The organism is Coleofasciculus sp. B1-GNL1-01, from assembly GCF_040220235.1.
Taxonomy (GTDB): domain Bacteria; phylum Cyanobacteriota; class Cyanobacteriia; order Cyanobacteriales; family Coleofasciculaceae; genus Coleofasciculus.
The window spans coordinates 1-57,671 of sequence record NZ_JAVJTO010000052.1; the positions used below are offsets into that span (position 1 = coordinate 1).

Genomic DNA, 57,671 nt, shown 5'->3' on the forward strand with positions numbered 1-57,671 from the left:
AATATTCTTCGCAAAGTAAAGGCAAAACTCAGTTTAGATCTGAGTGAAGTTACTAGAGGTGCCTTGACAGCACCCATTCGTTTAAGGCTTTGGTCTTAGCGATGCTAGAATCTGCGTCTATGAAAGAGCGCAGAGTGTCAAACCGGAACTGAAACCTTACGCCTTGGTCGTTGGTGACTGACAGCGCGGGCAAAAATGAGATGAACGCCCGGACAACTTAATCCGCTCAATTGGGGTCTCACAGACGCGACAAGGCTGTCCTGTGCGACCATAGACCCAAGCGACTCCACTGTAATTGCCATTGACGCCCTGGACATTGAGGAAGCTGCTGAAGGTTGTACCACCCGCCTCAATCCCCGCTTTTAAGACTTGAATAATCCCTTGGTGCAGCCGTTCAATTTGGTCTACACTTAATCGGGCGCAAACGGTTTGAGGATGAATCCCACTCACGAATAAGGCTTCATCAGCGTAGATATTCCCCACACCTGCAACCAGGGATTGGTCGAGGAGGGCGGTTTTAATGGAACGCTGAGATTTTTTCAGCTTCTGAGTCAAATACTCTGGGGAGAAGGCATCTGAGAAGGGTTCAGGTCCTAAATTTTGCAATCCCGTGATAATGCTGTCACATTCTTCCCCAGGCGGCACCCACCACATCCGACCAAAAGTGCGTTGATCCACAAAGCGCAATTCCTGTCCTTGAGGAAAAAACAAGCGCACTCGCGTATGCTTCTGTAAGGGTTCCGTTTGCTGAATCCATAAGAGTTGCCCACTCATCCGCAAATGTACCCCTAACCAGCCAGCATCCCCATCCTCAGAGTGGCTAAGTTGGGCAAGTAGATATTTACCCCGTCGATGCCAATCGCTAATTCTCGTCTGCTTCACACCCTGCCAAAACGCCGCCACAGAAACAGGGTAGGCGATGGTGCGCGGGAGCAACACATCCCCACCCTGAATAGCCTGGGTACAAGTAATTTGCTTGAGACCCAGACGAATTGTTTCCACTTCCGGCAATTCAGGCACGGCTTCGGGTGATTCCGTTCCGTTACTTCTTCTTCTTCTTCCCTGGTGCCACGACTACCAGTTCGCTTTCCGCAAAGTTATTGGTATTGATGCCGGAATAGTTGACTTTATCGAAACGGACGATGACAGGATAGATAATGCCGCTCTTGTCTACGGTTGCTACCGTTCCGACATCGTTATACCAATAGGATTCTTTGCGTTTAATCCGAACTTTTGCGCCGCGTGTTACTTCTTCTGCCATATCGGTTTTTCCCTTACGAATCTAGTTTTACAGCGTACTACTGGATGAGGGGTGTCTGCTTACTATTTATTTTAAGTTTTATTACAAAGATGGGTTAAGAAACCCCTTGTTTCCAGATATAGAGGGGGATAGGGCAGATGATGGGGGGCGAAAGCTGGGGGAGATGGGGAAGCGGGGGAAGCTGGGGAAGCTGGGGAAGCTGGGGAAGCGGGGGAAGCTGGGGAAGCTGGGGAAGTTTATATGACCTGCTTCTGTTTCCCCACACCCCATACCCTACACCCCATACCCTACACCCCACACCCTTTTGAGCCTAATCCCGCCATCGCACCTGTACGAAATAAGCAGGTCGTCCCCAGATATCGGAGGTATCGCTAATATCCTCAACAGCCAGATTAAAAGGAATCGCCGTGGTGAGGTAGCGTTGAGCCAAGATACCAATGTCAGGGGTAAGTTGGGTGGCTGTAGCGGTGGCTAGACCTAAACCAATCAGTTGCTCAATCGGACCACGGGGTAGGAGAAGATGAGCGCCTAGGGCGAATCCAGCCGTTAACATCATGCCAACGGAGAGATTTGTACCGCAACGAGGATGTACCGCTAAATTCCATTCCCCTTGGGTGAGACGATTCAATGCCAGAGGAACCGCACGTCTCAAGTCCGATAAATTCACCTCACCATACAGGTAAAATCCTTGATCAGTGGATAAACCCCCTAAAGTATCATTATCCATCTCATGCACGGTGGTAGCTGTACCCGCAGGACTGCGACTAGGGCGTGACGTATAGTTGGCATTGGCTAAATCAGCCAGAACCCAAACCGTTGCATGTTCAAGAGCATGAACCTGACGCAACATTAACAGTTCTTTTAACCCTGGTACAAAAGGCAGTTGCTTGAGTAAGTCTGTATCTTGACTGGGATAGGGTGTAGGAACGTTAAAATCCCACGTCTGAGCAGAAGTCGTATAAGTCATAGCAGGATGTACTCTCAAACTCGCCGATATTCTTTTCACTGTAGCGTTGGTTATTGGAGAAGTCAGGAAAAATGTACCATTGCTCCCCCAGCTCCCAGACGTGCCATGGCACGTCTCTACATTGCTCCCTCTGCTCCCATAACGACGCGATACAATACCAGGTAAGCATCTAGACACCGTACATCTTATTCGTGCCTATAACAAAAATTGGTGTCAATACTGCTTGGATAAGACTGATCCCCCCTAGTTCCCGGAGAATAAAAAGCATAAGCAACATCTGGCTTCCCTGTGTCAAAAAGCGAAGCCTCCTCTGGCTTCCCTGTCAAACAACAACGAACCCTTCTTTAGCTTTCACCTTTTGAAGAGAAAGGCAAGGGGGATCTATAAGGGAAGAGGGAGATCTGAATTTGACAGATGTGCCATGGCACGTCTCTAGCTAACGTTTGACGTTTGACTTACCTCATGAGTAATTTTCCAGACTTATCCAGCCACGGTTTCAGGGTTGTTCGAGAATTAGGTCATAATCGCGCCGGTGGGAGAGTCACCTACCTAGCGGTGCCAATTCCGCCCCTGACGTCAGAGGGAACGCTGAAAGAACCTGTTGTGATTAAACAGTTTCAGTTTGCCCAAAGTGAGGCACATTGGTCAGATTATGACGCCATCGAACGGGAAATTCAAGTGTTACGTGGCTTGAATCATCCAGGAATTCCCCGTTATTTGGATTCATTTCAAACTGAAACGGGGTTTTGTTTAGTCCAGGATTATAAAAAAGCCGCGTCTTTAGCCGTGCGGCGTAGTTTTGATCCGGCTGAGATTAAGCAAATTGCAGTTTCCTTACTCAATATTCTCGTTTATTTACAAAATCGCATTCCGCCAATTAGTCATCGGGATATTAAACCGGAAAATATCCTAGTTGATGATGAGTTGAATGTCTACCTGGTTGATTTTGGCTTGGCGCATATTGGCGGGAGTGAAATTGCCATGAGTAGTGTGGCGAAGGGAACAATTGGGTTCATCGCGCCGGAACTGCTGTTTAATCAACAAGTGAGTGAAGCCTCGGATCTGTATGGCTTAGGCGCAACGCTGATTTGTTTGCTTACGGGTATTGCTTCAACTGATATTAGTCAGTTAATTGATGAAGACTATCGGATTAATTTTAAACATCGGGTTCCTCGGTTGAGTTTGCGGTGGATTGAATGGCTGCAAACTCTGGTGGAACTGAAACCAAAAGACCGTTTTCTGGATGCGGCAACGGCGTTAGAAGCGCTGAATCCGATTTATGTGATTCGAGTGCCAGAGGTAAATCTCAATGTCCCGTGTTTGGAGTTTACGGCGAAAAAATTGGGGGAAAAGATAACCAAAAAGGTTATTTTGACGAACTCCGTTCCCGATACGGTATTAGAAAGCCGTTGGCAAATCGCTCCTCATTTGAGTGATCCGCCCCATACCCCTGATTTCCATGAATGGATTTACTTTGAGCAAACTCATTTTGTCAGCAATCAAGTGCTGTGCAAAATCACCGTAGATACGCGCAAGCTGATGGCGAATAAGCTTTATGAACGGGAGATATTAATTCATAGTAATTCCCATCCAGAAACCCAAAGCTTAACCCTAAACGTGAAGACAGCCCCCGTACCGATTCCGGCGAAGAAATTGCCCTATTTTTCAGTTGGACTACTGATTTTCTTTGCCGCTGCTGCAACCTGGGTGGAAACAATGGCATGGGATGGTATTGTACGTCATAGTGGCACAGTTGGTGTTGCGATCGCGATTTTCATTTCGGTGTTAGTGGCGGGATTGGGACTTGTGGCGGCGATTACGTCGGGGTGGATTAGTCAGGGGATGGCGAAGGTGCGATCGCGGTTTGGGGTTAAGGTGAAAGCGTTAGATACCGTAGCGGCTGTTTTTTTCGCAGGTGTCGCAGCGATAGTTGTGGCTCGATTTGGCGCTCAATTCCGGGCGACAGATATGGCAATTGCGGCATTTGCAGCGGTGGATGCAGTGGTATTTATGGCGGCGTTTGAAGGGGAAGGTGTGGCTCAAAGTTGTGTACAACGGGGGTTTAGTCAAGGGTTGGCGTTTGGGGTTTCTGTCTTATCCGCCGCCTTGGGAATTAGTTTAGGAATGGCTTTAAAGTTAGGGGTAGTTAATGGGATGGTTTTGGGGGCAATTTTAGGCACAGGTTTTCCTTTAGCTACGTTAATTTTATATCCCCCATTAGATCGGGCGAAACGGATTGCCCGTTATCGGAAATTTGAGCGGAATTTAATTAAACCGTAATCCTTTTGTCACTTCCCCCTCATCCCCTAACCCCTTCTCCCACCGAGGGGAGAAGGGGAACTATTACTCCCAGACGCTACAAACGCACGTCTTGACATATTCCTATTAAAATACCAATGAAATTCGATGAACTGGATGCCAAAATGCGGGTTTATGAAACAGCCCATGATCACTGCGTTTTGCCGGGATTATATATGATAGCACGGTTAGATGGGCGCGGGTTTACTCGATTAACGCGAGACGTGCATCCATTTAAAGCCCCCTTTGATCAACGGTTTCGAGATGCGATGATTCTCACCGTAGAACATCTGATGAATTGTGGGTTAAAGGTTATCTATGGGTATACTCAAAGTGACGAAATATCACTGCTTTTTGATGGTGCTGAGTCTGCCTTTAATCGCAAATTACGCAAGCTGAACTCCGTATTAGCTGGAGAAGCCAGTGCGAAATTTTCATTGATATTGGGGACAGTGGCATGTTTTGATTGTCGCATTTCTCAATTACCGACAATTGAAATAGTGGTTGATTATTTCCGTTGGCGACAAGAAGATGCCCACAGAAATGCCTTAAACTCTCATAGTTATTGGTGTTTGCGGAATGATGGCAAAACTGCCCGACAAGCCACATCCCAGTTAGAACGGTTATCGGTGGCGGATAAGAATGAATTATTATTCCAACATGGGATTAATTTTAATCATCTACCCAACTGGCATAAACGAGGGGTAGGATTGTATTGGGAATCCTACCAAAAGCCCGGATTGAATCCCCTGACAGGTGAGACAACCCAAGCCACCAGAAAACGGATTCGACAGGAGTTAAATCTGCCGATGAAAGACCAATATAGTCAATTTATTCGCGATGTGTTGAAGCAAATTAATCCGTGATAAGTTAGACGAACGGCATCAATGACATAAGACAAATGACCAACCATGAACGATTTCCAGATATTAAAACGAATTTTTAATGCCTTTGACCCCTTTCGCCCCTTACCCCCCGGTGATCCAACTTACGTAGATTGTGAAGAAGTGCGGGGCGATTGTGATATTTTAATTGAATTAGGGCGATCGATTTTATTATCAGATAGAGTCACTTGTAATCTCTATGCGGGACATCGCGGGGCGGGAAAATCAACGGAATTACTGCGGCTGAAAGCTGACTTAGAAGAGCAGAAGTATTATGTCGTGTACTTTGCCGCCGATGATGAGGATATTGACCCAGAAGATGCCCAATATACGGATATTTTACTGGCGTGTACGCGGCGGTTATTAGAAGCGTTGAAAGATAATGCTAAACCTGACCCGTTATTAAATTGGCTGAAATATCGCTGGGATTCGTTAAAAGAGTTGGCGCTAACTGAGGTGACATTTGAGAGTTTGAACCTGGAAACTCAGATGTTACAGTTTGCCAAATTAACTGCCAATTTAAGAGCCGTTCCCAGTACCCGGCAAAAGATTCGCGAACAGGTGGATGCGAATACGGTATCCTTGATTGAGGCATTAAATGAGTTTATCACTGATGCCAAACACAATTTACCTTGGGGTTGTTCTGAATTAGTCGTAATTGCCGATAACTTGGATCGGATTGTGCCGATATATGAACCCAATGGGAAACGCAGTAATCATGATGAGATTTTTATTGACCGTTGTGAACAACTGAGTAAATTAAACTGTCACACCATTTATACTGTGCCGATTTCCATGGTGTATTCCGATCGAGGCACTGTGTTAGAAGATCGGTACAGTAAAGCCCAAGTTTTACCGATGATCATGGTACGCCAACCCACAGGCGAACCCTATACCAAAGGAATTGATAAGTTAAAGGAATTAATTGATAAACGCATTCGTCATAGTGTCCAGGATTTAACCCTAGAACAAGTATTTGAGGATACCAATACCGTCGAACAACTCTGTTTAATTAGTGGCGGTCATGTGCGAAACTTGATGCTATTAATGAAAACCAGTTTACAACGCAGTCCTCGTTTACCCATCGCAAAAAAAGCCGTGCGTCGGGCAATTACGGAGTTACGGGAAACCTATCGCACAGCGGTGAATGAACCGGAATGGATGATGTTGGCACAGGTTGCCAAAACCAAACAGATGCCAAATCAAGATGAATATCGCAAACTGTTATTTAATCGCTGTATTTTAGAATATCGATATTTAGATGAAGGCGGAGAAATTAAAGTGTGGCATGATGTCCATCCCTTAATTTATGGGATTGAGCGTTTTCAATCCGCATTGAATCAACTGTTGTAGTTTGTAGTTTGTAGTAAGGGAACCTTAGCCTATCATCGTATTGCAGAGCAGACATTCATCTGTATTAATTTAACCTTGCAACCCTAGCCCCCAGATCCCCCTTCCGTCCCCCTTAAAAAGGGGGAGACCAAAGTCAGCCAGTAGGGTGGGCAATGCCCACCTGATATATTGGTAAAATAGAGGCATAAACTTGACAACTAAACCGAGCGCACGTCGGTGTTAGGATTAGGGCGCACGTCGGTGCGCCCCTACGGTTTCTGAACAGAATACATCAGCATCACAGCAATGATCCGAAACCTGACCGAATGGGATGAAGACGATAAGGGCGACGCCGAGGACGAATATGAAGCCCTGCGGCGTTCTTTGAGTTGGACAGAAGGATTTGGTTTGCTATTTGTTGATTGTACTCCCGCCAAAGGCGAGAAATTAATTAAGGATGTCAAGCAGGATTTACCGCAAAAAAGCATCCAGGTTTTACGTCTCACCGAACCGATTGAGAATCTCTATACCGAAATTGCCAAATTACAGAATCGGGATAGTATCGATATCTTATTTATCCAAGGGTTAGAACATTCGATTTATGACTATGAAAAGGCAATCAAAGATAATACAGAACGCCACAACTATTCATTGTTTTCTGTGCCACGTTTATTAGGTCATCTGAACCTACAGCGAGAATCATTCCGCGACCATTTTAATATCTGTTTCGTTTTTCTCTTACCCAAATTTGCCCTCACCTATTTCAACCGCCGCGCCCCCGACTTCTTTGACTGGCGTTCTGGCTTATTTAAATTAGAGAGTCAAGGCGAGTTGGCTTTAGCAGAATTATCTCAAGGGGAAGATGAGTTTTGGTTGAAGCAAGGCAATCAGCAATATGAAGCTGGGGATTTAGTTGATGCAATTGTTTGCTGGGACAAAGCTTTAGACATTGCCCCTGATTCTTACAGCGCCTGGAACTACCGGGGTATTGTCCTAAAAAAGTTAGGACAATTTGAGGAAGCGATCGCTAGCTACGATAATGCCATACAATTTAAACCTGATTCTGACAACGCCTGGAACAACCGGGGTAATGCCCTAGATGAGTTAGGAAAATTTGAGGAAGCGATCGCTAGCTACGATCAAGCCTTACAATTTAAACCTGATAAACATGAAGCCTGGTTCAACCGGGGTATTGTCCTATCTAAGTTAGGAAAATTTGAGGAAGCAATCGCTAGCTACGATCATGCCTTACAATTTAAACCTGATTACCATCAAGTATGGAAAAACCGGGGTAATGTCCTATCTAAGTTAGGAAGATTTGCGGAAGCGATCACTAGCTACGATCAAGCCTTACAATTTAAACCCGATGACTATCAAGCCTGGAACAACCAGGGTATTGCCCTATTTAATTTAGGAAGATTTGCGGAAGCGATCACTAGCTACGATCAAGCCTTACAATTTAAACCTGATTTACATCAAGCCTGGGATAACCGGAGTATTGCCCTGAGGAAGTTAGGAAGATTTGTGGAAGCGATCGCTAGCTACGATCATGCCTTACAATTTAAACCTGATGACCATCAAGCCTGGAAAAACTGGGTTAATATCCTATCTAAGTTAGGAAGATTAGAGGAAGCGATCGCTAGCTTTGATAAAGCCTTACAATTTAAACCTGATGACCATCAAGCCTGGTACAACCGAGGTTTTGCCCTGTCTAAGTTAGGACAATTGGAAGAAGCCATAATTTCCTGTAATAAAGCCCTAGAAATTAAACCAGATTCCGCTAATGCATTTTACAACAAAGCTTGCTATTTGGCATTGCAAAACCAAATTGACCTAGCCTTAGAAAACCTACAACAAGCCATCACGCTAAATCCTGATAAATACCGAGAGATGGCAAAAACAGATGCTGAATTGGATAACATTCGTCAAGATCCGCGATTTCAAGCGTTGATTCAAGATGACACCGATTAACGTTATCCGTAGGGTGCGTTAGCGAAGCGTAACGCACCTTTGCCCTGCGTAAGTCCTGAATTTGATAGATTAAACTTAGGCACAGAAACATCATCGGATCAAGGGCTAAAGCCCCGACTACGAACGAACAAGGAGAACTACGTTATGGCAATCTTACAACTTCAAGACGGAACAACCTACACCCAACTCAACGACATTACCCAGGAATTAGCCGCCCTGAATGTCAAACTCAATCATTGGTCAGTTGGCGATAATCCAGAGATTCGCCGCCTGTTGGCGCAAGACTCTTTAACTGATGAAGAAAAGGAACAAATCCTACAAGCGTTAGATAACTATTTTGAACACCTGAAACAAACCGCAGGTTATCAGTCTCGCGATTTAATTGTGCTGCATCCCGATGTCCCTAATCTGGACACAATGCTATCAAAATTTGACCGTTGTCATTACCACACCGATGACGAAGTGCGCTACATTGTCGCAGGTGAAGGGGTGTTTGGTTTTGTGCGTCCCGATGGTTCTCAAGTTGAATTAACGGTGCAGCCGGAAGAATATATTAATGTCCCGGCGAATACAGAACATTGGTTTCATTTAACGCCATCTCGACGGGTGAAAGCGGTGCGCTATTTCACAACGACAGAGGGTTGGGTTCCGGAATATACGGGGACAAAAATTGATTTTGAGGCGTAAATTTAGCCCCGGTAGGGACATGACACACCTAATTTTATGGATTAAAATTCCATCCGGAAACCGTAGGGGCGCACTGACGTGCGCCCTTTCCCGACGTGCGCCCGATTCCATCATAAAAATGAACCCACAATTTTAGCCGTGTCACGCCTGTAGGGGCGGGTTTAGAAACATCTGTGTCAACTTAAGCTACAAAAAGAAAGCAATACCTTGAGCTGACCCCTCCCTAACCCTCCCCTTGCCAAGGGGAGGGAACATTTCCCCCCTTAGCAAGGGGGGATTAAGGGGGGTTAAGATTAAGTCAACGAGATTCAAACTCTGACAGGGAAAAACTTTTCCGCTTAAGTTGACACCAATGGTTTAGGAACTAACACGACTTGTTATCCATAACTGAACAACAAAACCCATCATTCGTCTTAATCAATTCAATACATCGTTAAAAACCATTTAATTCCAGCTATTACGCCCAGATGAACCGGATAAAACAAGTAAAACCATCGCGTTTTTATTCCTGCTTCCCCATTATGGAGGTAAATAAATACGGGCGCAATAATTCCAGCCAATTCAACAACACTCCCCCCAAGGGCGACATAAAGGATATGCGGAACTATATAAACCAGCCACCATTTAAAATTCAACTGTCCGGGATGAAACTGTGACATTATATAAACCAGTGGCAATGTAAAAAATCCTGCCTCGAAACGAGCGACTATGGCAATCGTGGTAAACAATAAAACGATCGCCCCCTTCAGCAGACCGTTATTAACCTGCTTCGAGAGTCGAATCGTGGTCACGCCAGCCGCCAGCACGAACAAAATATTCAGGGGAGGCGTTGCTGAGAAAATTAAGGAATAAACATGAGAATAAATCGGTTGCGAAATAACTCCCAGTAGGATTAACCTAAAGACATAGTTCCAAATATTTGAGGTATAGTTTTCCCCTTGTGCCGCTAGCCAAGCAAATAGAGGAAAGCTCAAGCGTCCGAGTGCAACCATAATCGTTGCTTCTGGGAAAAATACCCGTCCCAGATGATCGATTAGCATCAGCAGACAGGCGATTAATTTAAGGTGAAATGAATTCAGCAATTTTATTAAAGGGAACAGGGAACAGGAAACAGGGAACGGGTAATACCTAATTCAAATGCACCTCAGCTTAATACTAAATCCGGGTTCCCCACCCCCGTTATAATTCAGTCCACGTAGGCGGACTTGGTTTGTGTAGTAGCGATTTTAATCGCCGTGGATTTTCTTCTGCCATGATCCACCCTAAGAACGATGAAAGAGGCGGGGTAGATTCCCTAACCTTGTAGTTTAGCAAAACCAATTAGGAAAACACATAGGAGGGTTTACATGGCTGATGATTATAGAGCCGAACGCACGATTTCTGCGGTATTTAAGGAGCAAGATCAAGTCGATACCGTAGTCCGACGCCTGGTCGATCGCGACGTTCCCTCAGATCATATCTCGGTGATGGGTAAGAATTTTCAATCTCAAAGCCGAATTGCTGGATTTATCAGTAAAAAAGATGTTATTTTAGGCGGACTCAGAACCGGGGCAATTTTTGGATCGTTATTTGGTTCCTTCTTAAGTCTGTTGACCGGGGTAGGTGTTTTATTCATTCCCTTTGTCGGTCCTGTGGTGTCAGCCGGTCCCCTGAGTGCTGTACTCTTAGGTGCAGCCAGTGGTGCGTTAGCAGGTGGTGCTGGTGCAGGTTTAGTCTCGGTGCTGGCGGCGTTAGGAATGTCAGAAGAAAAAGCAGCAATTTACCAAACCCGACTGCAAGCGGGTGAATTTCTGGTGATGGTAGAAGTTCCCGCCGGAAAATCTGGCGAATACCAACTCTTAATGCAAAATGCAGGTGGGGAAGAAATCCATACCAGCGATATGACCCTACCTCGTCCCTGTCCCGGTAAATGCAGTGATCCCAGCGATTTATCTCCCGAAGTGCGATCGCATCTGTCTGAAGCGGCTCAGAAAACATTTATCGAGCGCTACAATAGCGTGTACGATGAGAATCAAGACCCGATCCAGGCAGAACAAGCCGCATGGGAAACCATTCATCAGCAGTATGAAGAAGATGAAAATGGCGTCTGGTCTAAGCAAAAAGTGACCGCTTAAATTGGGTTTGTAGTAAGGGAACCTTAGCCTTTTATTCAGTTAGGCAACCCAACCAATAAGCTTAAGTAGGATCTGCTGAATAAGTGGTGAGGAGAGGGAACAGGGAACAGTGCAGCAAGCCCTAAGTAGGGGCTGCTGAATAAGTCTTGTGGTGGGGAGAGGCAATAGGGAATAGGCAATGGGCAATGGGCAATGGTTTTAACCCTCTGTCGAGGTAAAATTTGGTGCTGTTGTCGGCGAAAATTCCAGGATGCAAGACGGTTATAGTGTAAAAACCTTGCACTTGTTGGGTCGAAAAATGGCTGGAAACCCAAATCTTGTCTACCTTACACACTTATGCAGCAAGCCCTACTTAGGGCTTGCTGAATAAGTCGGAGAAAAATAACCGATGGACTAATTAGTTATTTAACTGTTAAGTAAGTATAAGTCTTTTTTGCTGATTTTTTCTTAATGATAACCTTTGAGGCTACCAACCTAAGGCGGGACAAGATGAAGAAAAAAGCGGAGGGGGGTTGCGGACAATGTTCGCGTTATATCATCGCGAACAAATACCCCGGTCTCACCAATGGGCTACCCCAATGCTTACGATAAGTGTTGTTGTTGGTTTTTGGGTTGGCGAAGACTACTTAGTGTCTGGATATAAGTCTGACCAACTGTCTTTTAAAGAATCAATGGCTTTGGTTAATTCATCGATTTGAACTCTTCTGACGACCTGGATAACCCCATTAACATGGGCAGCGCTTCCGGCAGCTCCGAGATGTTGGAGTCTGGCGGCTGCTACTCAACTGTTCGATTAGTAGCGTGCATCGATTGTATCATAGAATTAAAAGAAGGAATCAACATCCGGAATCTCAATTGTGGGAAACTGAAGCTGGACAGCAATGGTTGCGTCTATTAGTATTTGCGGCGGTGTTTGTCTTTAGTCTTGAAGGGGGCATCGGTTGTGAGAGATTGTCGGAATTTTTTCATTTGCTGCGTCTTCAAAAACATATTGCTGTATCTCCAAGTGCTTTACGCCGATTAAGAACCCGCCTAGAAGAAAAAATTATTGAGTATCAATTACATGTTCAATCTCAATCTGTACAATCGGGTCGGCAAGTTGAGATTTGTGCCGCTGCCGATGAAAAGTTTTTTGACCAAGTTGTTCTGGTGATGCTAGATTTACCTTCCGGCTATATAATGGTTGAAGAGTTAACCGAAAATCGCCAATACAGGACTTGGCAGCTTTCGGCTCAAAAAATCTTACAAGACTTGGGCATGAAGGTCAAATATTTAGTTAGCGACCGAGCTAAAGCGATAGTCAAGCTGGCTCTCAGCGATTTAGGATGCCCCAGTATTGCTGACTTGTTCCATGAAAGCCAAGAAAACAATATCCGACACAACAGTTAGTTGATCAGCTATCCCAAAGACCAAGTTTAGATGATGCTAGGCTTGGGTCACTCAAGATAGGCTAAAGGGGCAGAAAAAGCCGATCTCATCAACAATTTTATACTTTCTCGATCTTGATGGATGCGCCAGCTTTCTTTCTGGGATGTTTGTTCGCGATGATATAACGCGAACATTGTCCGCAACCCCTCCTCAACTTTTTTCTTCATCTTGTCCCGCCTTAGGTTGGTAGCCGGAAAATTTATCACCTTATGTACGGGAGAGCCTTCACCAATAACTTAAAAACAAAACCCGCCCTTGTTTTTAAGAACAATAAACCATGAACAATCAACACTTATTGCGCCGTAACTAATCCTTTATTTAATCGCCGCATATATTTATCTAAATCCCCAGCAACTTGACCCGATAAAAAATAAGCGCCGAGTAAATTGGGAAACGACATAGCGATTAACATCCCATCGCTAAAATTAATCACCACACCGGAACTTAAAACCGCCCCCGTAAAAACCGCCAGGATAAACAACACCTTATAGAGAATTAAATTATTCTGTCCAAACAAATAATCCCAACAGCGTTCGCCGTAATAACTCCAGGAAATCATCGTCGAGAAAGCAAAAAAGAAAATCGCGATCGCTAGCAGCAGAGGAAACCAGGAAATCGCTGTCCCAAAGGCGGCTGAGGTGACTTCCGCGCCACTGAGTTGGGCAAATTCGGGATTGCGATAGACGCCTGTAATCACAATCACCAACGCTGTCATATTACAGATCACCACCGTATCAATAAACGGTTCCAAGAGGGCGACAATCCCCTCCCGGACAGGTTCTTGGCTTCTAGCCGCAGAATGGGCGATCGCGGCTGAACCCACTCCCGCTTCATTAGAAAATGCCGAACGCCTTAATCCCTGAATCATCACGCCAAACACTCCCCCCTCCACCGCCTCTGGAGATAATGCGCCGTTAAGAATCGTCAGCATCGCGGCGGGAATATCCATAAAATTCGTCACCAGAATCCACAGCGCCGCCACAAAGTAAATCACACACATCGCCGGGACAATCGCACCCGCCACTTGACCAATCCGTTTAATCCCACCAATAATAACTAAACCGACTAAACTAATCAGAATTAAGCCATAAAGCCAACTGCGCCCCACAAACCAGGGTACAACGGTGGTGATCGCTGCATACGATTGGTTCGCCTGAAACATACTTGCGCCGCCAAATGCACCGCCAATACCCAGAATAGAGAAGATAACGGCTAACACCTTCCCCAAATTCTGATGTCCCATTTCCGCCAAACCCGCCGACAAATAGTACATTGGACCCCCAGCCACGGTACCATCGGGTTTAATCACGCGATATTTCTGACCCAGGGTACATTCAACAAACTTACTTGTCATCCCAAACAGTCCCCCCAGCGTCATCCACACCGTCGCACCCGGACCCCCTAAACTGATTGCGATCGCGACTCCGGCAATATTACCCAATCCCACGGTAGCCGAAAGCGCCGTTGCCAGGGCTTGAAAATGAGACACCTCCCCAGCTTCAGTCGGATCATCGTACTTTCCCCGTAACACCTCAATCGCATGCCAAAACCCCCGGATGTTAATAAATTTCATCCGCAGGGTGAAGAAAATTGCACCGCTAATCAGCCAAAGGACACTGATCGAAAAAATACCTAGGGTCAAAAACTGCACTGTGGTCTGCTCACTCAGGATACAATGGTATGCCCTTATAAGTCTTACAGTGCATCCGGTGCTTCTTCAACTGCTTTGCGGTCTATGGAACTTTCTTTTTCTGCCTATCTCCCTATCTCCCTCTCACCCCCTCACCCCATCTACTCTATCTGCTATCTTTGAACGCAACTTGGTATCAGTCGGCTCACTGTCTTGCTCTCCTATATTCAATCCGAAGCTGTTGTACAGAAGGATTCTCAGCTTCAATAAAGCTATCCCGGCGAACTTCCTCTAATCTCAAGTCCTGAAATTGGGCAAGTTCCTGATTAGAAAGCGCCCAAGGTGGACCATCAGGTTCAGCCTCTGTCTGGCGAAATCGCGTGATTAATAACAGGATTCCCTCTATAGCCACCAAAGCCGCGATCGCATCAATCACAGTTGATCGTACATTTAAGGGTAACGCTTGGATATTCCGGCATTCTAATACCAAGTCAAACTGATGACGCCAAGCTGGATCTAGCGCGAACAAATCAGCGACAACATAGCTAACTGGAGAATTGGGAAATCGTTGCTGACACCAGGCGATCGCGGTTGGAGAAATATCAAAGGCTGTCACGTTGAAACCCACTCTAGCCAATGCTTCCGCATCATCACCCAATCCACAGCCAATAACTAAAGCCGAGCGATGATTCCCTTGGGGCTTATTTTTATTTAGCCAATCTTGGAAATAGGGATGGGGTTTCAAACGCGCCCACGGTACTTGATTGGGATCACAATTGGCTTGGGAATATAAGCGATCAAACCATCCAGAGGGATCGGATTTGTTTAGCGCTTCTGTTGCCAAGAATTTGACTTTCTGCCGTAATCCTTCGGGTTGTTGTTCAAACATCAAACAGTCTCCAAGGGGGATAAGGGGGGATGGAGAGGGGGTTGGGGGTGAGGGCTGGATCATTCATTGGTGTCAACTTAAGCGCTAAAAGCAGGGGAAGCAGGGGGAGCAGGGGAAGCGGGGGAAGCAGGGGAAGTAAGAGAATGCTCTTGCGGATTGCTCTTTCTCCTGTAATAGCTTAGGGAGAAGCAACACGATTAGTTTGTGTTGAACGGCTCGAAACCCTAATTGGCAAGGGTTGTGGCTTAAGTTGACACGGATAGGGCTGGACTAAACCCTACCTATGCGGCATGTAACTCCATCTGACTCCCTAAAATCTGCTGAATCTTCTGATGTAACTCGGCTTGGGTATGATGCTGAAGTGTTTCCAAAGACGCCAGTAACCGCCGCCTATCCGAGAATGGTAACATTGGCATCAACTCGTCCGCCTCTTCTAGCATACGCTCTTGGGCTTCTGGAATTAGGTTCATCCAATTCGATAACAGCAAGTTACGCTCTATAATCGTTAATTTCCACTGATATTCAGGCATCCTGATCGGCTCCTCTATTCCTTTGTTTTCCTTTGTTCAGGATTTACTGGTGTGGATCAGGATGCTTTGCTGGTTAACTCACAACTCTCTCATCTTCCCAACTTTGTCCCGCTTCGTTAACATCTTCCTCATCTCCTATAACGGGTGTATCAATCATCCCACTCGTTCCGGAATCAGGCTCATCCTCGGATAACCGATTTCCTCGCCCAATCTCTGGCATTTTCCATATAAATCAGTATCCGTTTCCAATATTTTTTCCAGTCTCCCTCTATCTTCAAGCAGTTTTTGACCGTCTCTAGGTAGAAAATAGTCGTGCGGCGTTCATCATTGTCGGGGCATCGCTCCAAAATCAGATTGTAGAGCTGCTGCCAATGATATTGCCAGTTGCCTTGCTCTGGATGGAAAATTGCCTCAAACAGGTTTCGCCAGAAAAACTCAATCGTGCCAATATCCTTAAGATGTTCTGGCGTTGGTTTATCCCAGCCGGTATGGCGAGCGCGTAAATCACTAATCGGCGGCAGATGTCCGCTCATAGATAACAAGGGGGCTAAAATCACTGATGCATATTTTACCTATCCCAGAGATAATGGGATGGTGGATGACAATAGGGTACGGAAGCAGAGGGAGCTGGGGGAGCTGGGGGAGCTGGGGAAGCAGAGGGAGCTGGGGAAGCTAGGGAAGCTGGGGGAGATGGGGCAGACAAGGACGAATGACGTAGCTTGCTGGGAGCTGTTCGAGTATGACGAATGACTATCCCTACCGTTAACTTTAATTGTCCCCACCTACTTACACCTTGTCTAACTTGCCCAACTAAAAAAGAGCGCGGCTAGGATAATCAACCCCAAAAGCGCGAGAGGAACCCAGAGATTCGCCAGCTCAATCATTTGGTCGTGTTTTGCCGTTGGTTAGGGAAATTGCTCCATTGATTATCTATAAAGAAACTATAAACTAAATTGGATGATGAGGACAGGATGACCTATCTCGACCTAGTGACATGGCTGCGAGAACGCACCGCTTTTAGCATTCTCTCCGATGAAATTTTACAGGCGATCGCGCCACAGATGGAAGCGCTGGCGGTAAATGCCCAGGAGCGTCTGGTTATCGAAGATACCCCGGTAGACTATCTCTATATTCTGCAACAGGGGCGTATTGAAGGCTACCGAACCAACCAACTGGGTTCGATTTGGGGCGTCAGTTGGCTTACTGGTGCCGTGATTCATTTACAGGAGTTACTTCTCAATCAATCCGCACAGAGAACTATCGTCACCCGCAGCGACACTCACCTGTGGCGCATCCCAGCCGAACAATTCCGAGACTTAATCCACCAGTATCCCGAAATTTCTCAAGCCTTCTCACCCCAACTTGCCCAAGATTTGGCACACCTGTCGTCTCAACTTAAGGTCGAACAAGAACGCCAGGTGGCGCTGCGCCCCTATTTAGTCAACAAAGCCAAACGGGGAATTATTGGTAGAAGCCGTTATGCGGTACGACTCCGCCAACAAATCAAACAAGCCGCTGATACTCGCCAATCTGTACTCATTTTCGGTGAACCCGGATTGGAAAAAGACAACACCGCCGCGCTGATTCACTTTGGTTCAGCCTATCGCCGCGAACCTGTGATTAAAATCGATTGTAGTAAAGTGCAAGCCAGTGGTGCGGAACTGTTTGGGCGGGAAGGGGGCAAACCGGGACTCATTGATTCCCTGAACACGGGAACGTTGATTCTCAATAATGTGGATGAATTGCCCCAGGATTTAATGCCTCAACTGGCAACTCTATTAGAAACTGGAACGTATCAACCTGTCCGCCGTTCCCTAGAACAATCGACGCAGGTGAAAGAGTGCAGCGCCCGGATTATTATGATTACCGAAACGGCGCTCCCCACGATTAGTCCCCTAGTTGGACAAGTGATAAAAGTGCCGCCACTGCGGGTGAGAAAAACAGATATTAGCGACCAGATGAACTATTATATTAGTCTTTTATGTCGCGCTAAAGGAATTAATAAACCCAAGATTACACCCGAAGCCCTACGTCAGTTACAAGGCTATGATTTTCCCGGTAATCTCAGGGAATTAAAAAACTTAGTGGAACGGGCGCTGGTTCAATCGGACTCTGGCAAAGAACTCACGGAAGAACTGTTGTGGCCCTCCCAGAGTAAGAAAAAACAATTCCGCTTTAATCTGTTAAATACCTATCCCCAACTGCGGCGATTTTTACGAAGTGATTGGTGGCCCGATCGCATTAACTATGGATTTACCTTAAGCTTGTTTGCCCTAGTCGTAATCATGGGCTTTATCGGTCCGCAAACCCGCCAGGAAAACTTTACCTTAAATCTCTTTTGGGCATGGTGGTGGCCCCTCGTCTTGATTGGCTTTCCCTTTGTGGGACGCCTCTGGTGTGCCGTGTGTCCGTTTATGATTTACGGGGAAGTGACCCAGAAATTATCCTTGTGGCTATTTCCGCGTCAGTTAAAACCGTGGTCACGACAATTAGCGGAAACCTGGGGCGGCTGGTTTTTGTTTGGCTTATTTGCCCTAATTTTCTTATGGGAAGAACTCTGGGATTTAGAAAATACGGCGTATCTTTCCGCTTGTTTACTCTTATTAATTACGGCGGGAGCGATGATTTTCTCGGCAATTTTCGAGCGTCGCTTTTGGTGTCGCTATTTGTGTCCCATTGGTGGGATGAATGGTTTATTTGCCAAGTTGTCGATGACGGAGTTACGGGCGCAGCAGGGAACCTGTTCAGCCGAATGTACCACCTATCAATGTTATAAGGGTGGACCCCAGAAAGGGGAAGGAATGGAAACCAATGGCTGTCCATTATATTCCCATCCCGCCCAGTTACAAGATAATCGGGATTGTGTTTTATGCATGACTTGTTTAAAAGCTTGTCCACACCGTTCTGTGGAGGTGAATTTGCGTCCGCCAGGGATTGAGTTGTGGACAACTCATATTCCTCGCAGTTATGAGGTGGCGTTATTGTTGTTGTTGTTAGGCGGTGTGTTTTTGCATCGCTTACCGGAGTTAAATCAGCAACTGAATTTACACCTAGATTTGAGTCAATTTGGCACACACGCTTGGTTTTCGTTGGCGGTTTTGAGTCTCCCGGCGTTGATTCCGTTAGTGGCGTATGGCGGAATTCAATTATCTTACCGACTGATTCAGACGCTCAACTTAACGATACCTAATCCCAAGCCGCGATCGCTGATTGAGTTGGCGTATGGATATTTACCCTTGGTGTTGGCGGGGAATCTGGCGCACCATTTACGGTTGGGGTTGACGGAAGCAGGGCGAATTTTGCCTGTAACCTTTGCCACGTTTGGGTTAAGTGGTGAGGGATTACCGATATGGGTGGCGCATCCGGCGGTAATTGCGTTTTTACAGGGAGTGACGCTGATTGCAGGTGTACTGCTGAGTATGGTTCTGACACAGAAAATTGCCAGTCAGCCTGTGCGATCGCTCCTGATGCAACATTTAGGGATAGTAGTTTTAGGGATAAGTCTTTGGGCGATTATTGTTCGGTAGTCTTTTGTCCTTTGTCATTCGTCAAGCACCCCTGAACCTGTAGAGACGCGCCATGGCGCGTCTCTACAATTTTGAAGATAAATTCTTACCATGAATTAATTTATTTGTCAAAACAATAGCAATAGGTTTTCGGGAATAAACCTTACGTAGGGTAACTAGCGAAACCTCTATCTCTCTGGTTTACCTGAGGGATGGGAAAGAAATTCTCTAGTTAATTTATTCTCAGAATTGCCATGAAGCACAGTGATTGGTTGCGCCTAACTAAGGAAGGTGAACGTCTTTGTTCAGTTCTCAGACAACAGGGGTACCACTGTCAAAAACAATCTCGCCGTCTGGCTTGGAATATCACTAAAGCTGAAGAGTCTCATACATTAACCTATTTACCCCCACCGATAGCAGGTTGGACAGTGCTACCCAATCAGGAAACGCCCGCCCGAAAACAACTGATGTTATTAGTGCGTAATACCCTCAACCAGGAACGGTTAGAAACGCTCAACAGTAAGCTGGATATTGAAAAACCCATAGACTTAACCCGTCCTTGGGTGATTATCCGCTTATTGAATGATGCGCGTCGCTATACGGTAGCCCGATTTTACAATCGTCAAGACGCCGAAGATCACAAACGTGTACTCCGTCGCTTTATGCGTGGGGCTGAATTTGAGGTGATTTTTGACCCTGGCGATGAGTGACGCTATTCGTCATTTGTCATTTGTCATTGGTAGTGGGAGCATCTTGCTCCCTGAAATACTCTATGACTTGCTCCCTGGAATACTCTATGAAAACGCTACAGATTATATAGAGAGCGAGTCAAAGACGATTGATTTGATGTGAACAGTATTTAATTTTCTTTTAGCAAATAAAAGTCTGTTTGTCAATATATTTGAGGAAAAAGTGAATCTTAAATAATGAAAACTGTGAGCATCAAACGCTCAATAAGGACGACGAATACAATGTTGAGTCATGGACTGACAGGGAGTGTCGCCGATCATTGAATAATCACTGTCATAGCTGATCCCTCAAGGTAATGCGGCAATGCCAGTCCCATGTCAGAATGGTAATTTCTTTACATAAAGCAGTTTCTTCATCCAATCTTCATCAAATTCTGGGAACTCTTTACGTAAACTTTATAAATAAGTTTTGAAGCAACTACGGAGTCATCTTTACAAAAAATTCATAAATAATCGGATTGATCTTTACGCAAGCTTTACCCACGCATTCCGGAAGACGAATATGATGAAAACAAATACTTACGGGCAGTTAATCACTTCCACCGTTCAATCAGCTCAACCCTGGAAAAATGAAAAAGACTTTAACGAAAATTGCCGTTGCCAGTGCCAGTACAATTTTAGGAGCTACCGCAGCCCTTAGTTTATCGATGCCTGCTGAAGCTGGCAGTTTGAAAGGTTCAGCTAAAGACTTTAACGTCTTCGTCTTTGAAGATCTAGATGTTTACAATGTGGATGCTCATGGCAGGATAGCCGTCGGTGGCAATGCCACGTTGGAAAATTTTGGGGTCGCCAGTCAGTTGCCTGCTAACGGTGCAGGTGATACTTTAGTTGTTGGCGGTAACCTCAACTATAAAACTAGTGGTCAGGTATTCGCTGGTGATGTAGTGGTAGGTGGCACAGCAACTCTTGATACTCCCAGCGTGAATATCAAGAATGGTCAATTAAAATCAGGAAATCCAATTGCCTTTGGTGCTGCCGAGCAATTCTATAAGAATTATTCAGCTCAATTAGGGAATTTAACGACTAACGGCACAGTCCAGAATAACTCTAACACGCTCAACCTAACGGGTAGTAGTTCAGACCTGAACGTATTTGAGCTTGATGCATCCGTCTTCGCCAATGCGAAAGGTTTAAATCTTTCGTTTGATTCTAACTCTACAGTATTGGTTAACGTAACGGGCAACCCATTCGATCTCCAGAATGGTTTTCAAATTAATCTGAATGGTGATCCCAACGGTGCTGACGCTAACCGGGTTCTCTTCAACTTTGTTAATGCAACACAGATGAACTCTACAGGTTTTGCTTGGCAAGGCAGCGTTTTAGCGCCGTTGGCTGAGTACAATGAGTTCTCAAATGGTCATATTAATGGGCAAATGATTGCCAAGTCAATTACGGGAAGTGGAGAATATCACATCGTTGCCCCAAATAATGAAGACAGTTCAGTAATATTTGACGGAAACTTGCCTGATCCTGAACCTGTTCCCGAACCGTTAACAATTCTGGGTTCCGGTATGGCGTTAGGATTCGGTACTTTCTTTAAACGCCAACAGTCTAAAAAACAGAAGAATACCAAGCAATAAGGTGAATTGATTAATCTAGTCTTATCGCCAGAATTTGTAGGGGTACGATGCATCGTACCCCTACACTGTTTTACCCAGGAACTTAGATATCTAGATCAGTCAAATCTAGTCGAGATCCATAAGTTTCAATGAACTCCCGGCGGGGTGCAACCCGATCGCCCATGAGAACGGTAAAGATGCGATCGGCTTCGGCTGCATCTTCGATCTCGACACGCTTCATGGTTCGCGTTTCTGGGTTCATCGTGGTATCCCAGAGTTGATCGGGCATCATTTCACCCAACCCTTTGAACCGTTGGATGGTGTAATTGGCGTTAGCGGGGAACTCATTTTGAACCAAGTTTGTGAGTTCGCGATCGCTATAACAGTAGTAATGATTGCGTCCGCGTTCTACTTTATAGAGTGGTGGACAAGCAATGTGAATATACCCCTGATCCACTAATGCCCGTTGATAGCGGTAGAAAAAGGTAAGTAACAGAGTGCGGATATGGGCGCCATCGACATCAGCGTCAGTATTTTTTGCTGCCAATCCTCCTGTACCACAAATAAAGTTTTCGTCACCTTCCACGGAGAAATCATACACATAGTCACCCACCAATTCAACTTCGTGATTCTCCACCACTTTCAATCCCATCAAGTCATCGCTGATGGGCATACATTGTGGTGCTTGGTGCTGGGGACGTGCTAGATAGTCTTTTAGACGTTGTGCTTTAGGGTGACGTTTCCAGATTACCTTCCACTGCTCCAGTTGCTCCTTAGTACCTATGCGGATGTAATAGGCGTAGTGGCGCGTCTGAACAGGTGATTCGGGTGGATTAGATGATTGACTGTTATGGAGCGATGCAATGATACCTAGCTGTCCTAATAGATACAGTAGTCCATCTTTGAGGTTGGCAGAGGTTGTTGTCAAGACAATGTTATTTTGGGTAACTGAGCCATCACCGAGTAAATAACCCTCCAAAAATGTCAGTTGCAAGGATTCAGGTAAGCTAAAGACAATATCCGGCAACTTCTTCTCGTGCGCCCATCCATTCAATCCCCACGCTTGTAATAGTCGCGCAGCGGCAACACTGTGGAAATAAAGTTTAATTCCATCGTATCGGGTATCATTATAGCGACGTGGTGTCTCACCGAAAACCTTTTCAATCGCCGTGATCAGTTCAGGGATAAACGGTTCATCCTTTTTACCTAAACTCAGACTCACTTGATGTTTACTCAAGGTGCCTTCCGCTACATACCACCCCAAGAACCACATTAGTTCCGGCGTAATCGGCAAATAGCGGTTAAATGCCTTATTCGTATGCGCCTGGGGTACAAGTTGCACCTCATCACCAAGCTGTGCTAGTTCACTCGGCGTAAAGTAGTCAAAGGGTTTATAGTTACTCACCTCACGCCAACGGGCATTTTTACTCGTATCATCTTGGGTTAAACAGTTGTCCAGTTTTGAGGGTAATGTCTCGTAACTCACATTATCATTTCCGCCAATCGCATCCAGATAATTGAGGAAATCCGGTAACGTGGGGCGATTAATCCCCCGTTCCCAGTGACTAATTGTAATTGGTTGCTTCACACCAACTGTTGTCGCCACCTGCTTCTGGGATATTCCTAACCCTTGACGTTGAGCAATTAACTGTTGCCATCCGGCTGAGTCTAGCGTAACCCGTGGCTTATTCCATTGATCCTGTCGCGTCACCTTTGCCAGAACCCGTTGGCTGGCAATTTTTCGCACATCTTCCCCTTGTAAATAGAGGGATTGAGTCAATCCAGCTCGATACAATGTTTTAAGCAAATCTACTCGCGTCGGAGTTTCAGTGGGGCGCGGTAAACGCCGACTCGCTACCAACCAATCACCAGGTTTAACTTCATTCCCTTTCTTCAGGCGAACCTCTCCATCCTCATAGACAAAGACACTATGAGAAGACGTTACCTTCACCGAGCGATTGTACCGCGTCGTGATTTTGTACATCGGTTCCTCATGGCTGTGACGAATCACGGCTTTCAGAGGGCGGAACCGAGTGGCGTGTGTTACCGGATCAAAGGAAATCACTTGATAACGTTCGGTGGTGCGACGCCCTTCGATGCAATCATCAATGAACCCACCAATGGAGACAAACTCCGTGCGTCCGGTATCATCCATGACGAGAGTGGGTTCATCTCCGGCGACACTCATAATCACAACCCGGTGATAACGCAGATTTGAGGCGTCAAATTCCTCTCCTTTGATCCCCAAACCCAGGGCGGTAATCAGGGATTGAATTTCTGTGTTCTTGTAAATTTTGGAATCGTCCGTTTTCTCGATATTGAGGATTTTACCCCGTAGCGGTAGAATCGCTTGAAATTGGCGATCGCGTCCTTGTTTGGCACTCCCGCCTGCACTATCCCCCTCAACGATGAAGATTTCTGATTCTGCGGGATCTCTGGAACTACAATCGGCTAACTTACCCGGTAGGGGAGACGACTCTAATACAGACTTCCGTCGTACCAACTCCCGCGCCCGACGTGCGGCTTCGGCGGCTTTAAAAGCTTGAATCGCTTTCTCTAAAACAGAATCAGCGACTTGAGGACGAAATTCCAAATATTCCGTCAACACTTCACCCACCAAGGAATCCACGATACCCCGAACTTCGGTATTCCCCAGTTTGGTTTTAGTTTGTCCTTCAAATTCAGGATCAGGGACTTTGACAGAAATGACGCCAGTTAATCCTTCCCGAACATTCTCGCCACCTAGGTTTGACTCACTCTCTTTCAGTTTATTCCGCTTGCGTGCGATCGCGTTCAATGTCCGAGTCAGAACTGTCTTTAATCCCTCTAAGTGAGTTCCACCGTCAATGGTGCGGATATTGTTGGCAAATCCTAGCAGGTTATCGCTGTAAGCATCCACACACCATTGCAGCGCCACTTCCACTTGCACATTATTCCGTTCACCCTGAACATAAATAATTTCTTGGTGCAGGGGTTCCTTTTCCCGATTCATGTACGCCACATATTCCTGGATACCCCCCTCATAATGGTAGCTGTCGCTGCGTTCGGGAGAGACGCGGTGATCGGTAAACGTAATCCTGACGCCGCCATTCAAATAGGCGAGTTCTCGCAGTCGCCCTGCTACCGTACTGTAGTCAAACTCGATCCCATTGGTAAAGATTTGCGTGTCGGGTTTGAACGTCACCGAGGTTCCCGTGCGGTTTTCCTTACTAGGTTTGACCACCAAATCCCCCATGGCAATACCGCGTTCGTAGCGCTGGGTATGCACCTGTTTGTCTCGCCAAACCGTAACATCCACCCATTCTGACAGGGCGTTGACGACAGAAACCCCAACCCCGTGCAATCCGCCTGACACTTTATACCCGCCGCCGCCAAACTTACCGCCCGCGTGCAGCACCGTCATTACGGTTTCCAATGCTGATTTACCCGTCTTAGAATGAGTATCGGTGGGAATACCCCGTCCATCGTCGGTAACGCTAACGGAACCATCGGCGTTGAAGTCAACTTCGATATGAGTACAATAGCCAGCCAGCGCCTCATCGATCGAATTGTCTACAACCTCGTAAACTAGATGATGGAGTCCCCGTGGACCGGTAGAACCAATGTACATTCCCGGACGTCTGCGTACCGCTTCGAGACCTTCCAAGACTTGAATCTGATCGGCACTGTAACTACTTGTCATATCAGGGATTCTCCAGTAAACGCTTTCAGCGGTTTATATGCTTTAAAATGGCAAAACACTCAGAAATTCTAACACAAAAGGCTTACAGGCGGCTACAGAGTAGTCTGAAGAGATATTTATAGAGGGGATAGACCTTGCTTTGGATTGGGCGGGGGAGATAGGGGAGATAGGGGAGATGGGGGAGAGAATAATTTTTTCAATGAACCATGAACAATCAACAATGAACCATGAACCATGAACTCTAACAAACATCCCCAACTGATTGTGATTTGTGGGGCGACGGCGACAGGGAAGTCGGGGCTGGCGTTAGAATTAGCGCAGCGATTAAATACCGTAATAGTAAGCGCGGATTCCCGTCAAGTTTACCGGGAGTTTGATATTGGCACAGCTAAACCTTCAGTCGCCGAACGACAGTTAGTTCCCCATTACTTGATTGATATTTGCGCTCCCACTGAAACATTAACCGTAGCCGACTATCAGGAACAAGCCCAAAAGTTAATTGCATCTCTCCCTTCGCCCCTGTTACTGGTGGGGGGTACAGGTTTATATATTAAAGCCATCGTTCGAGGATTAAAAATTCCTAGAGTCGCCCCCAATGAAGACTTGCGATCGCAGCTCTCATCTCTCGGTCAATCTCAATGCTATAATGTCTTACAACAAGTCGATCCCAAGGCGGCTGAGAAAATTCATCCCCATGATCAAGTCAGAATATTACGAGCATTAGAAGTATTTTACATCACAGGACGTTCTATATCCGACCAGCAAGGCGAAAATTCACCAAATTATCCCATTCTTCCAATCGGTTTGCAATGTAAAGACGCTGACGCCCTCACCCGACGTATTGCCAAGAGAACTGAAACTATGGTAACAGCCGGATTAGTAGAAGAAGTGAAAACATTGGTGGAAAAATATGGCTGGTATTTGCCACTTTTGAATACCTTAGGGTATCGGGAAATGAAACAATATTTAGCGGGTGATATATCTTTATCTGAGGCAAAAGCATTAACGGTTGTGCATACGCGACAATTTGCCAAGCGCCAACGAACGTGGTTTCGGGCGTATCCAGAAATTGAATGGTTTGATGCAGATAGTCCGGATTTAGTCGATCAAGTTTGGCAGCGTGTTCAGGAATTTCGAGACAATATATCAATGAACTTAAGGTAGGTTTGTAGTTGCGCTGTCTTCGCCACATCCATCAATTTACAAATTATCCAGATAAGATTGTAGCTGATCAAGCGTTGAAAATTTTAGTGCTTCTAAACTCAGAGTTTCCAGTTGTTCTAAGGACAGATGGTGAAGCTGGCTTCGCATCTGAGATGTCAGAGACGATAACCCATCTAACAGCAGAGAATAATTTCCGGTTTTGTAAGCTAGCTGTCTTAAAACAATAGATAAAGCCTCTTTTTTTCGAGTTTCTATTCTAGCTTCCTCGATCACTTTTTTGCCGCCACTCTCTTCAGTCGGTAACGCTTTAGCAATCATAGTGGCATTTTCTACGATTGTATTTCCTAGGCAAATATCATGACAAGCTTCCCATTCAGTTTCAGCTTCAATCTCTGTCTCATAATGAATGACAACCCAATATCGCTTTGGTTCACTCATCGTTATCCTCCAGCAATTGTGCAATCAACGTGACTCTACCACACTTATCTGGCATAAGTTTGTAAATCAAAAATAAGGGTCATTTTTCCACTTGTCCTTATCGTATTCAGCGTGAGTTAAGATATACTTAATGAAAATCGTTTGTTCGCTGTAAACTATATCTACTATTAGCCGATCGCGATTTCCTTTGATATTGGTTAAGGTGCGTTACGCTACGCTAACACACCCTACATATAGAGTCTTTGCGTAAGTCCTATGTTCTTCTATCCTGAGTATTATACTTGGCTCGCCCTACACCGGATTGCGATCGCACTGAAAACGGCACATACTTCCTCAGACTATCAAGTTTACCAAATCGCTGAACCAACGTAAAATCATTAGTATAAGTTACCCCGTGGTGGGCAAGAACCACAAAGGATAATATCAGGGTTTCAAGGATGATAACTCTTGCCCACTCTACTGACGATGCAAAAATCGAATCGTTAGCTCACGATTACAGCAAAATAGCCTATCCATCCCTATAACTTTCCCCTAAAGTGTGATAGTGTCACCGCAGGATAAGGAATGATTGTCTGATGCGAAAATTATTAAAAGGTGTTCATAATTTCCAAACTCACTACTTCACCAGCCACCGAGAACTATTTGAACGCCTGAGTGAGGGACAACACCCCAGAATTCTATTTATTACCTGTTCCGACTCCCGGATTGATCCGAATCTGATTACTCAAACTGAACCGGGAGAACTGTTTATCATTCGCAATGTGGGTAACATTATCCCGCCTTATGGGGCTACCGCAGGTGGCGAAGGCGCGGCGATTGAATATGCGGTTGAAGCCTTAGGAGTTAAGCATATCATTGTTTGTGGTCATTCCCACTGTGGCGCGATGAAGGGACTTCTGCAACTGGGAGAACTTACTGAGAAAATGCCGTTGGTGTATGACTGGTTAAAATATGCTCAAGCGACACGCCGGATTATTCAGGAAAACTATCAGGATGCTGAAGGGGAAGACTTATTGAATGCCACGATTGAAGAAAATATTTTGACACAGATTGAAAATCTCAAGACCTATCCCTCGGTTCACGCTAAACTGTATCGGGGTCTGATTAATATTCATGCTTGGGTCTATAAAATTGAAACGGGTGGCGTTTATGTTTACAGCGCTGAACGATGCAATATCCAAGCCGAACATGAGGAGGAAGGTCAAGACCCCGAAAGCTTGAATATATCACCGTTGCTGGAGACTCAAACAGCGTAAAGCGAGACTCGTTAGCCGTTAAAACGAGGGTTGACTAATGAGACACGATATGCATGGTTGAAATTAAAGTCTGAATTCCCTGAAAATAGTATTTTATCAATCCTTTTTTGAGGAAGGACGAAGGGCGGCTTTTGTAGATAGGTTATCGGTTACAGGTAAACTAAATAGCAAAACTCGCCCCTACTGTATAACGTTTAACCTTTAACTTCCCCCTAGCGGTACTCGTAAACTCGACCTATGTTGACCCAAGCCAAGCCCAAACGGAACTGGAAACCGATTATCAAGGAATTTGAAGCAGCTATTGGTAAAAAGGGTGTGGTTCGCCGCAAGGAGGAATTACTCACCTACGAATGTGATGGATTACCCAGTTATCGCCAACGTCCGGCGTTGGTGGTACTTCCCCGCACGACTGAACAAGTAGCTGCTGCTGTTAAGCTTTGCGATCGCTATAATATCCCTTGGGTGGCGCGAGGTGCAGGTACAGGCTTATCGGGCGGTGCTTTACCCGTGGAAGATTGTGTCTTAATTGTCACCGCCTTGATGAAGCGTGTCTTGGATATTGACTACGACAATCAACGGATTGTAGTTCAACCCGGAGTCATCAACAACTGGGTGACTCAAGCTGTAAGTGGTGCAGGATTCTATTATGCTCCAGACCCCTCCAGTCAGATTATATGTTCCATTGGCGGTAATGTGGCTGAAAACTCTGGCGGGGTTCATTGTCTTAAATATGGCGTAACCACAAACCATGTTTTGGGGTTAAAACTGGTGGTTCCGGATGGATCAATTGTCGATGTTGGTGGCATGGTTCCGGAAATGCCGGGATATGATTTAACGGGGTTATTTGTGGGTTCCGAAGGCACATTAGGAATTGCTACAGAAATTACGTTGCGAATTCTCAAAACCCCAGAATCCATCTGTGTGGTTTTGGCAGATTTTACCAGTATAGAAGCCGCAGGTGCAGCCGTTGCCGATATTATTGGTGCAGGGATTATTCCAGCCGGAATGGAAATGATGGATAATCTCAGTATCAACGCGGTAGAAGATGTGGTGGCGACAGGGTGTTATCCCAGAGATGCGGGCGCCATTTTATTAGTAGAATTGGATGGGTTAGAGGTAGAAGTCAGCACCAACAAAAAGCGCGTGACTCAACTGTGTCAACAGAATGGGGCGCGAACGATTACCACCGCCAGTGACCCAGAAACGCGGTTAAAACTATGGAAAGGACGCAAAGCTGCATTTGCGGCGGCGGGACATCTGAGTCCCGATTATTTTGTCCAAGATGGGGTAATTCCTCGGACACAGTTAGCGCAGGTACTTAAAGACGTTGAAGCCTTAAGTGAAAAGTATGGCTATCGGATTGCCAATGTCTTTCATGCTGGCGATGGCAATTTACATCCTTTGATTCTGTACGATGAATCAATTCCCGGTGCATTTGAACAGGTGGAAGAATTAGGGGGAGAAATCCTGCGACTTTGTGTAAATGCAGGCGGAAGTATTTCGGGGGAACATGGGATTGGTGCAGATAAGAACTGTTTTATGCCCGATATGTTCAGCGAGGCGGATTTGGAGACTATGAAATGGATTAATCAGGTGTTTAATCCTAAAGGCTTGGCGAATCCCGGAAAAGTATTTCCCACCCCTCGCACCTGTGGGGAAGCTGCCAATGCTCAAAAGTCAGCCCAGTTTAAGGATGTGGAACAGTTTTGAAGTTTATCGTTTAATTAGGGAAATATATTGGAGGAGAGATGATGATTGAGACAATAGAAGACCATACTATTCACACTCGATTTTTAAGTAGTAATTCCCGGGTTCTTGATTTGGGAGCAAATCGGGGTTCTTTTTCAAAAGCTATGATTACACGTTTTGGTTGCCAATGCGTTGCTGTTGAACCGAACCCAAAGCTGTTTGAGAAGATTGAACCACATGAGCTTCTTAAAAAATACAACTTAGCCATAGCTCATTTTAGCGGTTCAGTTAATTTCAATGTTAGTGAGGTTTCTGTTTCGTCATCAATAGTATATCGCTCTAAGCTTCATTCAAAAACAATTACGGTTAGTTGTCAACCTCTTGAGGAGTTTGTTATTGAACTGGGGTGGACTGGCGTTGATCTTATTAAGATGGATATTGAAGGTGCGGAAATCAATGTTTTTCATAAGTGTTCAGACAGTTTTTTGAAGTCTATAGGTCAAATAACTGTTGAATTTCACGATCACAATGAAACAGTATCAAAATCTGAGGTTAAGGAGTTAATTAAACGCTTTGAATCCCTGGGATTTAGATGCTATAGTAAGTATCTGGGATGTTATTACGATACGTTATTTATTAATCAGAGCCTTTGTCCAATTTCAATAGGCGAGTATCTATGGATTCGCCATATCATTCGTAATCAGCAAGGTCTGCAACGTCGATTCCAAAAGTTGTTAGCGGCGGCATCTTCATGAGTTGAAACCTCTTTGGCTACTACAGCATTTCTCAGTCTAGTGAGGTATAGGCACAAGACGAGGTTAGCCTCTGTGAGTGCAAAAGTCTTATTCTCAATGTACCTCACCAGCATGGAAAACGCTGTATTTTTTTCAGAAAAAAAGGAATAATATGCAATTTTTGGTTGTACTCAAGGAAATTAATCAGCAATGAAAATAATTGACTATTTTGACAGGATTTATATAATTTATATGCCTGAGCGATCTGACCGTTTTAAGCATATTAAAAATCAAGTTCATAGATTGGGAATAGAAAAGGATAACAATAAGCTGGTTTGGTTTCCAGGACTAAAATACGAAGATGCCGCAGGGTTTCCAAAAGCCAGTGTACGCGGTTGTGCTATGAGCCATTACATGGTAATGAAGCAAGCGAATGAAGAAGGAGTAGAAAAATTACTGGTCTTAGAGGACGATTGTCTGTTTAGCCGTCGTTTGATTAGAAATGAGCAGGAAATCGTAGATGAGCTTAAAAGTAGCGCGTGGGACTTTGTTTATCTTGGGCATGGTTCAAAGATAAAACACCAACAACAGAACCAAGGATACTTTATTAAAGTAGCTCACAATCAGAAAATTCCGCTAACTCACTTCTGTGCCTACCATGGACGGGTTATGCCAGATTTAATCCAAATGATAACAGATTCGTTCGATCGAGCGCCTGGTCATCCAGAAGGTTCACCTATGGGTTTTGACGCCTATATGACAGTTTTCAGAAGGAATAATCCCGATAAAATCACTCTAATGGCTTCTCGCTCCTTAGGGGGACAATGTAGCAGCGCTAGTAATTTGACTCCAGGCCAATTAGAACAGTACAAACTGATCAAGCCGATACTTAGGCAAGCAAGAAGGCTGAAAAATGTAATTCGCTCTTTTGAATAGTTAATAGAGTTAGGATTAACTATAAGACAGGAAAATAATGAAGTAAAATTTGTGTCTACAGCTAAACTCTGGTTGATTGAAATAGCCCTATTCGCGATCGCTGTTGATTTAGTTATACCACCCCTTTCCCTGTTACTCATGATTTGGGTAGCGGCTATGGGGGGAACATTCGCCGTCGTGCTTTGTGACGTGCCAGCAGGAGCAACAGCCGTTGGTGTACATGCAAAGATCATAAAATCCCGAAAAGCTCAGGACAATGGTTAAATCAGTCACAGTTCCCAACATTTCTGCCACAGAACCCGACTGGAGTCGCGAACAACTGCGCCGCTGGTGGAACCCTAGCCGCCAATTGCTCAAATCTATCCGTAAGTATCAAAAGTGGCAGGAAAAAGGAGGATTTGTGAGCAGATTTTTAGATCGGGTTAACGTCCTCCAGCATCGCTTCTCGAGCGTTGTCAGTGGTGCGGAAATCCCGCTCAACTGTAACATTGGCGGGGGACTCCTCCTCACTCATCCGAATGGCGTTGTGATTCACCCAGATGCTTCTATCGGACCCAATTGCTTGATTTTTCAAAGTTGGGGAAATGAATATGATTACACGTCCTCATGGCATCCAAATGCTATATTAAATGATTGTGGTGATGGTGACTTCAACACCTTCGTTCGCAAAGTTATCCGCAAACGACCCGGGTATGTAACAGAATTTTACGGGTGGTACACGCAGCCTGGTGTTCGATTTATAGGCAAACAAGAAACGCTTGTTGATGACCTTATTTATGTTCTACGTCAGATAAACATCAAGTTCGATGAAGAAAGGTTAAAGAGCTTTCAACCTAAACATGTGAGTAAATCTCCTAATAAACCAATTGTTTGGGATGAAGAATTAAAAATTGAGGTAGAACGGCTGGAGTATGCTAGTCTAATAAGGTACGGTTATCCCACGCCATACTCCAATAAATAAAAGAATACATCATAAAAATATAGCATTGACCCACGAGTCACCTTCTGGTGCGCCCTTTTCGCTAAGCAGCTTGGTGTCGAAACGGAACATATCGCCCATTCCTTTAACTTCCCCGACTTACCTCGTGGCGTGAAGTGAACCATCCTTATCCCATTACTCGTACCTCATTAGCCTGAAAAACGCTGTAGCGAGAAAACTGAAGATTATCCTTCGTAAAGATAAATAGGATTTCCTGAAATTATATGGATAAAAATTTACGGATGTAAATGTATCACGATTGGGTTAATCTAGATCTGAGGATGCTCAAGTTCCTATTACCCTTTTGAGATGACTTGCCCAAAATTTGCTAGCTGTGTCTTTCCTCTTCCTTGTGCGCGGTTAAGAGTTCCCTATTTTCAAAGATGGTGTTGGCAATTTGGCTTAGGTATAGTCGGGGTTTTGATACCAAGTTGGGGTAACACATCTTGCCAAACGTTAGACACAATCCCAACCCCAATTCCAGAAATAAACCTGACGGCTCAATCTGAAACCCCATCAAACTCAGCCGCCCAGGAATTGGAGTTAAATCCAGAGATTATTGAGAATAGTCCTGTATTACAACGCTGGTTACAAGACGTACCCAATGTTTTAGAGGAAATACGCCATGACCCCAGTTTTCGCACCCGCTTCCGGTTCGGCTATTCCCAGTTTCCCTCAACTGAACAAGCGGGGGGAGTGAATATCGGCGTCGAAGATATATTTATCAATCGTAGCGGGTTTACCGTCAGTGGGGATTATCACACCTCATTTAATGGCGATCGCGAAGCGTTTGGTGTAGACTTGCGGTACTATCTGCGTCCTTTAGGGCGTTATGTGAATGTGGCTCCCCTGGTGGGTTATCGCTATCTGGAGTCAAACGATTACACCACAGATGGCGTAAATCTCGGCGTAAAATTGCAATTGGTTTTATCTCGTACGGGTGCGGCTGATATTTCCTTAACCCAAAGTTTTGTCTCCCCAGGGAGTGAGGATGAAGTCGGTTTAACTACCTTGTCAGTTGGGTATGCACTCACCCCAGACTTGCGCTTATCCACCGATATTCAGAAGCAAAACTCGATAGAAGAAAAAGATAGTCGAGTTGGGATTATACTGGAGTGGATGCCTTAATTTTGCAGCGTTAATATAACCAAAATGCTAAGTGAAAAACGTCGCAGTGGGAAAACCCCAAAATCAAAGAAGCGAAAATTTTCTAGCTTCAATAAAAGTGAGGCATTTCAGTTACTAGGACTCACCGATTTGCTCCCTTGGACTCTACAAACAGAACCTGTTCAACTCAGTGCCTTTTTCCAAGAACATCTTACCCGACTCAGCCGCAACTTTGACCTGGAAAGCTATGAAGAGTCCAAAAAGCTTTTAATTGATGCCATCTGCGATGAAGCCATTAACCCCTGTGAACGGCTCAAAATCTGGAAAGGAGCGCAACTGGAAAGTGATCAGTTAGCGGGATATGTGGATTACCTGATTGCTGAACGTAAGCGATTTCTGGATATGCCGAGTCTCTGTATCATTGAAGCCAAAAAAGATGACTTTGAGCAAGGGTTAGCTCAATGCTTGGTCGAGATGCAAGCCTGTCAGTGGAATAACCAACAGAAGAATTATATTATAGATAGTCTGGGAATCGTTACCAATGGCGAAGGCTGGAGATTCTACAAACTAGATATCAATGGAATTGGCTATGAAACGCCCCTGTACTCAACGGGAGACATGGAACTTTTACTCGGACGGCTGCGCTATATTTTTCAACTCTGTCAACAAAATCTGCCGTAACCGAAAAAAGGTAAATTATATCAAAGATTCGTTTCCTCTGTATAACTTGAAGCTGACTATCTCTCCATCAACCAATTTTCCAAATCTTCTAAACTGTCGAACTCTAATAAATCTTCTCCTAAACTTTCCAAATCTTCAATAGATAAATTCTGAACTTGACTGCTTGTTCCCACAGGGATTTCTCCAAAACGCTTTTTGAGTTGTCGCAGGATTAATCGCGATTCTCCTTTTTGTTCACCTTTTTGTTCTGCATAAATGATTCTCCCTTTCTCGTCTTGTAACATCATCCCTCGCCTATCTACTAGATCTAATTCTTCCACTGTCATATTGGCTTGGTTAGCCAGATTTAAGGCAAATTTTATTTCCGATACTTCTCCTAAACTCTCAGGGATATCCTCCAACATCGCCGCTTCTCGCAGAAAATAAATCCACTTATCTGTCAAACTCGTTAACTCTGAGAGAGTTTTCTTAAACTTAGGTAATTCGAGAAAGATTAGCTGTAATTCCTGATTGAGGATCTCAAACTTTTTCTCTCTCTCCTGAAACACAAATTTATTGATGACATCCTCTGTTTGTTGAAAGAGGATAAAATCGGTAATAGTAACTGCCATGGCTGGATTAAGCCGGGGATAATCTTCTCCTTTGACTAGCTGATTGGCATAAGCTTTTGCTAAGTTATAAGCCACCCTTTTGTTGAAAGCAGCCATTGATGCGATTTGCATTTCTATGACCACAATAGAGCCATCAGTTAAAACGGCTTTAACATCTAAATAGGTGTCTTTTAAGCTGAGTGTCTGACCGGGATTATAGGGGTTGACAATGGTTAAGTCTTTAATGACTGGCTCTCCATCATAAACAATAGCATTCAGAAAGCTGATTAATATCTCTTTGCTTTGTTCTGAACCAAATATTTTCTTAAAAGCATAGTCTACTTTTGGGCTTATAAATCTCATACTTGACCCCTTTGTTTATCACTATTTATTTAATATATTTTATGTGATCCCTGACATACTTACCTATCTGCCCTCATGACTCAAACGGCTCAAGCAACGCTTCTACCGTAGTATCCGATACCTGATCAATCTCTAAGATGCGTGAGGCGTCTTGGTATAGATGCCCAATAGAACGACGGTAGGCTGGATCATAGTGGTGACTTAGCAATTCTCCGACTAATGTATGCCATTGGTTTGTGTCGATTAAATGATACCAACGCCGAATTGTTTGCCCACCGTAGCGCGATTTCAAGAACCCTAGCTTGCGTTTCAAAAGGTCGGGATGGCTGATGAAGTGGGGATACTCGTGCAGCAGCCGTTCGATTCTTACCGCTTGGGGGAGTTGAATTTCTATACAGTTTGCCTGCTTCATTTGTTGCCAAAGGGAGGGGGGCAAATAACGCTGTCCAATTTTATTGCTTTCGGCTTCTACCCAAATTGGCTGACTGGGATCAAAGCGTTGTAATGCCAACAGGAGTAAGGATTCAAACTGTTTTTGCGAGGGTTGAGGAGTTGGTTCATCTTGCCACTGTTGACCCAAGAGGGAACCGCGATGATTTGCCAAACCCTCTAAATCAAGGACTTGGACGCCGCGTTGCGCTAACTGGTGTAAAATATAGGTTTTCCCGCTACCTGTGAAACCGGATAACACCTGAAATGTAAACTGGGGCGGTAACGTTTCGAGTTGCTGACGCACATAAGTGCGGTAGGTTTTATAGCCACCTTCTAGAACAGTCACTCGCCAGCCAATTTGATTTAAGACACCAGCCAGACTATGAGAACGTTGACCGCCACGCCAGCAGTACACCAGAGGATGATAGTCTTTGTCTTTAGCGGCAAAGTGAGACTCAAGATGTTGAGCAATGTTACGAGCAACCAGGGCGGCACCCAGTTTCCGGGCTTGGAAGGGGGAGACTTGCTTGTAAAGCGTTCCCACTTTCGCCCGTTGTTCGTCATCGAGGACGGGTAGGTTGATCGCTTGGGGCAGATGATCCTCAGCAAACTCACTGGGGCTGCGAACATCAATAATTTCAGTATAGGTTTCTAGCCAGGGTGCTTGAGTGTATGTGAGCGATCGCGCCATGCTGATTTGTCTAGAGTGGTGGATAAAGTCCCGATTGCCAACCTTTTCTAGTGTATCGGAAGCCTGAGGTAGGGAGATTGACCACAAGCGACTGGGAGCAACTCTCCAGCATTCGCTATCTTGAATGAAAGGATCATTAAGGGTGAGGATGGGGCGTGTCTTACTTAATTTACGATCCCGATACTCCTAATCAAAAAGTTTATACCTTGGAGTCGGGGATTAATACTATCGGGCGTGAAGACGATAACACAATTGTCGTACTTCATGGGTATCTCTCTCGTCACCATGCCCAAATTGTTATTTGCTCAGACTCAGACAGTGTCACATTGACGGATCTGCAAAGTCTCAATGGTACGTTTGTTAACGAGTGTAAAATTGAGGAATGTCAAATCAAGCATGGGGATTTAATTCGCTTTGGGAGTGTGTTTTTCAAATTTGTGAAAACCCTTCCCTCTCCTCAACAAAAACCCCTTAATGAGGATACCTCGAATCTTTCGATTCTCCGGCAGGTTGCGCCTGAGAAGACGCGAATCACGATGCGAGAGTTACTGCAACCTGATCAAGCAGAACATTCGGTTCTAAAACTCCGCAACCAAGATGCTCATCAGCGATCGGTTAATAAATTGCAAATTTTGCTAGAGGTGAGCAAACAGCTTTCCTCCCCCGAAGAACCTGACCGACTGATGCAAAAAATCTTGGATCTGTTGTTTGAGATCATGCAGGTGGATCGGGCAGCAATTTTGATGGTTGATGAACAGACCGGGAAATTGGAACAGAAAGCGGTGAAACTGCAATCGGATTATCAAGATAATACTCAGTTTTACAGCAAACGGATTGCTGATTTTGTTCGCAAGCAAGGCAACGGTATCTTAACGGATGATGCCCGAATTGACACATTGTTTAATGATTCAGTCTCGATTCTCAAACAAGGAATTCACGCCGCAATGTGTGTTCCGCTCAAACCGAGAGATACAGTCATCGGTGTTTTGTATGTGGATAATTTATCGATGACGGCTCTCTATTCTGATGAAGATTTGGAGTTCTTAACCTGTCTGGCAAACCAAGCCGCGATCGCGATCGAGAATTCTCGCCTTTATACCCAGATGGAGGCGGAGGCGGTGATGCGGGATAAACTAGAACGGTTCTTTCCGCGAACGGTGAGTCGTAAGCTGCGGGAGGAAGGCAATTTAGAAATTGTTGATACGGAAGTAACAGCGCTGTTTGCAGATATTAGTAACTTTACTAAAATGTCCTCCCAAATGGAACCTCGGCAAATTATTGAAATGCTCAATGAGTATTTTCAGGTGATGGTTGAGGAGATTGTTTTTCCTTATGAAGGCACATTAGAAAAATATATTGGTGATGCATTATTAGCGGTTTGGGGCGCTCCCTATCGCAAACCCGATGATGTCGATTTAGCGGTAAGAGCCGCGATTGATATGCAATGGGCAGTTCGCCGTTTAAATCAAGTGTGGATTCAAAGCAAAAGACGACCGATTCAAATTCACATCGGCTTAAATACGGGGAAAGTGGCGGCGGGAAATATCGGTTCGGCAAAACTGATTCAATATGCCACGATTGGTGATACTACGAATGTGACCAGTCGGATTTGTAATTTAGCCAAACCCAATGAAATTTTAATCGCTCAAAGTACGTTAGATAAACTCAATGACCGAACTATTCCTGTAGAAAAAATGCCGCCAATGCGAGTGAAGGGGAAAGCTCAACCGTTAGATCTCTATCGAGTTTTATGGTATAAAATTAATCAGGATAAAGTAATACAAAACGGAGATAAGTAGATAGGGGCTACTGAATAAATGTTGTGGGGAGCAGGGGAAGCTGGGGAAGCAATGTAGAGACGTGCCATGGCACGTCTGGGAGATGGGGAAGATGGGTAAGCAAATGACGAATAACAAATGACAAATGACGCTTTCCGCCGTTAACTTTAATTGTCCCCACCTACTTATTCGTTAGAGGTTAAAGTAATTTGTAAAATAATCCTGATATAATTGACAGCTTACCTTGACTTGATTAACATCTAAAGTAATTAATCCCAGGCTTTTCAACTCAAACATAATCTCTTCGTTTAAAAATGCCGGAGACAACAATATAGTTTTAAAAGATTCCATTAAATCAATATTCTGTTTAATTTTTCTAGATAAATAGCAAAGGTGCGGCTTAAAAATAGCTTGATAAACAACCGCATTTGAAACCAGCTCTTTCAAAGGTACATGGTGCTGTAAGCTATGATACAACGCTAGTCTAACCAAATAAGGATATCCGCCTGTGATCAGCATTAACGGGTGCAATTCAGACGGCGTTAGTTTAAATCCATGCCGTTGAGCTAACTCTTCGACTTCACGCTGATTAAACGGGGGTAACTCAATTGGCACGCCGATATTAAAGGGAGATTGATTAGCTTGTATGGGAATATAAATATCAGTGGAATGAACCAGGATAATTCGCAACTTTTGCCAAATCACTAAATCTTTTCCCTTTTCATGCCAGTGACGCAATAGAACCAGAAAATCACGGGAAAGGCTTTGATGTTCAAACAGTTGATTAATCTCATCTAATCCAAAAATTAGCGGACTATCAAGATTGTTCAAAATATATTCTTGGAAATAAAGGGTACAACTGACTAATGTGCCAACATCTTCATCCCAATACTCATTTAATTTAGAGTCTAATCCTAACTGCCGGGTAACATTCGCACACAGCCAGCGCAAGAATTGATTCGTAGACGCCAATCGGCTAGTTTCAACTTGGTTTAAACTTAAGCGCACAGTCGCCCAATTCTGGGTTTTTCCGTAAGCAAGAATCCGACTGAGGAGAGACGTTTTGCCCATTTTACACGGGGCTTTGATGCGAATCAGTGCAGCTTCCTTGAGAATTTCTTGATAACAGGTTTGTTCAAGGTTATGCCGTTCAATGTACAAAGGAGAGTTGAGCGGAACTTGTCCTTCTGGAGATTCTGAATGTAACTTCTCTAAACCAGTAGAGAGATACTGGTTTTTAGGAATAGAGGCATTGGGGATTTTTTGTTCGAGGACAGCACGGCAATTCGTTCGATTAACTTTTTCTCCTAAAACCTCTGATATTAATTTCCATAGATTTGGCGCAACATGTTGACGAATATATTTTTCGGAATAGTGATTTTCACGAGCGATTTGTACATAAGTTTTAGGCGTTTCTTTTAAAGACTCTTGCAAGAGAACTTTTTGAATAAAACTAAGCCTTTTCCCAGTTTTTTGATAAATAAAGTTTTCAGTTTGTTGAATAAGGCTGAGTTTAATAGTCATCGATTTCAATATTCAATGCACCTCTTTCAATTAGCCATTGCTTTTGGGTTTGGCTTAAGCCGATGGCATTGGTAAATAGCGCTCCTTTAACTCGACAACCGGATAAATTTACGGATTGGAGTTGGGTGTCTTTTAAGTTGGCATAACGTAAATCGGTATCCACTAACACTGTTTTGTCAAGCACAGCCCCTTCTAAATTTGCTTTAAATAGAGAGGCTCTGCTCAAATCAACATCGCTCAAATCTGTATTTACAAGGATAGCTAATTCTAAAGCAACCTGTCGCAAAATTGCCCCGGTTAAGTCAGCATCACTTAAATCGGCTTCAACTAAATCCGCTTCGCTTAAGTCTGCACCACATAAAATTGTTTTGTGGAGTTGCGCTCCTTCCAAGTCAGTCTGACGCAATGAAGCGTTGGTAAGAATGGCTTCTTCCCAGTTGGTTTGACACAGCTTCGCCTGATTAAAAATTGCCTCGGTGCCATCAACTCCTTTTAAATTCGCTTGGAACAAATCTGCTCCCCTTAAATCAGCGCGGGTTAAACAAGCGATGTCTAAGCAACTATTCGTGAGATTGGCGGCGTTTAAGCAAGCTGACTGAAGATTAGCATGATTCAAGCGAGCATTACTGAGGTTGGCTTGGCTTAAGCTGGCTTCACTGAGATTTGCCCACAGCAAGCTGGCATAAACTAAATTTGCTTGGTCTAAATTACTATTTTTTAAGGTAGCTTGGTTTAAATCGCACCAGATAAATTTAGCCCGTTTGAGAATACTTTGATTTAAGTCGGCACAACTGAGATTGGCATAACTAAAGTCAGCACCACTCAGATTGACACCACTTAAGGAAATTTGGTTAAAGCGAATCGATTGAAAGTTTCTTTCGTGAGTTGCATAACGTTGAAGAATGTCTTTTGCCTTCATGTTCCGGATATAGGCTGGGGGATATGAATCAGTAATCGACAATTATTGCAATATATTACATATTTTCGCCATGAGATCTCTGTTTGGTTAACAAGGTAAGGGATTGAATAGGGGATATGTTTCAGTTCAATTCTATGACTTATAGGTATTGACTAAGATACCCTATTGTGCATTATTAGGATTTGAGCCAAAAATTCTCTATTCAAGATCTGAACTTTAGGGACTATATTTCTCAACTCTAAGCTGTAATACTAAGACCATTGCCAATGTTGCTTTGACAGATAAGGTTTTAGACTATGAGTGAGCAAAATTCCAAAGGTTCAGGTCATATTGTTCCCCTGGAATCTCTCAGCTTTGATAGCTTTGGACGTAATCCGGCGACCGATATTGTTTGTGTGACTCCAGTTCGCACTGTGGTTCGACGCGAAGAGGAAATTGTGCTGATTCGCAAAGTAAGAAAGGTAGAAGAAATCGATGCGAGTCCGGCTTGCCCAATCAATACCACTCAAATGGCTCAAGTTCAACAAGAGGGCGAAGTAGTCTTTGAGGAACAACAAGTAGAATCGTAATTCATCTAATGAGCCAGATAGGCTGACTGGGTTTATCTGGCTTCGTTTACGTTACAGCGGTTTGCAACTCAATGAAATGGCAACTAAGCAGAATTTTTCGAGTTTCCAAGATTTAATTCAGAATTCTCCTACGCCGATTTTAGTCAGCTTCTATGCAACCTGGTGTGGATACTGTAAAATGATGGCTCCCATTTTAGAGCAGGTGAAGACGTCAATGGGAGATCGCATCAAAGTGGTGAAAATAAACACCGAGAAATACCCCAAACTAGCCTCTAAGTATGAGATTCAGTCGTTGCCGACTTCAATTTTATTTATCGAAGGTGAACAAGCCAGTCGCATCAAGGGAGTGATGCAAACGCCAAAACTGATTGAATATTTAACAAAATTCCTTTAAACTCTAAAATTGATTGGGACTGTATTCCAGAATCAATGGGGGTTGTACATTGAAGCGTCTTGCCAAAATCCTTAAATCAATCGGCGTTGTTTTCGGTTTTATCGTCAGCAGTTTTGGACTAATGATAATTTTAGGCTTAATTTTACCTGCTGTTTTGGAATACAAGCGAAATCTGGCGATTAATTATAATCGACAAGCCGAAACGCTTTATCAGGCAAGACAGTACGAACAGGCAATTGAGATTTACAACAAAGCGATTCAAGCTTATCCAAATTTGGCGTTGTCCTACTACAATCGTGGCAATTGCTTTTTTGCCTTAAATGACTATCAAGAAGTCTTGCAAAACTATAATGATGCGCTGAAACTGAATTCTAGCTATCCACAAGCCTATAATAACCGGGGAAATACGTACTATTTACTAGGGGATTATCATCAAGCGATCGCGGATTATACGCAAGCGATTAAATGTAATCCTAAGTATGAGCGGGCTTACTATAATCGCGGGAATGCTTACTATAATTTAAGCGAGTATCAACAAGCGCGGTTAGACTTTAGTCATGCCATTCAACTCAATCCTGATTATGCTGAAAGTTATAATAATTTAGGGAATACCTATATAGCCTTAAATCAATATCAACAAGCGATTGACAGCTACGATAAAGCGATCGCGATCAATCCTAACTATGCTCAAGCCTATAATAATCGCGGCAATAGCTACTACTATTTAAATAACGTCGTGCAAGCCATTAGCAACTATGCCAAAGCCATTACGCTGGATAGTCAAAATCATGAAGCATATAATAATCGCGGCAATGCTTACTATGCCCTACAAAAATATAAAGAAGCACTCAAGAATTACGACCAAGCTTTAACCCTTTGTCCGAATCATATTGAATCCTATTATAATCGCGGCTTAGTTCAGATTAAACTGAAGCAAAAACAAAAGGCGATCGCGGACTTGCAGAAAGCGGTTCAGTTGGCGCAGCAGCAGGAGAATCAGCTAGTGCTGGAGGTGATTAAAGACGCCATTGAGAAACTGCAAATGAATCAAGAGATTCCCAATGTTTTACCCAGTCAAAGCTAAGGTGTAGAGACGTGCCATGGCGCGTCTGTAGGGGCGGATTTCACTAAACCCGCCCCTTGAGTGTTTAGATTAAAGAGAGTAGGAGAGGAAAATGAATTTATCCAAAACATCTGGCGAAGATCTAACACCCGGAACCGTCTATCTTCAGGATTATCAATCGGATCAACCCAGTAATCTGTATACCTTAGACTTAGTGACAGGGAACACCAAATTAATTGGTGCGATCGCCACCTCCGTAACCGATATTGCTTTTGTCGATTCCCAGCTTTATGGACTCGATCAAACTGATGATGGTCAAACCACATTATTCCTCAATATTAACCCCACCACTGGGGAAGCCACAGTGATTGGTGATATTGGCTTTGCGGTTGCCGGTTTAGCCTATCACCACCAGCGCCAGACTCTCTATGCTAGCAGTGCCAAACAATTAATTTCCATTAATCCCGCCACCGGAAAAGGGACACCCGTGGTAACCATTAAGGATCGAGAACGCAACTGTGGTGAAGTCACTTTTGCGGCTGATGGCATCGCTTATATTACCCTAATTGGTTATGACCACCAGAAATTCTTAGCCACCTGTGATCTCGATACAGGTTCAGTCAATCTTATTGGCAATACTGGCTTCCCTGATCTTGGCAGTATGGACTTTATTGGTGATACTCTTTATGGCGTTACGGGTAATTTCTTTAATTTAGGTAAAGATGGTCAACTCATCCGTATTAATCCTCAAACAGGTACAGGAACCTTAGTCACCATGACTGAACCGAGAGGGCGTTGGGCAGGACTTACGGTTTATCAACCTGTGACCCAATCAACCCCTCAACCAACCACACCGACAACTACGATTACTCCGGAGAAATCCATGACTCTATTAACCATTGATACCCAAGACCATTGCTATATTATTGACCAAGGTGCTATGGAACACCTACAGTCTAATGTGGCAAACTCAATTCGCTTAGACCAAGGAACGTATACCATAAAAATTGCTAGTGGTCGCTACAGTTACGCTGAGGATAAAGAGCAAGGCGAACCCTTTGTCTTACTCTGGATCTATGGTATAGATGGCAGTACGTTTGTTAATAAAAACACGGGCTTTGAAACTGGGGCAACGTGGACAACATTGAATGGCTATGATGACCCCTTAAGTTTAGAGGTCAAAGATAAAGCGGTTGTTTGTGCCTTATTCTTTGATATCAATAAAACCGATAACAGTGGCTTAATTACCCTATCCATTGCAGACAAAAAATCGACGACAACGCCTCAAACCCTAACCGTTGATAGTAAAACCAATTGTCATTTATTGAATCCGGACTACTTGAGGAGTCTCCAGCAATGGCAGACCAACTATATTGATCTAGAACCGGGAACTTATAAAGTGACTATTCGCGAAGGAAATGCCCAGTATTGGTCAGGAGAACAAAAGTTTAAATTAGAACCTTGGGCGATCCTTTGGGTCAAAGGGGGCAAATTCATTACTAAACTCACAGGTATTGAAGTTGAACAAAGCTGGCTGTCGCTGAATGGGTATGAGGATTTTATCCCTCTTGAGGTCAAAGAAAAGACAACGATTTGCGGATTATTCTTCGATACCTACAAAGAGGATAACCAAGGACAAGTTGTTTTAGCCATTGAACCCGTTAGCGTTACTCACTTAATCGAAGAAAAAGAAAAAGTGAAAAATAAGGTGATGTCTGATTCCGATTCATCACCAGAAACCCCGTCAGATCAATCGGGTAAAAAGGTTGAAGCTGAAGTTGATTACTCTTACCGTAGCCAACGCCCTGGTTCTGTCAGTGTAGGAAATTTAGCCACATTAAGTTTTGACAGTTTCGGACGTGATCCGGCGAGAGATATTGTCTGTGTTACTCCGGTTCGTACTGTAGTTCGACGGGAGGAAGAAATCACAATTATTCGCAAAGTCAGGAAGGTTGAAGAGGTTGATGCGAGTCCGGCTTGTCCTGTGAATACCACTCAAGTTTCCAGAGAAACAGTCGGCGAATAAAATAATGAATGATGTTAGAATAAACGGCAATTAACAGGATGTAGGGGCGACCCGCTGCATCAATGAACAATACTTATCCACTCAATTGACTCGGGTCGCCCTATCTTTACCCATCGGTAACAGTTGGGGCGACTCGCTGCATCAATAAACAATCCCCATCCACTCAATAAACTCGGGTCGCCTCATTTTCACCCCTCAGTAATAGATAATGTGTATTGCCGTTTATGCAAAAACAACATGTCACGTCAACCTCAACCCTCAGCAACTCATCGCCAACCCAATTCAATTATTCCTCTAGAAATTGAATCCCTCGATGAATTTGACCAGTATCTTAAAGACAAACAAAGTCTTGCCAATGTTGTTTTTCAAAGCTTGGATTTAACGGCATATTCTGAAATATTAAAAAAATACGACTTAACCAATACCGTCTTTTTAGGCTGTCGTCTGACACCCGATACTCTAACCTATATTTTAAACACAGGTGGCTTAGTCTTTCCACCCTTAACCTATGTTCCATACAATGCTTATCGTAATCGTCTTTATTCTCCCGATGAATTAATGGGAGAGTATCAAGTTGGAGTAACAGGAAGCTATCAGAATACTCTGGATGGTCGAATTTATAACCATTATGTCAAACAGGGCAAAGATCACCCCCCTAGTATTCTAGAAACCCTCGCCCAACGGTTACATGATCATGCGATTACCGATGCTTTAGAAGAACTGATTGATGGGCGAAACGTTGTGGCAATTATGGGTGGACATTCCCTGAAACGGAGTGATCCCAACTATATAAAAGTGGCGCGAATTTCTGGAGAATTGACCCGTCGCGGCTATTTAATGACCAGTGGTGGCGGACCCGGTGCCATGGAAGCCACCCATTTAGGTGCATGGTTTGCCTATCGTTCCCAGGCGGAATTAGAAGATGCGGTGGAGATTCTGGCGACTGCACCGATTTATAAACCGATGGAACAATGGTTAGATACGGCGTTTGCGGTGAAACAAAAATACCCACTTCAAGATAAAAATGGGCAATATCCAGAGAGTTTAGGCATTCCCACCTGGTTATATGGTCATGAACCGCCCACCATTTTCGCCACCCACATTGCCAAACTCTTTGCCAATAGTATCCGGGAAGAAGGGTTACTCGCGATCGCCAAATATGGGGTAATCTATTCTCCAGGGAGTGCCGGAACCATTCAAGAAATCTTCCAAGACGCTTGTCAGAACCATTACAACTCCTTTGGTGTGGTGAGTCCGATGATTTTCTTAGGCGAAGATTACTGGAAATGTAAAAAACCCGTGTTTCCGTTATTGGCGCAATTAGCGGCGGGGAGAGAATACAGTTCACTGTTGGCGATTACCGATTCCGTAGATGAGGTGATTCAACAAATTGAACAATTTGCCGCCACATTATAACTAATTTTGTGTTCAAGATCGGTAGGGGCGACCCGCTGCATCAATTAACAACACTCGTCCATTCAATTAACTCGGGTCGCCCTATCTCCACTTTCGGTAACAGAGACTATTTCTTTGCCGTTTATTCAAAAACAACATGACCAATTCAACCCATTCCATTCCGCCCGTCGATTTAGTCATCGTCATCGACACCAGTCCCTCAATGCGAGATGAAGCCCAAGCCCTAAGTCAAGCCGCCGCTGCTGCAATTAAAGCCGCCAGTTCTAGCTGTCCGTCCGATTTACGAACTGAATGGTTTGGCATCGAAGGGACTTGGAAAAATACCAATTTTAGCCGCCGAATTCGCGACTATCTAATCCAAGAGTGCAACGCGCCGGAAACTGAAATTCGGGCAAGAAAACGGGGGGAACTCAAAGATGCAGGCGCCCAAGAAGACGCCGCCCGTACCATTGAAGATATTGCCAATCACTTTAACTGGCGCGAGGATGCAGCGAGGGCAATCTTTTACCTAGGGGATGAAGCCTTAGAAGCCGGAGGTTCTCAAACCACCCAAGAGGATATTGACGCCGCTAATCGCGCCATATCCCAGGCAAAAACTGCCAATATCACGATTCACACGTATTTAGGTAAGTCGAAGAGTAAACATCGAGACAGTATTCAAAGCGAATATGCCAGAGTCGCCTCAGAAACTGGGGGACAAGCCTTTACTGACCAAGACACCCTCAAAGGCTTTGAAGATGTTCTAGAAAAAGTCATTTGTGGCAGTTGTGCATCGCAACCAGAAACACCCTCAAAACGTCCAATTCGCCAGAAAACACTGAACATTGGCACATTCAACCTTTATAATCTGGTTCTGCCCAATGTCACCTATTACGACACCAATAAATATAGCCCAGAACTTTATCAGCGCAAAAAAACCTGGATTGCCCGTCAAATCGAACAAATGGATGCCGATATTATCGGGTTCCAGGAACTGTTTCACGAGGAAGCCTTGCGGGAAATCCTCACCGAAACCCCAGACTGTGCCAATGCTAATCTAATTACCGCCAATCCCACCGGGGACAAACCAACTGTCGCGTTGCTGTCGAAAGTTCCGGTTCTCAACCACCAAATCTTCACCGAATTCCCCGAAAAGGCACGTCTAGACATGGAAGGGACAGCCATTCCTCTGCATAGCTTTTCCCGTCCCCTGTTATCGGTGGATCTTGCCTTAAGTGATACGGTTGAATGTACTGTATTTGTGGCTCATCTTAAGTCTAAACGCCCTATCATACCTGAAGATGCCGATCGCAGTGACCCCGTGGAAAAAGCCAAGGGACAAGCCCGGGCGCTACTGCGTCGGGCGGCTGAAGCTACCGCCTTACGGGTGATTCTCATGGAAACGCTGCAAAACCGCAAACGTCCAGTAATCGTAATCGGGGATTTAAATGATAGCGGTTTAGCCGTAACCAGTAAAATTATCTCCGGTGAACCCCCTTGGGAAAAACTAAGATTTGCCCAAAAGCAGGAAATCTGGGACGTACTGCTTTATAGTGTCAAGGACATTCAGGCGCGTCAGAGTTACGGTGATTTCTACTACACCCATATTTACAACGGGTACTACGAGAGTTTGGATCATATTCTCGTGAGTGAAGAATTGGTGGCACAAAATCCGGATCGCATTGGTAAGGTGACGTATGTTTCTGTCTATAACGATCATCTCATCGATGAAACCTTGAGTTACGAAGACATGGAAAAATGGAAGTCGGATCACGGACAAGTCGTTGCCTCGATTCGACTGGAATCTTAAGCCAATCTTTAATTTGATTGACAAAAAGACGGTAAATCGGTTGACTCGTTCTCAGAGTAAACGAACGCCGTCCAGTCTTCGTTTAGGCTTCATGGTTATAGCGCTACGCGCTAGGCAATAGGCAATAGGTAACGTGAAACGTATTACCCGGTCAGATTTGTAGGGTGGGCAAGGCTTATAAGCCGTGAAATCCTAATATTATCGTTCCTTGTTCTTGCCCACCTCACAGTAACGTGAAACCTATTACCAGTACAGCAAGATATGAGTTGACGATTTACCCTTTATTCACGTTCAGGAGAAAAATTATGACGACTCAATCCCCCCTCTCATCACAACGACGGGTTGGCATTATTCCCGCCTTAAAAGCCGATCGCCAATCTAACACATGGCACACGGTTAAATTTGATCCCCCGTTTCCTCAGGATACCCAAGTCGCCGTTATCCCGATGACGCAAACCTATAACGGACCCGAAACCCCAGGGTTAAGACTTCGCAATGTTACCCCAGAAGGATTCGAGATTCGCTTCGATGAAATTGTCGCCCGGGGACGTTCGGCGGATGGGGCGCATCTGGATGAAGCTGTCGCCTGGATTGCCTATCCTGTATCTACCCAAGAGGATGATACGCCAGGAACACCAGGAGTCCCTACCTTTCCCCCCGAATCTCTTGATATAACCACCGATACAATTTATCAGCTACTGTGGGAACACGATGAAAATCAATTCTCAGTGAGTCCCCGCAACAGTTCAGGGGACTGGGAAAACCCAGACGCTGATATTTTATTAGATGAACAGGTAAAAGCAGCAGGTCAACGCGAAATTGATTTAGCCACTCATCCTCTCTTCTATAAAGTAAATGAAGCGAAACTATTTGACAACGATCGCACCTATTCCAGCTTTATACAACTTTTAGATAACTATGCCATTCGTGTGGCTGAACCCGAAAAGACGGTCGAGGAAGAAGTCCAAGAACAGCAAGCGTTTTTAGCAAAAATCATTAACACCAAGCCTATGCAGCTTGCCCGGACTTATATCAATCAAAACTTGGGCGAAAGTCTTTCGGAAGAAGAATTCCGCACCAATCTACAGCGGATCTGGTTTGAACTTTATACGAATCACTATGGCGGCAAATCGACTGAGTTTGCCTCTGGCTTTGAACATGTATTTGTCGGCGAAGGTAAATTTGATATCCATTCGGGAAGTAAAAAAGAAAACTTTGGCAAAATTTCCGGTTATCACTCATGGGTGAAGTTTTACCTGGATGAAAAGAATCAGCGGGTCAATTATTTAGGCTACAAGTATGACTTAAAAGGAGAGAATGGTTCCCAAAATCCCAATGTTGTCACCTTGCAGATGACCAAGAAAGTAATTGATATGCAAGGAAACGTAATTGCCAAACTGTTTAAACCCAAAGGCGGCTTCTTCGTTGGTCCGAGTCCCGAATGTGAAATGGCAATGGCAACGGTTGCCTATTACGAAAGTGTTCATGGCAAAATTACGGACAAGCGCCGGATTACCATTAATGACGCTACCTATAATTTAGTCTTGTATCGCAGCACGAATCCCAATGGCAGTCGTGGTGAATTCATTCGTTCCTTTTTTCCCATTTTCTTGGCAATGGATGATGGCGAAACACCGGACACTGATGAACCTGTTGTTGAGCCGATTGATGAAGTGACAAACAACAATGGTGATGTGGTCATTTTCGCCACCCAACCCAACCCAGAAGGCAGTGATGAAGGGAATGAGTGGGTTGAGTTAAAGAATACCACCAGTAATCCGATTGATTTATCGGGTTGGAAACTGCAAGATAAGTTAGACCGTCCAGAAGATATTAGTGGCACGCTGCAACCGCAGGAAGTCAAGCGATTTACCATTTCGCGAGCTAATTATACGACTATGCAATTGGGGAACAGTTCGGGTATTATTGCCTTAATTGATTCTGCTGGAAATGAGGTAGCCATGGTTAGTTATGGTTCCGCTAGTTCGGGTGAAGTGATTCGGTTTGTGTCCTAAAGGATTGTTTTTTGTCGGAGTGGGTTTCAACCATTCAACTTAAGCTAAAAAATTTCCAATACCTTGAGATAAACCCCTCCCTAACCCTCCCCTTGCCAAGGGGAGGGAACCAGGAGAAAACTAATTCTTCCATTATCCGCTGTAAAAAAAAGAGAGGTTCCACATGTCAATCAACGGCACAATGATGCAATATTTCCACTGGTATATTGATCCCAATCTGATCCTGTGGAATGACGTTAAAACCAAGGCGCAAGAATTAGCCGATGCGGGATTCACCGCGTTATGGCTACCTCCCGCCTACAAGGGAATGGGAGGAACGTATGATGTCGGCTACGCCGTGTACGATATGTATGATCTGGGGGAATTTGATCAACATGGTACTGTTCGCACTAAATACGGCACTCTTGAGCAATATTTAGCCGCAATCAACGCCTTACACGCATCAGGAATACAAGTTTATGGGGATACTGTCTTAAATCATCGCATGGGAGGTGAAGGGACAGAAATTGCCCGCGCTACTCCCTTTAATGAATATGATCGGCTGCATCCTAAAGGATGGACAAGGGATATTAAAGCCTACACCCATTTTAAGTTTCCGGGTCGTCAGGGCAAGTATTCTAATTTTGAATGGCATTGGTGGCATTTTGATGCTGTTGATTACGACGATTACACCAAGGAACCCAATACGCTTTATCTCTTTGAGGGGAAAGTCTTTGATGATTATGTGGCATTAGAAAAAGGAAACTTTGCCTATTTAATGGGATGTGATCTGGATTTCCAGAGTCAAGAGGTGCGCGATGAAGTGACTCGTTGGGGTAAATGGTATCTGGATACCACAGGCGCTGATGGTTTCCGTCTGGATGCGATTAAACATATTTCATCCTGGTTTTTCCCGCAATGGTTAGATGAGATGCGGTATCATGCGGGCAAAGATTTGTTTGTGGTGGGTGAATATTGGTACAACAATATTGACACCTTACATTGGTATATCAACGCCGTTAATGGCAAAATGTCGGTATTTGATGTGCCACTCCACTACAATTTCTATTACGCCAGTCGTTCTGGTGGACATTATGACATGGGGAGTATTCTCAATGGCACTTTGATGCAGCAACGTCCCACCCATGCGGTTACATTTGTAGAAAACCATGATTCCCAACCGTTACAGTCATTAGAAGCGCCAGTAGAACCCTGGTTTAAGCCCTTAGCTTACGCGATCATTTTATTGCGCCGCGAGGGGTATCCTTGTGTCTTTTATGCCGATTATTACGGTACAGAATATGAGGATTACGGCAAAGATGGCAATCGGTACAAGATTTTTCTTCCCTCTCACCGTTGGATTATTGACAAATTACTCTATGCTCGGAAACAGTATGCTTATGGGGATCAATACGATTACTTTGATCACTACAATACAATTGGTTGGACGCGCTTAGGGGATCACGCTCATCCGAAAGCCATGGCGGTGATTATGAGTGATAGTGTGCCAGGTTACAAGTGGATGGAAGTGGGTAAACCGAATGCCAAGTTCTATGATTTAACCGAACATATAAAAGAACCCATTTATACCAATGAATGGGGATGGGCAGAATTTCGGTGTAACGGCGGTTCTGTTTCCGTTTGGGTTCAAGAATAAGCGATGAATCAATGTAGGTTGGGTGGAGCGACAGCGATACCCAACATTTCCTTGAGGGATATGGCTCATAACGTTTGCATTGGTTGGGTTTCGTACCTTAACCCAACCTACGGCTACGGCGATCGCTCCTCAAGCCAACTTGACAAATCAGCCAAACTGTTGAAGTCTAAAAAATCTTCTCCTAAGCTTTCTAAATCTTCAAGAGATAAATCCTCAATTTTGCGGCTGAGCGTCGCCGGGATGTCTCCAAAACGCTTTTTAAGTTGGCGCATGATTAAGGCAAGTGCTTCAGTGAGTCGTCCTTTCTCTTCAGCATAAGTAATTCGTCCTTTCTCATCTTGCAGCATCATCCCTCGCCGCTCAACAATGTCCAATTCTTCTACTGTCATGTTGGCTTGATTCGCCAGTTGTAACGCAAATTCTATCTCTGATACTTCTGCCAAACTCTCAGGAATACTCTCTAAACGTGCCGCTTCTTTCAGAAAATAAATCCATTTATCTGCCAAAGTATGTACCTCAGACAGGGTTTTCTTGAATTTCGGTAATTCTACAAAAATTAGCCGCAGTTCATTTCCGAGAATTGGAAACTTATCCTCTTCCTCATAAAAGGAAAGCTTACTGATTATTTTCTCTGTATTTTGAAATAATATGAAATCCGTGATTGTCACCGCTATTGCCGGATTGAGAAGGGGATAATCTTCTCCTTTTGCCAACTGGTTGCTATAGGCTTTTGCCAGATTATACGCCACTCGCTTATTAAATGCTGACATAGAGGCAATTTGCATCTCTATGATCACAATCGAGCCATCGGCTAACACCGCTTTTACATCTAAATAGGTTTCTTTTAAGCTAATCACCTGACCGGGATTATAGGGATTTACAATCGTTAAGGATTGAATCACCTTCTCGCCGTCATAAATGATGGCATTGAGAAAACTGATTAAAATGGCTTGACTTTGTTCGGAGCCGAATATTTTTTTAAAGGCATAATCAACCTTGGGGCTAATAAATCTCATGGATTTCTCCCGTTCAAGCTTGAAAAGACAGAAGATAGTTTAATCGTAACACAAGTTCCCGCTGACCCTGAGCTATTTCCAGCCTCAAATAACACCACAGGGCTACACCCAACTATCACCCTTGCGCCCTTCTAGTCAACTTTACAAATCTTCTAAACGGTTGAAGTCTAAACAATCTTTCCCTAAACATTCTACATTTTTAATCAATAAATCTGTTTAGCGGCTTAAGCTGTCATGCATTTAAATGGGAAATGGCTAGTACAAGAAGGCAGAAGTCCGAAGGCTCCAGGGCAGAAGGCTATGAGGAACATAATGTAGCTGCTTTTAGGGAGCTTGTTAACTGGTTAGTATTTGAAGCCGCGCTGCACTAGCCAGCAAGACACTCGCACTACAAGGATTTTTTTTGGTCTACTGAATTCATTTGTCACCTCTTCGGCTTTTCAACGCTAGGATTAAGGATAATCATCATTAGAAGCGATCGCGTTGATGTATATCGAGGACTAAACAACGATGAGTGGAAAAAAGATTTTAATGGTCGTTGGCGATTTCGTCGAAGACTACGAGGTCATGGTGCCATTTCAGGCATTGCAAATGGTGGGACATACTGTTCATGCAGTTTGTCCTGATAAAAAGGCTGGAGACAGCGTAAAAACAGCCGTTCACGATTTTGAAGGAGATCAAACCTATAGTGAAAAACCGGGTCATAACTTCGCCTTGAATGCCACATTCAGTGAGGTAGTCGCCGCCGATTATGATGCCTTGGTGATTCCTGGTGGACGCGCCCCGGAATATATCCGCTTAAATGAGACGGTTCTAGAGATAACCCGTCACTTTGCCCAAGCCAATAAACCCATCGCCTCTATTTGTCACGGATTGCAGGTTTTAGCCGCCGCTGGTGTGCTAGAAGGAAAAAGTTGTACCGCGTATCCAGCTTGTGGACCCGATGTGAAATCAGCCGGCGGACTATATACCAACATTCCGGTTAATGAAGCCATGGTTGATGATAATTTAGTCACCGCCCCCGCTTGGCCCGCACACCCGGCTTGGTTAGCCGAGTTTCTGAAATTGTTGGGGACAAAAATTGAACATCAACAGATGGCAGCGGTTTAACTTAACAGGCAAAGCCTCCTCAAGGACATTCCCAGGCTTCGCCTGGGAACGAGGCTAAGCTACGCGCCAAACAAGAGTAGCCAAATGGGTAAGGTGAGTAACAGTCCTGTTGAACCAACGGCTAGGGCTGTCACGGTTAACTCGCGATCAAGTTCATACACTTCGGCAATGACTAAGGTGGCAAAGGCTGGCGGCATTGCCATTTGCAGGACGATCGCTAACTGCGGCTTACCAACTATGCCAAACTGTGATAACGCTATCCCTAACACTAAGGGGAGCAGTAACATTTTAATGCCCAGACCCACCCCCGCTTGTTTAACTTTGCGCCAAGACGCCAACTGACTCAAGCGCATACCAATCAGAACCAGTGAAAGCGCGATCGCACTCCAGGCAAATTTTTCCATTCCATCCTCCAGCCATCCCGGTAATGCAACCTGACGCAACCCCAATCCGATGCCCATACTCCACAGCGCCGGATTAATCACCAGCGATCGCACTAACTGCCCCTGACTCTTCTCACCCTGACCAAAACGTGCCGCTAATACTACCCCTAAACCATAAGCGCCCAGTAACGTTCCCAGCATGTCATAAAATAGCGCCCAACCAAAATAGTTTTTTCCCAACAAGGTTAGATTAACGGGAAACCCTAAATACCCTGTATTTCCCACCATCGACGCTAGCAAGAAACTCCCTTGAGTCGGTTTATTCCATTCATGAGGAGTATCATTTGTCAAGCCCTTGTTCGCGGCAAAGTTCCCCCCACCCTTAATCCAAAACCAAGCCAATCCTGCACCCAACAAAATCGCCACCCAAGCCGCGATCGGAGCAATCCAAATCTTTCCCGATAGATCTGCACCCCGCAGAAACGTAATAATACTGATAGGAACTCCAATCCAGAATAGAAATTGACCAATAAACGTTGGTATCCACCGGGGCATTAACCGTCCCAACACCCATCCGAGTAGCACACCACCCCCTAGCTGGAGGTAAAGTTGGAACAAGGGTTGTAAACGCTCTGGATCTAGGCTGGGCATTAGAGAAGGATCAAACAGACAACGGTTTTGATGATACGTCAGTCTCTCAGAAAAGAAATTGGCACAGATTACAGAACGGAAAAACTTATACTATAGAGTTCACTGCTACCTTCTTCCAGTTGGAATAGGTTCCCCTTTCCCCGTTCAAGAATTAGCACCTTCAGGAGTGGAGTTTTGAATACCCCCGATTTTCCAGGAGAACCCGTCAACCTATCCGAATCAACAGAGGAGGATATTCCCGTAGCCGTCAGGGATACACCCGACACCCGAAAGCGATCGCGGTTGCAGCCGTTCCTAATTATCCTGGCAGTATTAGGAGGCGGCGCGATCGTTTTGGCGCTAATCCTATCCTCGTCCACTTCACAATCCCCTCAAACGGTTACGGCTTCCCCCCAACCCACGACAACGGATACCTCCACCCCAGCTACTCCAGAAGAGAGTGAGAGTGAGAACGACGTTGATAATCTTCTCGGACACCTCCCCTACGAAGAAGCCCCCCTATCTGAACTCGAACCGATTACCTCAGATGGTCGGATTCAACTCCGGGAAGCAGCGGCGAAGAAATTTAAAGCGATGAAGGCAGCCGCTCAAGCTGATGGCATCGTATTAGTAGCAATATCTGGCTATCGTACTCAGAAACAGCAACAGCATCTGTTTTTTGACATCAAAGCACAACGGGGACAAGTCGCGACAAAACGGGCTGAAGTCAGTGCGCCTCCGGGTTACAGTGAACATCACACCGGTTATGCGGTCGATATTGGCGATGGCAGAACACCTGCCACAAATCTGAATACCAATTTTGAGAATACGGCGGCGTTTAAGTGGCTGGAAGAGAATGCCGCGTATTATAGCTTTGAGTTATCCTTTCCCAAAGGAAATCCCCAAGGTGTGAGTTATGAACCATGGCACTGGCGCTTTGTCGGAGATCCAGATAGTTTAGAAACCTTCTACAAAGCCCAAAATTTGGATCGTCCTGATTTGGAACCGTCTCCTTCTCCCTCAGAACCAGAGGATGACTCTAGTACCCAAGAACAGGGAACAGAGAATAAAGAACGGGAAATAGAGAACCGGGAATAGAGAACGGGGAAAGGTTGTTGTAATGCGAGCGTCTCGCTCGCTATTTTGTATGGGTTTTTATCCCAAGAGGGAACAGGAAGGAACGGGGAACAGTAAAGAATGTTCTAACCTGCCAAGGTAGCTGCTATATAGCACTACGCATCTACGTTAGGACAAAAGAAGAAAAATTTAAATCGCTCAATCCCTTGATGAGTCAGGGTTTTTCTTCCAAGAAAGCCCATTGCCTATTGCCCATTGCCCATTGCCTAGCGCGTAGCGCTATTCCCGAAGAGGACTGGCGTGTTGCTCATACTAGGATAGAGGAAAAGCTGCGCCGGAATGCCCAAACTCAGAAGGGTTGGACGTTAATGGATTCTGCGACTCTGGTTGACGCGGCAAAATTGTTATGTGAATCCGATGCTGCATCTCCTACTCCTGAAGAGTTACGTTGGCTTAGGGACAATTTGCTCGAACACCAGCAAGCTGTGGAAAAACTTATCAAATTAATTGATTCTTTATTAAATCGGTGACTCAAAAGTCCAATATCATAATTGTAAAGACTTTCTTTAGCTTGTCACCGATAACCTATCAATCAAATCCGTTCTAATTCAAATGCTAATATTCTGATATCACTAGAAGTTTACTTTGTCAATGGCAAACCGTTAAAAATTTAAAATCAACCCTCAACACAACGCACTTTTATATCAAATGATGCAGCAAACCACTCTCAATGTAATTGCCATTGGTATCTTTGGCATGACCCTTTCCGCCCTACTGACTCCAATTTTTAACATTCCGCCAGCAATTCCCGCCTTGGCAACATTTGGAATTTTAGGATTAGTTACGGTAGACAGTCTCAGCTTTCAAGGTAAAGGCACAACGGTACTATTAGATTGGTTAGCCCAGAGGCGCAGTGACTATCGCGATCGCATTCTGCACCATGAAGCGGGTCATTTCCTGGTGGCTTACCTGTTGGGGATTCCGATCAGGGGGTATACGCTGACAGCCTGGGAAGCCTTGAAGCAGGGACAACCGGGTTTAGGTGGCGTGCAATTTGATACTCAGCAACTCTCACCGAATCCCCTTGCCCTTGGCGAAATGCGATTGACTCTGGATCGATTCTGTACCGTTTGGATGGCAGGAATTGCGGCAGAAACCCTGGTTTATGGTGAAGCGGAAGGCGGAATCGACGATTGCCAAAAATTAAAAGAGGCGTTGAGATTATTTGAACGTCCTGTTGGTGAATTTACCACCAAACAGCGTTGGGCGATGCTGCAAGCCCAAACAATGTTACAGGACAACTGGGAGGCTTACGAAGCCCTTGTTAAAGCTATGGCAGAACGGACATCCGTAGGCGACTGCTATCGCCTGATTCAAGATCATTATCACAGTTGAGCTGGGGAAGCTGGGGAAGCTGGGGGAGAAAAATTAGTAAGCTGTTCGGCATTTAAACCTTAATATCAATAATGGCGCAATCCTTGCCGTAGTGCGTTAAGCGAAGCCATGCCGCAGGCTTTGCATCTTGCTCGCTATATTGAGCATCTTGCTCGCTACTAATACCCAAATTAAATGCATTACAGCTTAGGGGCGGGTTTAGTCACATTTAGGTGCGGTCTAGAAAGGATAATAGTGAAACCCGCCCCTACACACGTAAACTACAGGAGCTTGGTAGCCCCGGTCTTTCAAAGCCGGGGAGGAAAAGCGACATTGCGGATTTATCCGCCTTCGTGACATACTTGAGTGGTGAGTAGGAATAACCATCTACGTGACGAATCATCC

At 44.7% G+C, this 57,671-nt stretch carries 48 protein-coding genes and 2 pseudogenes; 32 read left to right on the forward strand and 18 right to left on the reverse strand.

Annotated features, from left to right (window positions below):
* Positions 1-156: 156 nt before the first annotated feature.
* The 3 genes from RID53_RS13220 to RID53_RS13230 all read right to left on the reverse strand — a co-directional run bounded on the left by RID53_RS13220 (position 157) and on the right by RID53_RS13230 (position 2,228).
* Entirely contained in the window at positions 157-1,020 is an 864-nt protein-coding gene (locus RID53_RS13220; RefSeq protein WP_446388541.1) for a DNA-formamidopyrimidine glycosylase, read from the reverse strand.
* A 22-nt stretch (positions 1,021-1,042) separates the two neighbouring features.
* Positions 1,043-1,261, reverse strand: a complete 219-nt coding sequence (locus RID53_RS13225; protein ID WP_446388542.1) for a photosystem I reaction center subunit IV — start codon at positions 1,259-1,261, stop codon at positions 1,043-1,045.
* Positions 1,262-1,571: 310 nt separating this feature from the next.
* Complete coding sequence (locus RID53_RS13230; protein ID WP_446388543.1) at positions 1,572-2,228, reverse strand: DUF6391 domain-containing protein; 657 nt, start codon at positions 2,226-2,228, stop codon at positions 1,572-1,574.
* 462 nt (positions 2,229-2,690) lie between these two features.
* Between RID53_RS13230 and RID53_RS13235 the strand changes: the two genes are divergently transcribed.
* From RID53_RS13235 to RID53_RS13255, 5 genes are all read left to right on the forward strand, one after another.
* Positions 2,691-4,508: a serine/threonine protein kinase gene (locus tag RID53_RS13235; protein ID WP_446388544.1), complete on the forward strand. Its 1,818-nt coding sequence runs from the start codon at positions 2,691-2,693 to the stop codon at positions 4,506-4,508.
* 116 nt (positions 4,509-4,624) lie between these two features.
* On the forward strand, positions 4,625-5,392 hold the full coding sequence (locus RID53_RS13240; protein WP_446388545.1) for a tRNA(His) guanylyltransferase Thg1 family protein: 768 nt from the start codon (positions 4,625-4,627) through the stop codon (positions 5,390-5,392).
* Positions 5,393-5,437: 45 nt separating this feature from the next.
* Positions 5,438-6,763, forward strand: a complete 1,326-nt coding sequence (locus RID53_RS13245) for an ATP-binding protein (RefSeq protein WP_446388546.1) — start codon at positions 5,438-5,440, stop codon at positions 6,761-6,763.
* A gap of 285 nt (positions 6,764-7,048) precedes the next feature.
* Positions 7,049-8,713 carry a tetratricopeptide repeat protein gene (locus tag RID53_RS13250; RefSeq protein ID WP_446388547.1) on the forward strand — a complete coding sequence of 555 codons (1,665 nt, stop codon included), beginning with the start codon at positions 7,049-7,051 and terminating at the stop codon, positions 8,711-8,713.
* Between the two features lie 144 nt (positions 8,714-8,857).
* Positions 8,858-9,400: a 1,2-dihydroxy-3-keto-5-methylthiopentene dioxygenase gene (locus RID53_RS13255; RefSeq protein WP_446388548.1), complete on the forward strand. Its 543-nt coding sequence runs from the start codon at positions 8,858-8,860 to the stop codon at positions 9,398-9,400.
* A gap of 422 nt (positions 9,401-9,822) precedes the next feature.
* On the opposite strand, the gene RID53_RS13260 is transcribed toward RID53_RS13255, so the two are convergent.
* On the reverse strand, positions 9,823-10,482 hold the full coding sequence (locus tag RID53_RS13260; RefSeq protein ID WP_446388549.1) for a TraX family protein: 660 nt from the start codon (positions 10,480-10,482) through the stop codon (positions 9,823-9,825).
* A 264-nt stretch (positions 10,483-10,746) separates the two neighbouring features.
* Here RID53_RS13260 and RID53_RS13265 point away from each other — a divergent pair, with 264 nt between their 5' ends.
* Positions 10,747-11,514, forward strand: coding sequence for a ChaB family protein (locus tag RID53_RS13265; protein WP_446388550.1), 768 nt, complete (start codon positions 10,747-10,749; stop codon positions 11,512-11,514).
* Between the two features lie 855 nt (positions 11,515-12,369).
* Positions 12,370-12,903, forward strand: coding sequence for a hypothetical protein (locus RID53_RS13270; protein WP_446388551.1), 534 nt, complete (start codon positions 12,370-12,372; stop codon positions 12,901-12,903).
* Positions 12,904-13,234: 331 nt separating this feature from the next.
* Here RID53_RS13270 and RID53_RS13275 read toward each other — a convergent pair whose 3' ends face one another.
* The 5 genes from RID53_RS13275 to RID53_RS13295 all read right to left on the reverse strand — a co-directional run bounded on the left by RID53_RS13275 (position 13,235) and on the right by RID53_RS13295 (position 16,524).
* On the reverse strand, positions 13,235-14,593 hold the full coding sequence (locus RID53_RS13275; protein WP_446388552.1) for an alanine/glycine:cation symporter family protein: 1,359 nt from the start codon (positions 14,591-14,593) through the stop codon (positions 13,235-13,237).
* Positions 14,594-14,777: 184 nt separating this feature from the next.
* Positions 14,778-15,461, reverse strand: a complete 684-nt coding sequence (locus RID53_RS13280; RefSeq protein WP_446388553.1) for a class I SAM-dependent methyltransferase — start codon at positions 15,459-15,461, stop codon at positions 14,778-14,780.
* A gap of 281 nt (positions 15,462-15,742) precedes the next feature.
* Entirely contained in the window at positions 15,743-15,991 is a 249-nt protein-coding gene (locus RID53_RS13285) for a hypothetical protein (protein WP_446388554.1), read from the reverse strand.
* 73 nt (positions 15,992-16,064) lie between these two features.
* Positions 16,065-16,211, reverse strand: a complete 147-nt coding sequence (locus RID53_RS13290; protein ID WP_446388555.1) for a hypothetical protein — start codon at positions 16,209-16,211, stop codon at positions 16,065-16,067.
* The gene (locus RID53_RS13295) at positions 16,171-16,524 is read right to left on the reverse strand and encodes a hypothetical protein (RefSeq protein WP_446344383.1); all 354 of its coding nucleotides are present in this window, start codon (positions 16,522-16,524) and stop codon (positions 16,171-16,173) included. The genes RID53_RS13290 and RID53_RS13295 overlap by 41 nt, the downstream gene beginning before the upstream one ends.
* Before the next feature lie 438 nt (positions 16,525-16,962).
* On the opposite strand from RID53_RS13295, the gene RID53_RS13300 reads away from it, so the two are divergent.
* The 3 genes from RID53_RS13300 to RID53_RS13310 all read left to right on the forward strand — a co-directional run bounded on the left by RID53_RS13300 (position 16,963) and on the right by RID53_RS13310 (position 21,826).
* Positions 16,963-19,518, forward strand: a complete 2,556-nt coding sequence (locus tag RID53_RS13300; protein ID WP_446388556.1) for a sigma 54-interacting transcriptional regulator — start codon at positions 16,963-16,965, stop codon at positions 19,516-19,518.
* Between the two features lie 233 nt (positions 19,519-19,751).
* A complete protein-coding gene (locus RID53_RS13305) occupies positions 19,752-20,207 on the forward strand; it encodes a hypothetical protein (protein WP_446388557.1) in 456 nt (151 codons plus the stop codon).
* Positions 20,208-20,815: 608 nt separating this feature from the next.
* On the forward strand, positions 20,816-21,826 hold the full coding sequence (locus RID53_RS13310; RefSeq protein ID WP_446388558.1) for a PEP-CTERM sorting domain-containing protein: 1,011 nt from the start codon (positions 20,816-20,818) through the stop codon (positions 21,824-21,826).
* Between the two features lie 82 nt (positions 21,827-21,908).
* Here RID53_RS13310 and RID53_RS13315 read toward each other — a convergent pair whose 3' ends face one another.
* Positions 21,909-25,487 carry a DNA gyrase subunit B gene (locus RID53_RS13315; RefSeq protein WP_446388559.1) on the reverse strand — a complete coding sequence of 1,193 codons (3,579 nt, stop codon included), beginning with the start codon at positions 25,485-25,487 and terminating at the stop codon, positions 21,909-21,911.
* Positions 25,488-25,721: 234 nt separating this feature from the next.
* Between RID53_RS13315 and miaA the strand changes: the two genes are divergently transcribed.
* Positions 25,722-26,651, forward strand: a complete 930-nt coding sequence (gene miaA / locus RID53_RS13320) for a tRNA (adenosine(37)-N6)-dimethylallyltransferase MiaA (protein WP_446388560.1) — start codon at positions 25,722-25,724, stop codon at positions 26,649-26,651.
* Between the two features lie 36 nt (positions 26,652-26,687).
* On the opposite strand, the gene RID53_RS13325 is transcribed toward miaA, so the two are convergent.
* Together RID53_RS13325 and RID53_RS13330 are read right to left on the reverse strand one after the other, a co-directional pair.
* Positions 26,688-27,089 carry a DUF4351 domain-containing protein gene (locus RID53_RS13325; RefSeq protein WP_446388561.1) on the reverse strand — a complete coding sequence of 134 codons (402 nt, stop codon included), beginning with the start codon at positions 27,087-27,089 and terminating at the stop codon, positions 26,688-26,690.
* Between the two features lie 66 nt (positions 27,090-27,155).
* A pseudogene (locus RID53_RS13330) lies at positions 27,156-27,293 on the reverse strand (type II toxin-antitoxin system HigB family toxin); the annotation flags it as partial.
* A gap of 371 nt (positions 27,294-27,664) precedes the next feature.
* Between RID53_RS13330 and RID53_RS13335 the strand changes: the two are divergent.
* The 8 genes and pseudogenes from RID53_RS13335 to RID53_RS13370 all read left to right on the forward strand — a co-directional run bounded on the left by RID53_RS13335 (position 27,665) and on the right by RID53_RS13370 (position 34,471).
* A complete protein-coding gene (locus RID53_RS13335) occupies positions 27,665-28,345 on the forward strand; it encodes a carbonic anhydrase (protein WP_446388562.1) in 681 nt (226 codons plus the stop codon).
* A 237-nt stretch (positions 28,346-28,582) separates the two neighbouring features.
* Positions 28,583-30,055 carry a glycolate oxidase subunit GlcD gene (gene glcD, locus RID53_RS13340; protein WP_446388563.1) on the forward strand — a complete coding sequence of 491 codons (1,473 nt, stop codon included), beginning with the start codon at positions 28,583-28,585 and terminating at the stop codon, positions 30,053-30,055.
* Between the two features lie 41 nt (positions 30,056-30,096).
* Positions 30,097-30,789 (forward strand): FkbM family methyltransferase, encoded by a 693-nt coding sequence (locus tag RID53_RS13345; RefSeq protein ID WP_446388564.1) that lies wholly within the window; start codon positions 30,097-30,099, stop codon positions 30,787-30,789.
* A 189-nt stretch (positions 30,790-30,978) separates the two neighbouring features.
* Positions 30,979-31,704 (forward strand): glycosyltransferase family 25 protein, encoded by a 726-nt coding sequence (locus RID53_RS13350; protein WP_446388565.1) that lies wholly within the window; start codon positions 30,979-30,981, stop codon positions 31,702-31,704.
* A 51-nt stretch (positions 31,705-31,755) separates the two neighbouring features.
* The gene (locus RID53_RS13355) at positions 31,756-31,968 is read left to right on the forward strand and encodes a hypothetical protein (protein WP_446388566.1); all 213 of its coding nucleotides are present in this window, start codon (positions 31,756-31,758) and stop codon (positions 31,966-31,968) included.
* Positions 31,961-32,278, forward strand: a pseudogene (locus tag RID53_RS13360) (serine acetyltransferase); the annotation flags it as partial. The gene RID53_RS13355 and the pseudogene RID53_RS13360, both read left to right, overlap by 8 nt.
* 714 nt (positions 32,279-32,992) lie before the next feature.
* The gene (locus RID53_RS13365) at positions 32,993-33,811 is read left to right on the forward strand and encodes a hypothetical protein (protein ID WP_446388567.1); all 819 of its coding nucleotides are present in this window, start codon (positions 32,993-32,995) and stop codon (positions 33,809-33,811) included.
* Between the two features lie 24 nt (positions 33,812-33,835).
* Entirely contained in the window at positions 33,836-34,471 is a 636-nt protein-coding gene (locus RID53_RS13370; RefSeq protein WP_446388568.1) for a hypothetical protein, read from the forward strand.
* A 56-nt stretch (positions 34,472-34,527) separates the two neighbouring features.
* Here the strand turns inward: RID53_RS13370 and RID53_RS13375 are convergent, their stop codons facing one another.
* A complete protein-coding gene (locus RID53_RS13375; protein ID WP_446388569.1) occupies positions 34,528-35,424 on the reverse strand; it encodes an Rpn family recombination-promoting nuclease/putative transposase in 897 nt (298 codons plus the stop codon).
* Between the two features lie 73 nt (positions 35,425-35,497).
* Positions 35,498-36,547, reverse strand: coding sequence for a tRNA 2-selenouridine(34) synthase MnmH (gene mnmH / locus RID53_RS13380; RefSeq protein WP_446388585.1), 1,050 nt, complete (start codon positions 36,545-36,547; stop codon positions 35,498-35,500).
* 155 nt (positions 36,548-36,702) lie between these two features.
* On the opposite strand from mnmH, the gene RID53_RS13385 reads away from it, so the two are divergent.
* Positions 36,703-38,346, forward strand: coding sequence for an adenylate/guanylate cyclase domain-containing protein (locus RID53_RS13385; protein WP_446388570.1), 1,644 nt, complete (start codon positions 36,703-36,705; stop codon positions 38,344-38,346).
* A gap of 171 nt (positions 38,347-38,517) precedes the next feature.
* On the opposite strand, the gene RID53_RS13390 is transcribed toward RID53_RS13385, so the two are convergent.
* Together RID53_RS13390 and RID53_RS13395 are read right to left on the reverse strand one after the other, a co-directional pair.
* The gene (locus RID53_RS13390; RefSeq protein ID WP_446388571.1) at positions 38,518-39,849 is read right to left on the reverse strand and encodes an AAA-like domain-containing protein; all 1,332 of its coding nucleotides are present in this window, start codon (positions 39,847-39,849) and stop codon (positions 38,518-38,520) included.
* Positions 39,839-40,768, reverse strand: coding sequence for a pentapeptide repeat-containing protein (locus RID53_RS13395; protein WP_446388572.1), 930 nt, complete (start codon positions 40,766-40,768; stop codon positions 39,839-39,841). The genes RID53_RS13390 and RID53_RS13395 overlap by 11 nt, the downstream gene beginning before the upstream one ends.
* Before the next feature lie 296 nt (positions 40,769-41,064).
* Between RID53_RS13395 and RID53_RS13400 the strand changes: the two genes are divergently transcribed.
* The 8 genes from RID53_RS13400 to RID53_RS13435 all read left to right on the forward strand — a co-directional run bounded on the left by RID53_RS13400 (position 41,065) and on the right by RID53_RS13435 (position 51,676).
* Positions 41,065-41,337 carry a hypothetical protein gene (locus RID53_RS13400; RefSeq protein ID WP_446388573.1) on the forward strand — a complete coding sequence of 91 codons (273 nt, stop codon included), beginning with the start codon at positions 41,065-41,067 and terminating at the stop codon, positions 41,335-41,337.
* A 76-nt stretch (positions 41,338-41,413) separates the two neighbouring features.
* Complete coding sequence (trxA, locus tag RID53_RS13405) at positions 41,414-41,731, forward strand: thioredoxin (protein ID WP_446388574.1); 318 nt, start codon at positions 41,414-41,416, stop codon at positions 41,729-41,731.
* A gap of 121 nt (positions 41,732-41,852) precedes the next feature.
* A complete protein-coding gene (locus tag RID53_RS13410; RefSeq protein ID WP_446388575.1) occupies positions 41,853-42,815 on the forward strand; it encodes a tetratricopeptide repeat protein in 963 nt (320 codons plus the stop codon).
* Between the two features lie 91 nt (positions 42,816-42,906).
* Positions 42,907-44,820, forward strand: a complete 1,914-nt coding sequence (locus RID53_RS13415) for a hypothetical protein (RefSeq protein ID WP_446388576.1) — start codon at positions 42,907-42,909, stop codon at positions 44,818-44,820.
* Between the two features lie 237 nt (positions 44,821-45,057).
* Entirely contained in the window at positions 45,058-46,236 is a 1,179-nt protein-coding gene (locus RID53_RS13420; protein WP_446388577.1) for an LOG family protein, read from the forward strand.
* A gap of 136 nt (positions 46,237-46,372) precedes the next feature.
* Positions 46,373-48,025 carry an endonuclease/exonuclease/phosphatase family protein gene (locus RID53_RS13425; protein WP_446388578.1) on the forward strand — a complete coding sequence of 551 codons (1,653 nt, stop codon included), beginning with the start codon at positions 46,373-46,375 and terminating at the stop codon, positions 48,023-48,025.
* Positions 48,026-48,330: 305 nt separating this feature from the next.
* Positions 48,331-50,040, forward strand: a complete 1,710-nt coding sequence (locus RID53_RS13430; RefSeq protein ID WP_446388579.1) for a lamin tail domain-containing protein — start codon at positions 48,331-48,333, stop codon at positions 50,038-50,040.
* 181 nt (positions 50,041-50,221) lie between these two features.
* A complete protein-coding gene (locus RID53_RS13435) occupies positions 50,222-51,676 on the forward strand; it encodes an alpha-amylase (protein ID WP_446388580.1) in 1,455 nt (484 codons plus the stop codon).
* Between the two features lie 113 nt (positions 51,677-51,789).
* Here RID53_RS13435 and RID53_RS13440 read toward each other — a convergent pair whose 3' ends face one another.
* Positions 51,790-52,692 (reverse strand): Rpn family recombination-promoting nuclease/putative transposase, encoded by a 903-nt coding sequence (locus RID53_RS13440; protein ID WP_446388581.1) that lies wholly within the window; start codon positions 52,690-52,692, stop codon positions 51,790-51,792.
* Positions 52,693-53,202: 510 nt separating this feature from the next.
* Between RID53_RS13440 and RID53_RS13445 the strand changes: the two genes are divergently transcribed.
* Positions 53,203-53,802 carry a DJ-1/PfpI family protein gene (locus RID53_RS13445; RefSeq protein ID WP_446378266.1) on the forward strand — a complete coding sequence of 200 codons (600 nt, stop codon included), beginning with the start codon at positions 53,203-53,205 and terminating at the stop codon, positions 53,800-53,802.
* 59 nt (positions 53,803-53,861) lie between these two features.
* On the opposite strand, the gene RID53_RS13450 is transcribed toward RID53_RS13445, so the two are convergent.
* Positions 53,862-54,836 (reverse strand): AEC family transporter, encoded by a 975-nt coding sequence (locus RID53_RS13450; protein WP_446388582.1) that lies wholly within the window; start codon positions 54,834-54,836, stop codon positions 53,862-53,864.
* Positions 54,837-55,010: 174 nt separating this feature from the next.
* On the opposite strand from RID53_RS13450, the gene RID53_RS13455 reads away from it, so the two are divergent.
* The 3 genes from RID53_RS13455 (at position 55,011) to RID53_RS13465 (ending at position 57,287) form a co-directional block, all read left to right on the forward strand.
* A complete protein-coding gene (locus RID53_RS13455; protein ID WP_446388583.1) occupies positions 55,011-55,913 on the forward strand; it encodes a M15 family metallopeptidase in 903 nt (300 codons plus the stop codon).
* A 188-nt stretch (positions 55,914-56,101) separates the two neighbouring features.
* Positions 56,102-56,422, forward strand: coding sequence for a hypothetical protein (locus RID53_RS13460; protein ID WP_446388584.1), 321 nt, complete (start codon positions 56,102-56,104; stop codon positions 56,420-56,422).
* Positions 56,423-56,603: 181 nt separating this feature from the next.
* Complete coding sequence (locus RID53_RS13465) at positions 56,604-57,287, forward strand: ATP-dependent Zn protease (protein WP_446388586.1); 684 nt, start codon at positions 56,604-56,606, stop codon at positions 57,285-57,287.
* Positions 57,288-57,671 lie beyond the last annotated feature (384 nt).

Bases quoted from the DNA above. Each gene is read 5' to 3' on its own strand.
- RID53_RS13235 (WP_446388544.1), top strand. From the start codon at position 2,691: ATGAGTAATTTTCCAGACTTATCCAGCCACGGTTTCAGGGTTGTTCGA.
- RID53_RS13430 (WP_446388579.1), top strand. From the start codon at position 48,331: ATGACGACTCAATCCCCCCTCTCATCACAACGACGGGTTGGCATTATT.
- RID53_RS13440 (WP_446388581.1), bottom strand. From the start codon at position 52,692: ATGAGATTTATTAGCCCCAAGGTTGATTATGCCTTTAAAAAAATATTC.
- RID53_RS13250 (WP_446388547.1), top strand. From the start codon at position 7,049: ATGATCCGAAACCTGACCGAATGGGATGAAGACGATAAGGGCGACGCC.
- RID53_RS13345 (WP_446388564.1), top strand. From the start codon at position 30,097: ATGATTGAGACAATAGAAGACCATACTATTCACACTCGATTTTTAAGT.
- miaA (WP_446388560.1), top strand. From the start codon at position 25,722: ATGAACTCTAACAAACATCCCCAACTGATTGTGATTTGTGGGGCGACG.
- RID53_RS13335 (WP_446388562.1), top strand. From the start codon at position 27,665: ATGCGAAAATTATTAAAAGGTGTTCATAATTTCCAAACTCACTACTTC.
- RID53_RS13425 (WP_446388578.1), top strand. From the start codon at position 46,373: ATGACCAATTCAACCCATTCCATTCCGCCCGTCGATTTAGTCATCGTC.
- RID53_RS13420 (WP_446388577.1), top strand. From the start codon at position 45,058: ATGTCACGTCAACCTCAACCCTCAGCAACTCATCGCCAACCCAATTCA.
- RID53_RS13245 (WP_446388546.1), top strand. From the start codon at position 5,438: ATGAACGATTTCCAGATATTAAAACGAATTTTTAATGCCTTTGACCCC.
- glcD (WP_446388563.1), top strand. From the start codon at position 28,583: ATGTTGACCCAAGCCAAGCCCAAACGGAACTGGAAACCGATTATCAAG.
- RID53_RS13255 (WP_446388548.1), top strand. From the start codon at position 8,858: ATGGCAATCTTACAACTTCAAGACGGAACAACCTACACCCAACTCAAC.
- RID53_RS13310 (WP_446388558.1), top strand. From the start codon at position 20,816: ATGAAAAAGACTTTAACGAAAATTGCCGTTGCCAGTGCCAGTACAATT.
- RID53_RS13290 (WP_446388555.1), bottom strand. From the start codon at position 16,211: ATGCCAGAGATTGGGCGAGGAAATCGGTTATCCGAGGATGAGCCTGAT.
- trxA (WP_446388574.1), top strand. From the start codon at position 41,414: ATGGCAACTAAGCAGAATTTTTCGAGTTTCCAAGATTTAATTCAGAAT.
- mnmH (WP_446388585.1), bottom strand. From the start codon at position 36,547: ATGGCGCGATCGCTCACATACACTCAAGCACCCTGGCTAGAAACCTAT.
- RID53_RS13280 (WP_446388553.1), bottom strand. From the start codon at position 15,461: ATGTTTGAACAACAACCCGAAGGATTACGGCAGAAAGTCAAATTCTTG.
- RID53_RS13305 (WP_446388557.1), top strand. From the start codon at position 19,752: ATGAAGCACAGTGATTGGTTGCGCCTAACTAAGGAAGGTGAACGTCTT.
- RID53_RS13415 (WP_446388576.1), top strand. From the start codon at position 42,907: ATGAATTTATCCAAAACATCTGGCGAAGATCTAACACCCGGAACCGTC.
- RID53_RS13375 (WP_446388569.1), bottom strand. From the start codon at position 35,424: ATGAGATTTATAAGCCCAAAAGTAGACTATGCTTTTAAGAAAATATTT.
- RID53_RS13395 (WP_446388572.1), bottom strand. From the start codon at position 40,768: ATGAAGGCAAAAGACATTCTTCAACGTTATGCAACTCACGAAAGAAAC.
- RID53_RS13460 (WP_446388584.1), top strand. From the start codon at position 56,102: ATGAGTCAGGGTTTTTCTTCCAAGAAAGCCCATTGCCTATTGCCCATT.
- RID53_RS13370 (WP_446388568.1), top strand. From the start codon at position 33,836: ATGCTAAGTGAAAAACGTCGCAGTGGGAAAACCCCAAAATCAAAGAAG.
- RID53_RS13315 (WP_446388559.1), bottom strand. From the start codon at position 25,487: ATGACAAGTAGTTACAGTGCCGATCAGATTCAAGTCTTGGAAGGTCTC.
- RID53_RS13285 (WP_446388554.1), bottom strand. From the start codon at position 15,991: ATGCCTGAATATCAGTGGAAATTAACGATTATAGAGCGTAACTTGCTG.
- RID53_RS13325 (WP_446388561.1), bottom strand. From the start codon at position 27,089: ATGAGTGAACCAAAGCGATATTGGGTTGTCATTCATTATGAGACAGAG.
- RID53_RS13450 (WP_446388582.1), bottom strand. From the start codon at position 54,836: ATGCCCAGCCTAGATCCAGAGCGTTTACAACCCTTGTTCCAACTTTAC.
- RID53_RS13225 (WP_446388542.1), bottom strand. From the start codon at position 1,261: ATGGCAGAAGAAGTAACACGCGGCGCAAAAGTTCGGATTAAACGCAAA.
- RID53_RS13350 (WP_446388565.1), top strand. From the start codon at position 30,979: ATGAAAATAATTGACTATTTTGACAGGATTTATATAATTTATATGCCT.
- RID53_RS13240 (WP_446388545.1), top strand. From the start codon at position 4,625: ATGAAATTCGATGAACTGGATGCCAAAATGCGGGTTTATGAAACAGCC.
- RID53_RS13465 (WP_446388586.1), top strand. From the start codon at position 56,604: ATGCAGCAAACCACTCTCAATGTAATTGCCATTGGTATCTTTGGCATG.
- RID53_RS13265 (WP_446388550.1), top strand. From the start codon at position 10,747: ATGGCTGATGATTATAGAGCCGAACGCACGATTTCTGCGGTATTTAAG.
- RID53_RS13295 (WP_446344383.1), bottom strand. From the start codon at position 16,524: ATGAGCGGACATCTGCCGCCGATTAGTGATTTACGCGCTCGCCATACC.
- RID53_RS13410 (WP_446388575.1), top strand. From the start codon at position 41,853: ATGATAATTTTAGGCTTAATTTTACCTGCTGTTTTGGAATACAAGCGA.
- RID53_RS13445 (WP_446378266.1), top strand. From the start codon at position 53,203: ATGAGTGGAAAAAAGATTTTAATGGTCGTTGGCGATTTCGTCGAAGAC.
- RID53_RS13230 (WP_446388543.1), bottom strand. From the start codon at position 2,228: ATGACTTATACGACTTCTGCTCAGACGTGGGATTTTAACGTTCCTACA.
- RID53_RS13400 (WP_446388573.1), top strand. From the start codon at position 41,065: ATGAGTGAGCAAAATTCCAAAGGTTCAGGTCATATTGTTCCCCTGGAA.
- RID53_RS13435 (WP_446388580.1), top strand. From the start codon at position 50,222: ATGATGCAATATTTCCACTGGTATATTGATCCCAATCTGATCCTGTGG.
- RID53_RS13390 (WP_446388571.1), bottom strand. From the start codon at position 39,849: ATGACTATTAAACTCAGCCTTATTCAACAAACTGAAAACTTTATTTAT.
- RID53_RS13300 (WP_446388556.1), top strand. From the start codon at position 16,963: ATGACCTATCTCGACCTAGTGACATGGCTGCGAGAACGCACCGCTTTT.
- RID53_RS13365 (WP_446388567.1), top strand. From the start codon at position 32,993: ATGACTTGCCCAAAATTTGCTAGCTGTGTCTTTCCTCTTCCTTGTGCG.